General features: G+C 64.6%; 40 protein-coding genes and 2 pseudogenes. 30 read left to right on the forward strand and 12 right to left on the reverse strand.

Translation table 11 applies throughout. The annotated features are described in order from the left end of the window. From AU198_RS25855 to AU198_RS17270, 4 genes and pseudogenes are all read left to right on the forward strand, one after another. A pseudogene (locus AU198_RS25855) lies at window positions 1–460 on the forward strand (hypothetical protein); the annotation flags it as partial. Further along, window positions 346–1149, forward strand: coding sequence for a class I SAM-dependent methyltransferase (locus AU198_RS17260; protein ID WP_064349627.1), 804 nt, complete (start codon window positions 346–348; stop codon window positions 1147–1149). The pseudogene AU198_RS25855 and the gene AU198_RS17260, both read left to right, overlap by 115 nt. A gap of 12 nt (window positions 1150–1161) precedes the next feature. After that, window positions 1162–1836 (forward strand): helix-turn-helix transcriptional regulator, encoded by a 675-nt coding sequence (locus tag AU198_RS17265; protein ID WP_064349630.1) that lies wholly within the window; start codon window positions 1162–1164, stop codon window positions 1834–1836. Between the two features lie 25 nt (window positions 1837–1861). Further along, window positions 1862–2203 (forward strand): cupin domain-containing protein, encoded by a 342-nt coding sequence (locus AU198_RS17270; RefSeq protein ID WP_064349631.1) that lies wholly within the window; start codon window positions 1862–1864, stop codon window positions 2201–2203. A gap of 15 nt (window positions 2204–2218) precedes the next feature. Here the strand turns inward: AU198_RS17270 and AU198_RS17275 are convergent, their stop codons facing one another. Further along, a complete protein-coding gene (locus AU198_RS17275; protein ID WP_064349633.1) occupies window positions 2219–3400 on the reverse strand; it encodes an NAD(P)/FAD-dependent oxidoreductase in 1182 nt (393 codons plus the stop codon). Window positions 3401–3550: 150 nt separating this feature from the next. Here AU198_RS17275 and AU198_RS17280 point away from each other — a divergent pair, with 150 nt between their 5' ends. The 9 genes from AU198_RS17280 to AU198_RS17325 all read left to right on the forward strand — a co-directional run bounded on the left by AU198_RS17280 (window position 3551) and on the right by AU198_RS17325 (window position 12653). Beyond that, a complete protein-coding gene (locus AU198_RS17280) occupies window positions 3551–4291 on the forward strand; it encodes a TetR/AcrR family transcriptional regulator (RefSeq protein WP_064349635.1) in 741 nt (246 codons plus the stop codon). Between the two features lie 180 nt (window positions 4292–4471). Continuing rightward, a complete protein-coding gene (locus AU198_RS17285; RefSeq protein WP_064349683.1) occupies window positions 4472–5992 on the forward strand; it encodes a flavin-containing monooxygenase in 1521 nt (506 codons plus the stop codon). Window positions 5993–6198: 206 nt separating this feature from the next. Further along, window positions 6199–7173, forward strand: a complete 975-nt coding sequence (nrdF, locus tag AU198_RS17290; protein WP_156431649.1) for a class 1b ribonucleoside-diphosphate reductase subunit beta — start codon at window positions 6199–6201, stop codon at window positions 7171–7173. 126 nt (window positions 7174–7299) lie between these two features. Beyond that, window positions 7300–8406, forward strand: coding sequence for a tyrosine-type recombinase/integrase (locus tag AU198_RS17295; RefSeq protein WP_064349638.1), 1107 nt, complete (start codon window positions 7300–7302; stop codon window positions 8404–8406). Between the two features lie 223 nt (window positions 8407–8629). Continuing rightward, window positions 8630–8857 (forward strand): helix-turn-helix transcriptional regulator, encoded by a 228-nt coding sequence (locus tag AU198_RS17300; protein ID WP_064349639.1) that lies wholly within the window; start codon window positions 8630–8632, stop codon window positions 8855–8857. Window positions 8858–9395: 538 nt separating this feature from the next. Next, on the forward strand, window positions 9396–10013 hold the full coding sequence (locus AU198_RS17305; RefSeq protein ID WP_502689301.1) for a hypothetical protein: 618 nt from the start codon (window positions 9396–9398) through the stop codon (window positions 10011–10013). Then, on the forward strand, window positions 10010–11044 hold the full coding sequence (locus AU198_RS17310) for an AAA family ATPase (protein ID WP_156431650.1): 1035 nt from the start codon (window positions 10010–10012) through the stop codon (window positions 11042–11044). The genes AU198_RS17305 and AU198_RS17310 overlap by 4 nt, the downstream gene beginning before the upstream one ends. Window positions 11045–11826: 782 nt before the next feature. After that, the gene (locus tag AU198_RS17320; protein ID WP_064349644.1) at window positions 11827–12114 is read left to right on the forward strand and encodes a hypothetical protein; all 288 of its coding nucleotides are present in this window, start codon (window positions 11827–11829) and stop codon (window positions 12112–12114) included. 275 nt (window positions 12115–12389) lie between these two features. Then, window positions 12390–12653, forward strand: coding sequence for a hypothetical protein (locus AU198_RS17325; RefSeq protein ID WP_156431651.1), 264 nt, complete (start codon window positions 12390–12392; stop codon window positions 12651–12653). 884 nt (window positions 12654–13537) lie between these two features. On the opposite strand, the gene AU198_RS17335 is transcribed toward AU198_RS17325, so the two are convergent. Further along, window positions 13538–13936 carry a hypothetical protein gene (locus tag AU198_RS17335; protein ID WP_156431652.1) on the reverse strand — a complete coding sequence of 133 codons (399 nt, stop codon included), beginning with the start codon at window positions 13934–13936 and terminating at the stop codon, window positions 13538–13540. 573 nt (window positions 13937–14509) lie between these two features. On the opposite strand from AU198_RS17335, the gene AU198_RS17340 reads away from it, so the two are divergent. Continuing rightward, window positions 14510–15766, forward strand: coding sequence for a hypothetical protein (locus tag AU198_RS17340; protein WP_064349650.1), 1257 nt, complete (start codon window positions 14510–14512; stop codon window positions 15764–15766). A gap of 452 nt (window positions 15767–16218) precedes the next feature. Next, complete coding sequence (locus tag AU198_RS17345; protein ID WP_064349652.1) at window positions 16219–16674, forward strand: hypothetical protein; 456 nt, start codon at window positions 16219–16221, stop codon at window positions 16672–16674. A 276-nt stretch (window positions 16675–16950) separates the two neighbouring features. Here AU198_RS17345 and AU198_RS17350 read toward each other — a convergent pair whose 3' ends face one another. Beyond that, window positions 16951–18789, reverse strand: coding sequence for an ATP-dependent nuclease (locus AU198_RS17350; protein ID WP_156431653.1), 1839 nt, complete (start codon window positions 18787–18789; stop codon window positions 16951–16953). Between the two features lie 393 nt (window positions 18790–19182). Here AU198_RS17350 and AU198_RS17355 point away from each other — a divergent pair, with 393 nt between their 5' ends. Next, window positions 19183–19659, forward strand: coding sequence for a hypothetical protein (locus AU198_RS17355; protein WP_064349654.1), 477 nt, complete (start codon window positions 19183–19185; stop codon window positions 19657–19659). Between the two features lie 1798 nt (window positions 19660–21457). On the opposite strand, the gene AU198_RS17360 is transcribed toward AU198_RS17355, so the two are convergent. From AU198_RS17360 to AU198_RS26915, 3 genes are all read right to left on the reverse strand, one after another. Continuing rightward, a complete protein-coding gene (locus tag AU198_RS17360) occupies window positions 21458–22429 on the reverse strand; it encodes a hypothetical protein (protein ID WP_156431654.1) in 972 nt (323 codons plus the stop codon). Between the two features lie 504 nt (window positions 22430–22933). Beyond that, the gene (locus AU198_RS26245; protein ID WP_156431655.1) at window positions 22934–23158 is read right to left on the reverse strand and encodes a hypothetical protein; all 225 of its coding nucleotides are present in this window, start codon (window positions 23156–23158) and stop codon (window positions 22934–22936) included. 159 nt (window positions 23159–23317) lie between these two features. After that, window positions 23318–23464: a DUF732 domain-containing protein gene (locus AU198_RS26915; protein WP_353612093.1), complete on the reverse strand. Its 147-nt coding sequence runs from the start codon at window positions 23462–23464 to the stop codon at window positions 23318–23320. Window positions 23465–23647: 183 nt separating this feature from the next. On the opposite strand from AU198_RS26915, the pseudogene AU198_RS26250 reads away from it, so the two are divergent. Further along, a pseudogene (locus AU198_RS26250) lies at window positions 23648–23740 on the forward strand (hypothetical protein); the annotation flags it as partial. Window positions 23741–23783: 43 nt separating this feature from the next. Here AU198_RS26250 and AU198_RS17370 read toward each other — a convergent pair. Further along, window positions 23784–24500, reverse strand: coding sequence for a GAF domain-containing protein (locus tag AU198_RS17370; RefSeq protein ID WP_064349657.1), 717 nt, complete (start codon window positions 24498–24500; stop codon window positions 23784–23786). A 257-nt stretch (window positions 24501–24757) separates the two neighbouring features. Between AU198_RS17370 and AU198_RS17375 the strand changes: the two genes are divergently transcribed. Continuing rightward, window positions 24758–25198 (forward strand): hypothetical protein, encoded by a 441-nt coding sequence (locus AU198_RS17375; RefSeq protein ID WP_231744703.1) that lies wholly within the window; start codon window positions 24758–24760, stop codon window positions 25196–25198. A gap of 26 nt (window positions 25199–25224) precedes the next feature. Here the strand turns inward: AU198_RS17375 and AU198_RS17380 are convergent, their stop codons facing one another. From AU198_RS17380 to AU198_RS17390, 3 genes are all read right to left on the reverse strand, one after another. Beyond that, a complete protein-coding gene (locus AU198_RS17380) occupies window positions 25225–26271 on the reverse strand; it encodes an NAD(P)-dependent alcohol dehydrogenase (protein ID WP_064349661.1) in 1047 nt (348 codons plus the stop codon). 139 nt (window positions 26272–26410) lie between these two features. Beyond that, window positions 26411–26686 carry a YciI family protein gene (locus AU198_RS17385; protein WP_064349685.1) on the reverse strand — a complete coding sequence of 92 codons (276 nt, stop codon included), beginning with the start codon at window positions 26684–26686 and terminating at the stop codon, window positions 26411–26413. A 10-nt stretch (window positions 26687–26696) separates the two neighbouring features. Further along, window positions 26697–27809: an iron-siderophore ABC transporter substrate-binding protein gene (locus AU198_RS17390; RefSeq protein ID WP_064349663.1), complete on the reverse strand. Its 1113-nt coding sequence runs from the start codon at window positions 27807–27809 to the stop codon at window positions 26697–26699. 158 nt (window positions 27810–27967) lie between these two features. Here AU198_RS17390 and ctaD point away from each other — a divergent pair, with 158 nt between their 5' ends. Next, a complete protein-coding gene (ctaD, locus tag AU198_RS17395; RefSeq protein ID WP_064349686.1) occupies window positions 27968–29713 on the forward strand; it encodes an aa3-type cytochrome oxidase subunit I in 1746 nt (581 codons plus the stop codon). A 10-nt stretch (window positions 29714–29723) separates the two neighbouring features. Further along, the gene (gene serB / locus AU198_RS17400; RefSeq protein ID WP_064349665.1) at window positions 29724–30965 is read left to right on the forward strand and encodes a phosphoserine phosphatase SerB; all 1242 of its coding nucleotides are present in this window, start codon (window positions 29724–29726) and stop codon (window positions 30963–30965) included. A 98-nt stretch (window positions 30966–31063) separates the two neighbouring features. Here the strand turns inward: serB and yczR are convergent, their stop codons facing one another. Continuing rightward, a complete protein-coding gene (yczR, locus tag AU198_RS17405) occupies window positions 31064–32506 on the reverse strand; it encodes a MocR-like transcription factor YczR (RefSeq protein WP_064349667.1) in 1443 nt (480 codons plus the stop codon). A 31-nt stretch (window positions 32507–32537) separates the two neighbouring features. Here yczR and AU198_RS26470 point away from each other — a divergent pair, with 31 nt between their 5' ends. The 8 genes from AU198_RS26470 (at window position 32538) to AU198_RS17440 (ending at window position 38715) form a co-directional block, all read left to right on the forward strand. Next, window positions 32538–32726, forward strand: a complete 189-nt coding sequence (locus AU198_RS26470) for a hypothetical protein (RefSeq protein WP_197416148.1) — start codon at window positions 32538–32540, stop codon at window positions 32724–32726. Beyond that, complete coding sequence (gene yczE, locus AU198_RS17410) at window positions 32719–33465, forward strand: membrane protein YczE (protein ID WP_064349668.1); 747 nt, start codon at window positions 32719–32721, stop codon at window positions 33463–33465. The genes AU198_RS26470 and yczE overlap by 8 nt, the downstream gene beginning before the upstream one ends. Next, the gene (locus AU198_RS17415) at window positions 33423–34265 is read left to right on the forward strand and encodes an ABC transporter ATP-binding protein (RefSeq protein ID WP_064349670.1); all 843 of its coding nucleotides are present in this window, start codon (window positions 33423–33425) and stop codon (window positions 34263–34265) included. Before yczE ends, AU198_RS17415 begins: the two co-directional genes overlap by 43 nt. Further along, window positions 34262–35131: an NUDIX hydrolase gene (locus AU198_RS17420; protein ID WP_064349672.1), complete on the forward strand. Its 870-nt coding sequence runs from the start codon at window positions 34262–34264 to the stop codon at window positions 35129–35131. The genes AU198_RS17415 and AU198_RS17420 overlap by 4 nt, the downstream gene beginning before the upstream one ends. Next, entirely contained in the window at window positions 35128–35775 is a 648-nt protein-coding gene (locus AU198_RS17425; protein ID WP_064349673.1) for an enoyl-CoA hydratase, read from the forward strand. Before AU198_RS17420 ends, AU198_RS17425 begins: the two co-directional genes overlap by 4 nt. An 11-nt stretch (window positions 35776–35786) precedes the next feature. Then, on the forward strand, window positions 35787–36791 hold the full coding sequence (locus AU198_RS17430; protein ID WP_064349675.1) for a class I SAM-dependent methyltransferase: 1005 nt from the start codon (window positions 35787–35789) through the stop codon (window positions 36789–36791). A 2-nt stretch (window positions 36792–36793) separates the two neighbouring features. Next, the gene (locus tag AU198_RS17435) at window positions 36794–37957 is read left to right on the forward strand and encodes a class I SAM-dependent methyltransferase (RefSeq protein ID WP_064349676.1); all 1164 of its coding nucleotides are present in this window, start codon (window positions 36794–36796) and stop codon (window positions 37955–37957) included. 65 nt (window positions 37958–38022) lie between these two features. Further along, a complete protein-coding gene (locus AU198_RS17440) occupies window positions 38023–38715 on the forward strand; it encodes an esterase (protein WP_064349678.1) in 693 nt (230 codons plus the stop codon). Window positions 38716–38737: 22 nt separating this feature from the next. Here the strand turns inward: AU198_RS17440 and AU198_RS17445 are convergent, their stop codons facing one another. Next, entirely contained in the window at window positions 38738–40054 is a 1317-nt protein-coding gene (locus tag AU198_RS17445; protein ID WP_064349679.1) for an outer membrane protein assembly factor BamB family protein, read from the reverse strand. 80 nt (window positions 40055–40134) lie between these two features. Here AU198_RS17445 and AU198_RS17450 point away from each other — a divergent pair, with 80 nt between their 5' ends. Both AU198_RS17450 and AU198_RS17455 read left to right on the forward strand, forming a co-directional pair. Continuing rightward, complete coding sequence (locus tag AU198_RS17450; protein WP_064349682.1) at window positions 40135–40872, forward strand: acyltransferase; 738 nt, start codon at window positions 40135–40137, stop codon at window positions 40870–40872. A 249-nt stretch (window positions 40873–41121) separates the two neighbouring features. After that, a partial coding sequence (locus AU198_RS17455; RefSeq protein ID WP_197416146.1) for an IniB N-terminal domain-containing protein occupies window positions 41122–41453 on the forward strand: 332 nt, incomplete at its 3' end.

Genomic DNA, 41453 nt, shown 5'->3' on the forward strand with positions numbered 1-41453 from the left:
CCGGGGGCGGCTCCCCCCCTCGGGGGGAACGGTAGTTTTGGGCCCGGGGCCGGTGCTGGCACTGTTCGCGGCGGGGGCGGGTGTGGGAGTCGGGGCCCTCACCCGCTCGCCGCTCGCCGCGGTAGGCGGAATCCTGCTGTGGGCGTTCGTCGTCGAAACAGCGGCGGGGTATCTGCCGAATGGGGCGACGCTGCAGCGCTTCATGCCGCTGCTGAACGCGGTGTACGCGACCGGCCAAGACACCGTCCTGACGCCGCCGTGGGGCCAGGACGGCGCGCTGCTCTACGCATGCTCAGTATTCACGGCGATCTTCGTGATCGCCGTCGTGGGAAGGACAATTCGAAAATGTCTGGTAGAGAATCACTTCCGCTCGCGCAGCGGTCCGACGCAGACCTGCCGGGGCACTGGCTGCTGGCCCGGCTCGGCAAACGGGTACTGCGCCCGGGCGGGCTCGAGCTGACCAGCCGGCTGCTCGCGGCCGCCAAGGTCGGCGGCGCTGACGTCGTCGAGCTCGGCCCGGGTCTGGGGCGCACCGCCACCGACATCGTCGCCCAACGGCCGCGGTCCTACGTCGGTGTCGACGACACGGAGGCCACCAGTGAGACGGTGCGTGCGGTCGTCGCACCCGTCGACGGCAAGGTGGTGGTGGCCAACGCCGCCGATACCGGATTGCCTTCCGGCAGCGCCGATGTGGTCATCGGCGAGGCGATGCTGACGATGCAGGGCGACCGCGACAAGCGCGCGATCGTCGCCGAGGCGTTCCGGGTGCTGCGACCGGGCGGCCGCTACGCGATCCACGAACTGGGGCTGCAGCCCGACGACCTTCCGCAGGACACCAAGGACGTGATCCGTCGGGACATGGCGCGCGCGATCAAGGTCAACGCGCGGCCGCTGACGACGTCGGAATGGGTGGCGCTGCTGACCGAGGCCGGGTTCGAGGTCGTGACCGTCGACCACGCGAAGATGGCGCTGCTCAATCCCGCCCGGGTCCTGGCCGACGAGGGGTTCACCGGTGCGTTGCGGATCGTCGGCAACCTGATCGTCAGGCCGGCGGCGCGCAAGCGGGTCATCGGTATGCGCAAGACGTTCCACCGCTATCGGCGCGCGCTGACCGCGGTCGCGGTGGTCGGTGTTGTGCCGACGTCGTGACAGACTCGGACCATGCCAGTGTCGCGCCACGATCTCGATGCGCAGCCGGAACGGGCTGCAGGGCAGCAGCGCCAGAAGGTGTTGAGCCTGCTGAAGAACGCCGCGGATCCCGTCGACGCCCAACAAGTGGCCGACGCGCTGCAGATTCACGTCACCACGGCCCGCTTCCACCTGACCACGCTGGAGGAGCAGGGCTTCATCCGGCGGGGTAATGCGGCCAAGGCCGGTCGAGCGGGGCGACCGCGGCTCACCTATGAATTGGCGCCCCGATTCGACTACGCCGACATCGTCTCGCTGTTCGCCGCGCACCTGGGCGGAACCGTGCAGGAGCGCGAACAACGTGCTCTGCAAATCGGGGCGGACCTGGCCCATCGGGTCCGCTTGGCCCGCCGACGGCCCGAGGCCACGATCGCCGATATGGTGGTCGCCACCCTCAACGAACTCGGTTTCCAGGTTCGTTCACTGCTGACGTCGTTCGGCGAAGTGACGGTGCAGATCTGCACGTGCCCGCTGGCCGAGGTGGCCGCGTCGGCGCCGGAAGTCGTGCGCGGCATCCAGCAGGGCCTCATCCAAGAGGTGATCAACCTGAACGCTGATGCCGTCGGCGCCCGGTACCAGGCGTCGGTGACGCCGGACCCGCACGGTGGTTCGTGCGAAGTCAGTTTGGTGTTGCGCCCCGAACGGTGAAAGCCGGGGCGAGAAGGGAAGACTCATGACCGCGACAACCGCGCTGTCGTTACAACAGCTCGCCGACGAACAGCTCGCCGCCGCAAAGGCCGCTTCGTCCGGACGTTCCGCGCAGACCGTGTACGGCGGGAGCGGCCGTACGCTCCGTCAGACCCTACTGGCGCTGACCGCCGGCCATGGCCTCGACGATCACGAAAGTCCCGGCGAGGCAACGCTGTTGGTGCTGCGCGGGCGCGTGCAACTCCGCGCGGTGAGCGCCTCGGTGGAGGGCGGCGCAGGAGACTACCTCGCCATACCGAACGAACGCCATAGCCTTGCCGCCCTTGAGGATTCGGCGGTGTTGTTGACGGTCGTCGCCAAGAAGTGAGCTAAGCCTGCGGTCTCACTTGACGGTGTGCTGGGGGCCTTGGGCCTTCTTGTAGAGCGCCTTGAGCATCCGGTCGCGGAACATCGCGTTGTCGATCAGCTTGATTCCGGCATTGGCGACCTTCGGATACCCGAGCAGCTTGTGGAAGTAGCGGCCGCGGCGGTATTCGCGACCCCAAGCGGCCTCCATGCGCTGTGCGTAGTTGGTGAAGTCGTCGGGTCCGCCGTTCTGCAGCGCCGCGATCGCGCATTCGCCTGCGGCCAAACCGGATTCGAGCGCCTTGGAGATCCCCGCGCCTGAGGCCGGCTTGCCTGCGCCGAGCGAATCGCCGGTGAACAGGACGCCCGGGCGCCACGGTGGCCACGCGGTGAATCCCATCGGCAGTCGCCAGGCTCGCACGCTCTTGTTCTTCTTGAGTTCCTCGATCGGCGGGAGGTCCCACTCCGCAGGCAACGTGCGAAGGAACTCGCCGAGGAACTGCGTGGCGTTGATCGACTGCCAGTTCTTGTAGCTGTTGACGTAGCCCAGTCCGATGTTGAAGATGCCGTTGCCCATCGGGAACACCCAGCCGTACCCGGGCAACTGGTCGCCTTCGAAGACGAGCTTGAGATAGATGTCGAGGCTGTCGGAGTCCGGCCGGTTGGCGTGCATCTCCGAGCGGATCGCGATCGCCGAGTAGCCGTTGTATTCGGAGTCGATCTTCAGGGCCCGTTTGATGGGGGAGTAGGCGCCGTCGGCGGCGATCACCGCGTCGCCGTACACCTTTTCGCCGCTCTTGAGCGTCACTCCGACAACGCGTCCGTTCTCGAGAATCGGCCCGGAAACCTCCGCGCCCTGGCGCACTTCGGCGCCCGCGGACTCGGCGTGCTTGAGAAGTGTGGTGTCAAGGCGCTCCCGGCTGACGGTATGACCGTGGTCGGGCATGCCGGGTCGCTTCGGAAACGACAGTTCCCACGCACTCGGGCTGAAGACCGTCACGCGATTCACGCGGTGATACGTGGCCACCTCATCGGCCAGTCCCATCTTCTGCAGATAACTCACCGCGCGGGCGGTGAGCCCGTCACCGCACGGCTTGGCCCGCGGGAATTCGGCCTTGTCCAGGACCACGACCTTCGCGCCGGTCTGAGCGGCCTGCCACGCGGCTGCCGAGCCGGAGGGCCCGCCACCTGCGATGACCAGGTCGTATTGCTGCGTCATGAAACTCGTTCCGTCGATCGACTGTCGCAGCGATATTACCCGTGCTGCGTCGGCCTCTCTTGTCGGACGGAGTTGCCCAGAGGTGGCGTCCGGAAACGTAAGTGACCTGGTCTGAGCTGGTCAGCAGTGCTTGAGCGGTAGAGTGACCGGGTGCGACGAGCGGGAAGGCCACGGTCGAGTGGCGAGTCGGGTGTCAAGGTGGACGCCCGCAGCGAGCGCTGGCGTGAGCACCGCAAGAAGGTGCGCGCCGAGATCGTCGACGCCGCCTTTCGCGCGATCGACCGGCTGGGCCCCAATGTCAGTGTGCGCGAGATCGCCGAAGAGGCCGGCACCGCCAAACCCAAGATCTACCGCCACTTCACCGACAAGTCCGACATGTTCAGCGAGATCGGCCAGCGTATGCGAGACATGTTGTGGGCGGCGATCATCCCATCGATCGACGTGGAGCACGACTCGGCGCGCCAGATCGTCGGGCGTGGCGTTGCCCACTACGTCGACCTGGTCGAGCAGCATCCCAACGTGGTGCGGTTCCTGCTGCAGGGCCGGTTCGCCGACAAGTCGGCGGCCGCGATGACGACCGTCAACCGGGGCAGCGAGATCACGCTGGCTGTCGCCGACATGATCAGCGAGGAACTCAAGGATCTGGCACCGGATCCAGCCGCCTTCGAGCTGGCCGCGTACGCGATCTTCGGCACCGCCGCGTCGGCAACCGACTGGTGGCTGGGCGACGATGACGACGGCACCCGCCGCATGCCGGCCGACCAGTTCGTCGCACACATGACCACGATCATGGTGGGCGCGATCAACGGCACCGCCGAGCTGTTGGGCATCCAAATCGACCCTGACCAGCCGGTTCACACCGCGGTTCGCAGGCAGCAGCCGGTCGCCTGACGCCCGGGCTGATCACCCGCCGAGTGTGGGGTTTGACACGCTTCGAGGCGTCGGACCGTGCCATGAGGCCACACTCGACAGCACGGTAGGGAGCGGACGTCGTCATTGACACCCGCGCCCGTGGCCCGGAAACTTGAGGCAAGTACCCGGTACCGGCGTTCCCAGGAAAGAGGCCCAATGATGACGGTGGCCGAGCAGGCGGCCCACACAGCCGCCCAACCCGTGCACACCCGCGCACTGATCATCGGTACCGGCTTCTCCGGTCTCGGGATGGGCATCGAGCTGCAGAAGCGCGGTGTCGAGTTCCTGATCCTGGAGAAGGCCGACGAGATCGGGGGCACCTGGCGGGACAACACCTATCCGGGATGCGCGTGTGACATCCCGTCGCACATGTACTCGTTCTCGTTCGAACCCAAGCCCGACTGGAAGCACATGTGGTCGTTCCAGCCGGAGATCTTCGACTACCTCAAAGGGGTGGCCGACAAGTACGGGCTGCGTCGGTATATCCGGTTCGGTGCGTACGTCGACCGTGCACATTGGGACGACAACGAACTGCGCTGGCATGTGTTCACCAAGGACGGCCGCGAGTTCGTCGCGCAGTTCGTGGTGTCCGGTGCGGGCGGTCTGCACATCCCGTTCGTTCCGGAGTTTCCCGGGCTTGACGAATTCACCGGTGCCACTTTTCATTCCGCCGAGTGGGACCACAGCGTCGACCTCACCGGCAAACGGGTCGCGGTGATCGGCACCGGCGCCAGCGCGATCCAGATCGTGCCCGAGATCGTCAAGGACGTCGGCGCGCTGCATCTGTACCAGCGCACGCCGGCGTGGGTGATGCCGCGGCCGAACAACCCGATTCCGCGCTGGATGCGCGACCTGTTCACCAACGTGCCGGGCACCCGGCAACTGATGCGCGCGGGCATCTACTGGATTCACGAGGGCGTCGGTTTCGCGATGACCCGGGAGCCGCGACTGTTGAAAATCGGTGAGCTGCTGGGGAAGTGGAACATCCGCAGGTCCATCAAGGACCGGGAGCTACGCCGTAAGCTGACACCGAACTACCGCGCCGGTTGCAAGCGAATCCTGAACTCCGACACCTACTACCGCGGCATCGCCGACCCGAAGACCGAGGTGATCACCGACGGTATCGCGCGGTTCACCCCGCGGGGCGTCGTCACCGCCGACGGCGCTGAACGCGAGGTGGACGTCGTCGTGTTCGCCACCGGCTTCCACGTCACCGATTCCTACACCTACGTTCACATCAAGGGCCCGCGTGGCGAGGACCTGGTGGACCGCTGGAATCGCGAGGGCATCGCGGCGCTGCGCGGCATCACGGTCGCCGACATGCCGAACCTGTTCTTGCTGCTCGGACCCAACACCGCGCTGGGGCACAACTCGGTGGTGTTCATGATCGAGTCGCAGATCCGCTACGCCGCGCAGGCGATCGCGGCCGTCGACCGAGCCGGCGCGCAGGCGTTGGCGCCGACCCGCGAGGCTCAGGACCGTTACAACGAACAGCTGCAGAACGAACTGGCCGGGACCGTGTGGAGCACCGGCGGTTGTCAGAGCTGGTATCTCGACGAGCACGGCGTCAACCGAACGCTGTGGAGCGGCATGACATGGCAGTACTGGTTGGCGACCCGCAAGTTCGACAAGTCCGAGTATCGGTTCTTCGGCCGGCAGCGCGCCGAGCTCGCTGCCTAGTGTGCGCTGAGATCGCGATTCGGCCCGAAACGGCGCGAATAGTCGATCAGAATGCACACTGGCCGCAGCGGTGACCCGGAGGCGGGAGCGACACGCCAAACACACGATGTTGTGTTGCCCGTGGATGTCGTCCCCCAGGGGTAGTGTCGATGTCGGGCGAAAGAACCCGCGTCAAGCGGACAAAGACCAGGTGAAATGGGGTTCTCGTGAGTGATGGAGTGAAGCTGATTGACCGTGTCTCGGCGATCAACTGGAACCGTCTCCAGGACGAGAAGGATGCCGAGGTCTGGGACCGGCTGACGGGCAACTTCTGGTTGCCGGAGAAGGTGCCGGTATCCAATGACATTCCGTCGTGGAACACGCTCAACGACCATGAGAAGCAGTTGACGATGCGCGTGTTCACCGGCCTGACGCTGCTCGACACCATCCAGGGCACGGTCGGGGCGGTCAGCCTGATCCCCGACGCGCTGACCCCGCATGAGGAAGCCGTTTACACCAACATCGCGTTCATGGAGTCGGTGCACGCGCGCAGCTACAGCAACATCTTCTCCACGCTGTGCTCGACCGCCGAGATCGACGATGCCTTCCGCTGGTCGGAGGAGAACCCCAATCTGCAGCGCAAGGCCGAGATCGTCATGCAGTACTACAAGGGTGACGAGCCGCTCAAGCGCAAGGTGGCCTCGACGCTGCTGGAGAGCTTCCTGTTCTACTCCGGGTTCTACCTGCCGATGTACTGGAGCAGCCGGGCCAAGCTGACCAACACCGCCGACATGATCCGGTTGATCATCCGTGACGAGGCCGTGCACGGCTATTACATCGGCTACAAATTCCAACGCGGTCTGGCGCTCGAGGACGCCGCCAAGCAGACCGAACTGAAGGACTACACCTACGAGCTGCTTTTCGAGCTCTACGACAACGAGGTCGAATACACCCAAGACCTCTACGACGGTGTCGGGCTGACCGAGGACGTCAAGAAGTTCCTGCGCTACAACGCCAACAAGGCCCTGATGAACCTCGGCTACGAGGCGCTGTTCCCTCGCGATGAGACCGACGTCAACCCGGCGATCCTGTCGGCGCTGTCACCCAACGCCGACGAAAACCACGACTTCTTCTCGGGTTCGGGGTCGAGTTACGTGATCGGCAAGGCCGTCGTCACCGAAGACGAGGACTGGGACTTCTAGAAGGGCAGTTCAGAGGCACGATCCTGCCTAGCGGCGGCCTCGCGAGCGGGGCCGATTGCGGGCCCGCAGGAGACCTGCCTCGGTGCTTCTGCCCACATTTTGCCCACACTTATCTACGCTGTGGGCATGGCAGTAGTGGCGGCGTACCAAACGAAGCAGGGCAAGCGCTATAGGGTTCGGTACCGCACACCGGACAACCGCCAAACCGACAAGCGGGGGTTCAAGACAAAAGCCGAGGCCACACGGTTCGCGAACACGGTTGAGGTGGCCAAACTAAAGGGCGAGTACGTAAACCCCGCCGACGCACGCAGGACGGTGGATGACCTAGGGCAGGCGTGGCTGGAGCGCCAGAAGGGACACCTGAAGCCGTCGGGGTACGCGGTGATGGAGACTGCCTGGCGCGTGCGGGTCAAACCACGCTGGGGCCACATCGCCCTCGGCGACATCAAGCCGACCGCCGTGCAGGGCTGGCTGGCCGAACTGGGGCAGGGCACCGGGGAGACCAAGGCCATCAGTGCCGCCACTGTTAAGCGGGCCCACTACGTGCTGGCACAGATTTTGGCCGACGCCGTCACCGACAACCTGATCCCCAAGAATCCCGCCGCCGGTCTGAAACTGCCCAAGCCCACCCGGAAAAAGCACGTCTATCTGAGCCACCAGCAGGTGGCCGACTTCGCCGAGGAGGCGGGGGAGTACGGGACCTTGGTGCTGCTGCTGGCCTACACCGGCCTGCGCTGGGGTGAGGCCATCGCCATGCGGGTGGCTGATCTCGACCTGTTGCGCAAGCGTGCCCTGATCCACGAGAACGCCGTGCAGTCAGGAGCCGGCATCCACGTCGGCACCCCGAAAGCCCACAAGCATCGTTCGATCCCGCTACCTGCGTTCTTGGTGCCGCCACTCGCACGGGCATGCGAGAACAAAAGCAGGACGGACCTGCTATTCGGTGACTGTGAGCACCTGCGCCGACCGCACCCCGTCTCCGGGTGGTTCAACAAGGCGGTCACGTCGGCTAAGGTTCCTCGGGTCACTCCTCACGATTTACGCCACACCGCGGCCTCGCTGGCGGTTTCCGCCGGAGCCAACGTCAAGGCGGTACAGCGGATGCTGGGCCATGCCAGCGCCGCGATGACTCTGGACATCTACGCCGATCTCTTCGACGACGACCTAGAGGCGGTGGCTACCGCGCTGAACGAGGTGCGCGGGAATGCGCTGCAGAAGGTCACAATTCGCTAAGAAATAGTCCGGTTCGGCCTGTGTCGGACTGTGGTAACTCAACAATCCGCGGTTGCCTTCCTTGTGGGATGGTCCCAACGTATGGCACGGTAAGTTCCCGCAAACCTGTAGCAAATCTGTAATCCTGGTACCACCGTACCAGTCTCAAGTAGTTGCGTTCAATTCACCTGTGCCGCAACGTTGATGCTCATACACGGCAAGACGACAGAGAGATGCCAACGCTATGAGCAAACCTAAACAGGACGCGAATGGTGACACCGAACGCCCCGGACTGGGAACCTCCAAGGAGGTGGCCAAGGTCGTCCGCACCACCGAAGCCCACCTGGCTCGGCTGCGACACGAAGGGCGGGGGCCGGACTACATCAAGCTGGGCCGCAGCGTGAGGTACCGCTGGGAGGATGTGGAGCGCTGGATCGCGGAGAACACCGTCAACACTTCGGAGTTGGCGTGAGGAATAACAACGCCGACCTCACCGACGACATCGTCGAACAGTGGGAAGAGGGCGTGGCCGCTGCACAATCTGTTGCAGGGACTGCCCACGAGCCTAACGTCGTGAGTGACCGAGGAAGGCAAACGACTCGGGTGGTCCGCCCCGGGCCGTTGCGTGAGTCTTTGTCCACCGGGCGGCAGATCAAGGGCTCGGCTCAATGCTAGACGGGCACGGTGAAGACAAGCAGCGTGCTAACGACATCATGGATTATCTCTGGGCCGCCTTCGGCGGAGCACAGGGTTGGTTGTTTGTAGGGATCGGGATAGCTCCCTACCGCAACGCGCGCGGTAAAATCCGCTTCGCGCAGTGGGTCGAGGGATGCCTGGCCTGGCCAGGTGAAGACCGTGAGCTTCTGGAACTTCTGCTGAAGAACTCCGGCGCACACGACTGCTACCTCTGCCCGTACCTGATGAGCGAGCCGAGGCGAAAGAAACACACCTCTGCCGCCCCCGCACTTGTACACGCCGACGTGGACAGGGGTCGTCTAAACACCAGCTCAGTGCGAAATGTTCCGGGGGCGTTCGCCGTCAGCTCCGGGTCGCCGGGCAACGGGCACGTATATGTGCGGCTCACCCGCCCGGTGCCCCACCACCAGCACGAGCAACTGTGCCGAGGGCTGATGGCGCACTCCGGTGCCACCGACTCCAAGGTCAGCGACAACGACATGCTTCGCCCGCCGGGCACACACAACCACAAGCCCACCATCGACGGCGGTGAGCCGGTGCCGGTGACGTGGGCAGTGGCACCGGACGGCGTGCGGATCGACCCGGAGGAACTTGCCGATCTGCTCGGTGTCGAGCTGACCGACACATCCCCGGGGAGGGTGCGTAAATCCAGGCATGAAAACACACCCACGGCGCGTGGGGCTGCGGTGATCGGGCAAGCTGCACCGTTCAACCCGAAGTACTTCCCGGCGGTGCGGCGTGCGCTGGGCAAGAACAGCGGAGACCGCTCCTCGGACACGATGCGAGTGGTCAGAGCCTGTTTGAGCAGCGGCCTGACTGAGGCCCATGCGCGATGGGTGGTTCAGCAGCGCGATGACCTGGCTACCCGGCTGAATCAGCGGCATGACGACGACGTGGCCCGGTGCTGGCGGGTCTGCTTGGAGAAGCCGTGAGCGCTGACGAGAACGCCCCGCCCATAACGGATGCTTCGGATACCGCCGACACCGATAGAGGGAGCTGGAGCTTCGTCGATGGCGCAGCATTCATCCTCGACGTGCCCGACTCGCTGCCCGCGCTATGGGGGCAAGGTAACCAGGTCCTGTGGGCCGAAGGTGAGTCGCTAATGATCTCGGGCCCGCTTGGAACCGGCAAAACCACGCTGGCCGGATTGCTGGTCCAAGCGCTGCTACTGCCGGTGCCGGGGCCGGTGCTGGGGCTGCCCGTGCACGGTAACGGGGCCAGGGTGTTGTACCTGGCGATGGACCGGCCCGCCCAGATCGCCCGCTCGTTGCATCGACAGTTCGGTCAGGGCATGCGCGCGACGCTGGCCGAGCGGCTAATGGTTTGGAAGGGACCGCCCCCCGACGATCTCGCGGCCAATCCCGCTCTGCTCACTACGCTGGCCGAGCAGGTCGACGCCGACATCGTGTTCCTCGACAGCCTCAAGGACGCCGCCATTGGCCTGTCCGAAGACGCGGTTGGGGCGGGATACAACCGGGCCCGGCAAATACTGCTGCAGTCCGGTCGCCAACTCGCCGAGCTGCACCATCCCGTCAAGCGCACCACGGGCGGCGTAAAGGACGTGTATGGCTCGACCTGGCTGACCAGTGGGGCGGGCTCAGTCGTCCTGCTCGACGGCAATCCGGGCGACACCGTCGTCAGCTTCCGCCATGTCCGGCAGCCTGCCGAGGAGGTCGGGCCATTCCTGGTCCACCACGACCAGGCCAGTGGACTGATGGTCATTCATGACCAATTCGATCTGCTGGAGACGCTCAAGGCGGCGGCGGACGACGGCCTGTCTGCTGAGGAAGTGATGGGCCTTCGCCATGTCGGCGAGAGGTTCGACAAGCGGGCGCGGGCCTGTGCGATGCAAAAGGCTCGTCGCGACCTCGACCGGCTAGTCGAGGGGGGCCGGGCACGGCGCGAAGACGGTACCCAGGGGGGCGTCGGTGGAGGCACTCCTGCGAGATGGTTCGCGACATGAGAAAAATGACCACGCGAGCGACCACGCGATGTAGGAAACCGCAGTTAACGCGACCACGCGGGAAAGCGACCACAGAGTCGTCCACGGGCGACCACGCGGGGACGACCGCTTTCGTGATTCCGCAGATGAAGCGACCACGCGAGCGACCACGTATCGACCACGTGCCGAGCGACCACGTATTCTCCTGTCCCTTTAGGGACAGGGAACGGTCACAACCAACAGCCTGTGCAAGCAACCACCCGCCCGCCGCCGAACACATCACGCCGACTAGAGACGTGACCAACCCCAGGTGAAGACCCGAAGAGCATGGACTGCCAACGTGCACGTCCTGGAACCAGCAAGCAAGTTATAGCAAAACCTGATTCGTTTGCGCCGGCCTCGCCATATTCTTGATCTCGAAGACGCGGGCTGGGGGCGGAGTGAGCAACCCTTCAACATGTGAAGGGTTCGGCCATCTTGGAGGTCCGATGAGATCGGTCATCACGGCGGGCGTTGCGGCTGTCGCAAGCGTCATTTTCGCGGCCTCGGCTGAAGCACAACCACGACCACTGATCTGCCAGCTGCTTGACCTCGGGCTGCAACCCATGACAGTCCGGGCGGTGCTTGCATATGAGGACTGGGAACCCGGCACACAGTTGCGGGGTACGGGTGAGTACACGCACGTCTATTACACGACGGTGGGCCAGAGCTGCCCTGAATACTGTGATGGGGTGGAATGCTGAGCGACCCGGCGGCACGCCGAGGACAGCAGACCCTTTGCGGATCGAGGTGATGATCGTTTAATGGAAATGGAGCATTTCGAGGCCGACCTCTGGAAGGGGATTGAAGAGTCCAAGCGGCTCAACTACCCCCCAAATCGCTTCATTCAAATGGTCAAACAGTACGGAGCCGTAGAGGCCACCAGGATGGTTGTAGACACCGATAAGCCCGGCGATGGGTTCGTCAAACTGGCGTATCTGATGGATCCGCCTCGCCCGGACCTGACCAGTGAGCAGCTCGTGCTGAACTACCCAAACCTATTCAGCGACGAGGTGGTGAGGAAGGCGCGAGAGAGGCTGGGACGGACGTAACAGCGAGTCGACGGCCTGGTTAGTCCCGCTCGCCGACGGGGTTTGCGGCTATATCGAAGCGCTCGAACAAGGACAAGAGCTGATCGTCCCCCACGGCGAAACCGCTGGTACTTCCGCGCTAAGCCATCTTCCAGGCTTGCGGGGGCATGTCTCGAACGCGATTACACAGGTCCCGCGGACATCGCTCTAGCGAAGACAGTCGCTCGGGAAGCAATGACGGACACAGAACGTTGAGACAATGGAGGCTACAAACAACTAAACAGAGGATGTCGCCCATGATCGACTACGCCGAACAGCAGACTCTAGAGCGCATCTGCCGATTTCACGGTGCCGATAAACCAGAGTTGATCGAGCACCTGGCGAGGCTGATCGGGTGGGCGCACCAAAGCGAGGCGGCCAAGTACGGAGGCCCCGAGCCGCCCTTCCTATTGGTCTTGGAGTCGGTGCTGGGACTGCACACGAAACGTGAACCGAAGGAAACGTCCGAGCGGCTTAAAACGCACCGGCTGGCCGCGGCGTTGGTCCTAACGCAGAGGTGAGGGATATGAGGACGACCCACACTGGCCAGTGCACAAGATAAGAGCCGGTGACTACGGCATCAGCACGTGGATTGTGGATAGCCAAGTGACCTATCGAGCTGTGCGCGGCAGAACTGGGTGGGTAGTTACCAAGAGTGTCGCCGGAGCCGAGCGCACCACAACCTTCCATCAGACCCCAACTCTGCGCGAGGCCAAGGCCCTGGTGCAGTCCGACTGGGAATTCGGAATGTTGTGAATTCAAATCTGTGACGTAGCCGTTCGCACAGCGGTTCGTGGCATGTTGCGAAACTAAATGCGGACGTCATGCGGATTCGACGCAATTTGGCCTCGCCGGTTCAATGCCAGAGGATCGAATCGTGGACGCCTGTACCGCCGAACGACTGGTTCAGGAATTGCGCACATTGCGCGGACTGGAAGCGTGGCTACGCAACCCAGTCCTGTTGACCGCGCAACCGAACAGCGATCTATCTGTCGATCTGGCTCGCCTGCCCGACATCTGGGCAACCACGGTGGTTCACCGCAGTCTGACTCACACGGTCGAGTGCCTGTCGGTCGCGGGTGCACTCATCCCGGGCGACGCCTGGATACATGCACCCTTCGTCCTCCTTCGAGGAGCATATGAGTCGGCGGCAGTCGCGGTCTGGCTGCTGGAACCCGACTCCGCCGAAGATCGTCTTACCCGACTCATCGCCCAACACGGCGACTCGTGGAGATACTCGGCGAAGGCGTACAGCGGCACGCCACTAGAAGATGGTGGGCTACACGGCGAGCTTCCACCACCAACCAGACCATGCCCCACCTTCGCCTACAGGGCAGACTGGCCGCACTCGCATAACAGGCCGGCACCGGGCGCGAGAGCGCTTTTGTGTCGAAGCTAGACGCCTCTATCCGCTGGTGCCGCCGCGCTTGATGTCACGAACATCGTTGCGGAAATCCATCTTCAGGTCGCGCATCTGCTCTTTGACCGATTTGGCGGCTTCCTTGCCCACCTGTTTCGCTTCGCGCCGCTCAGCCTTCAAATCGCCCAACCCAGCCTTGAGGGTTGTGCGCGCAGTGTTGATCTGATCGCGCACCGTGTTGTCGCCGTCACCGGGTATGTTGCCGCCACCTTGGGAGCCGCCGGGGCCACCACCACCACCGCCGACACCGCCGGTACCCTCGTCGTCGCCGGTTGTTAATGGCGCGTTGATAAAGGGTTGAGCACCAGCTACTGGAGCGAACGGAACCGCCCCCACCCCAGCAATCGAAACCGCCGCCACCAAACCGAGCGCAGCTCTCTTCATCGGATTCTCCCCTCGATCAGCTTCAACGTCCGGAAAGGGAGCAGCTACCGTCTGAACTGCTGAGACTGACTTGAATCTACGTGACCGACAGGATCTAGCAGCGACTCCTCAGGAACCACATCGGCGCTTATTGAAACCGGCAGCAAATGATTTTCATTGGCCTGGGAAAATGCTCTAAGTCAGCGGCAAACTTCGTCACTGGCACCTGCACAGTTGCCGAGACTGGCCCGTCTCTGCTCGACGTGGGACGTTCGATGGGGGCGTTTAGTTCAGCAGCAGGGTCTGGCCCCAGGATGCCGCCGCTACCCATAGTTGCCCACATCTAGCCGTCTGCTTGCCCGAACGCTGTACGGGGTGGATGCAGTGAATGGTAGGGAAACACCCGATTCCTTTCGCGGGGTTAGCCCATACCGTTGCTGACGAGTCCTCGTCGCAACAACGAGCAAACAGGGCTCATGAACTCCTGGCAGGTTGAGTAAGCAGCACTGCCCGGCGAACCGTCTCTCAACCGGCGCAACAAGGAGAACAGTCATGGCGCACGCAAATTACGTCGGCAGAGTCGGGGCGTTAGCCGTGGCGCTGGGCATCGGGGTCGGTCTGGTCGCGACGCCCTGGGTGGCGTCCGCCAAGCCATCCGACGACACGAGTTCGTCGGCCCACTCTTCAGCGGCAAACACGCCAAAGGCACCGAAAGCACCCAAGCCTGAGAAGAGCGTGTCTGTCTCCAAGAACGGTGTGGTGAAGAAACAAAGCGGGACCGCGTTCGCCTCCACCCCGATAGGCAGCACCGGCACCAAAGCCAAAGCCAAAGGCGATAACGCCACCGCCACCGTGGCCAGCGGCAACAAGAGCAAAGCCACCGCGACCGGCACCAATGCCAACGCCACCGCAGCAGGCGGCGACAATAACTACGCCACCGTCAAGGGCAACAACAGCTACGCAAGGGCCGGCAGCGGCAGTACCGACGAAGACAACAGCAACAACACCGCCCGAGTCACCGGCGATAACAGTCGAGCTGTCGCAGGTGAGGGCACCGGCAATCACAACAACACCGCCACCGCCACCGGTGACAACGCCTACGCCTTCGCCGGAACAGGGAGTGACAACAACGCCAATACCGCCACTGCCGCAGCAAGCGGACCCAACAGTCTAGCCAATGCCTACGCTGGTATCGGCGACAGCAACACCGGCAACACGGCCACCGCGACGGCCACCGGGACCAACACCAAGGCCTATGCCACCGCCGCTCTCGGCGGCAGTGGCGGCAATTCCAACACCGCCAGCGCCACCGCCACCAATACCGGCGGGCCCAGCTTTGTTCAGGCGTACGCCGAGGCAGGTACGAACGGGACAAATAACACCGCGGCTGCTACCAACGTCGTCGGCAGCGACTGTGGCAGTTGCGCCAGCTACGTCGTGGCATATGCCGGTAATGACGGCACCGGTTCTCACGACAACACCGCCACCGCCACCAATAGCGCCGTCGAGGGTGATGTCTCGGCAGTCGCGGGCTACGGCGGCAACAACGGCGGCAACACCGCCACGGCCACCAACACCGGCGCTCAGGCCAGGATCTTTGCGTACGCGGGCTTTGGGGCTAACAACATCGACAATTCCGCCACCGCCACGAACAGCGTCGCGAGCGCGCCCGAGGTGCGGGCGGAAGCTGGCGTGGGAGCGGGAAACAGCAACAACACGGCCACCGCCACCGTCACTGACCTCGACAGCTTCCTACAAACCCTCGCTCAAGCAGGAAACGGCAGCGATAACACCGGTTGGACCGCCACAGCCTCTAATGGCGGCACCGACATCCAACCACCACCCGAGTGACACCCGTTTTGAATTAGGGCGGAGCCCGGCTCGACTGATCTAGTGTTCGGCTCGCGTCACCAATGATGTGGGCCGGCCCGCCGCGTGCGAGGCGTCGCAACGCGCGGCCCGAGCCGTTCTCGGCGACGACGCGCTGTGGGGGCGCAGCGGCGGTGGTACCCGCCCCGACACGCGCAATTGCCATAGCTTTTTCAGACCGGTTATTTCCTGTTGTGACCTGGGGGATGCAGAGGACCGGTCGCCGCATCGCTGACACAGTCCCCCGCAGGGTTGGCAGCCTTTTCCCAGGTCAATGAAAGTCATTTGCTGCCGTACGCAAGAAACGCCCAGAGACACCTGTGTATTAGCTGTGAGAACCCTTGTCGGTGCCGTAAATTCGTCTTGGTTCCGGCAGTTCAGACGGTGATGCTGCCACCGGTTGGGAATTCTTCACAGTAGTCAAGGGGGATGAAATGAAGAAAACGGCCCTCGGTTTGCTGGCGGTGGTTTCAATAGCCGGGGTGGGAGTGCTGCCGCTCGCGCCGACAGCTTCGGCCCTCCCGTCGATCACCATTCCCTTGGCTGATCCAGGTGACGACGGCGGCGGCAGTGATGATGGCTGCGGCACTGGCGGCGTTGGCGGCGGGGAGGGTGGCGTCGGCGGCAACGGCGGCGGCTGTGGAGGCGGCTCTCAGGGAGGCGGCAACGTGCCCGGCCCCGGCGACAACCCGTCCGGCCCTCAGGCCGCCTTGAACACCGCCCGGGAGAACCTCAACGACCTGCGGCAGGCCAAACCCAAAGACCGCGAGGCCATCAAGGACGCCCGTCAAACCGTCAAAGACGCCCGCAAAGCCGTCAAGGAGGACCGCAAGGCTGCCAAGGACGCCGCCAAGAACGGCGGCAGCACCAACCCCGGCAGCGGCACGTAACAGGCCACGCCGCGCCGCTTCGGACCAGTCGGCGGGTCACTGGCCGACGACCGAAACCTGCCCGCCTCTAACGGTGGCACCGACCCCAGCCAGCACCAGAGTGAGAGCTAACGGGAGACGATTGGCGCTGGCTTGTCACTGTCTCAGAAGCGTTTGGCGTAGTCCGCGAGACAGGCACTCGTGAGACGAACTTCTGAGACAACCTGGCCTTGGGGAACGCCTTGCGGGATGCTTCTCGACAGAGGTCTCATATGTGCTCTGATTTGAGACATGCGCTCAATCTGCGTCGTGCGGTTCTTTGGACCAATTGATGACCTCATCGACGACGGCCCGTATGGATGGCAGTTCCACACCGGCCAGGTCGAGTTCGTGGACGACGCTTCGTACGCCGTCTGCGGTCGTGATGGGTAGGCCGTAGTGCTCCTCGGCATATGCTTTCCAGTCCACTGAGTCAGACGGTCCCTTACCTGTGGCGGTGCGACACTCATCTACCAGCTCATGCCAACCGGGGAAAGGCCCCCTCACGTAGTCGCGTATAGCCGCAGCAGGAAGTGCGAACAGTAGATCCTCTTCGGGCACGCCGAATAACTTCGGCGGCGGGAGGCCCTTGTCCTCGAACCGCTTGATGAGTCGCACCAGTTTGACTTCTTCGCTGGACCGCTTGCGGTTCGAACGCTCCCAGATCGTCTGTGTGACAGTGGCGTCAGTGAGCACACCAAGCTTGACGCCCAGTCGGGATGGGAACTCCCCGTCGATCAGTCCCTCCAGGTTCTTGGTGCCGTGAATTGGGATGATGAGCACTCCCGCCGCATCAAGCGCTGGCGAGGCGTACTCGTCAAGTACCGCCTCATCTAGCGGTCCCTCAACGAACAGGATGGCTCGGCGGAGCGATAGCACTGTAGCTGGGTGCATGCCGACTTCTGTGGCGAGTTCTTGTAGCAGCGGTGTGGCAGTACTTAGCACTGTCCGGGCCTGTGTCGAGGACGATTCGATGTCGCGGCTGATTTTCACGAATGTCACCCCATCACCCGAGGCCCGCAGAAACTCCTCGTGATGCGAGGCGGCCACAACCGTGAACCCGCAACTAACCATGCGTTGGCACCAGCGCACGACACTGGCCACAGCCGAGGGATGCAGATGGGCTTCGGGCTCATCGACGAAAATGACGTTGCCCGAGAACGGCTCAACTGTAGGGAAACCCAACCCTGTAATCTCCTGACTTTCTTCCATGAGCCACAAAGCGAGTTGAACTGCAATCGACATCCAGCGCGAGGAACCCCTACCGAAGGATTCGAGCGCATGCCGGTCTTCCTCACCCCGTGGCCTGAACCAGAGTGATACACCGGGCGAGCTTTCCCATCGGGTGGGAACGTCGAATTCTGCTTCAATGGAACCGTCGATGAAGTTGGGCAACAAGTCTGTGGCAAGAGAGCCAAGTTGGTTCACACGCTGACGTATCTCGGGTGACACCTCCCAAAGACCGAGGGATTCGTCATAGTCCATCGGCTCTAGCCACTGCGTTTTGATGTTCTCTCCATCAGAGACGGCGGTCAGGTCGGCTAGCGCTGAGGTGGCCCATCCGTTCACATCGTCGAATTGCCAACCGAGAAACAATGGGCGTGGCCGCGGTCCTTCTATGTGGAAAGTATCGAACTTTACCTCGAAAATTTTCTTTTCAAGGCGGTTCCTCATATCAGCTGCAAGTTCTAGGTAATACCGAGCGAGATCGCCGAATAGGAGCCCGGCTTTTTCAGAGTGACTGAAAAACCACACCTGAATGGGCAGATTCGGTTCAGCTGCCCCGCCATTCGCGTCCACGTCGGCCTGCGCCGGGGACTTGGCGAGCACACTGTCGTCGAACGGTACGCCCTGCTCCAAGTCAAAAAGCACCGCTCCAAGGGGAGGCAGGAAGTAGTCCGCTCCTCGAATACCCCGCACAGGTGGCCCGATGGCGTGACCCGGCATATTCTGCGGCGCAAGTGTGCCGTAGATGGCTTCAAGGATGTTGGTCTTGCCTACATCATTCTTACCGAAGAGCACAGTAAATGGCCCTACGTCGAACTCCACAGATTCCACTGAACGGTAGTTGTAAAGCGAAACCCGGGACACGCGCACGAACTAAATCTATATCGTCGGCGTCCGCAAACATCTGTGGGCAAGGTACGAATGGGCTCTGTCTTGACACTCCCCGCCGTCTGCTCAGGCAGCTTGGGGATCAAACGAAGGCGGACGTGCACCCGTCGTCCGAACGATGCTTCTGATGTCGGCGATCCTCCCTTTGTATCCTGCACACAGATCTGCACGTGCCGGTGACCCAACGCGCCCTCTCGGATTAAGGCCGGTATTGGCCCGGCATTAGCCGGTTCGAGCGAAGCCGACCTAGCCGCAACCCTATTACCAGCAGCGTGCTCGCCGACTATGAGTTCGCCAGACCCGGCTCCAGACGCCGTTGCGTTGAGGGACGATGCGACATATGACATCGAACCGGGGTGAGGTGGAGGTCGGATCATGAAGATCATCGCGACTGCAATCGCCGCGGGCGTGATCGGCGGCGTAGCTGTACTGTCCAGCGGAATAACTGCCGCGCACGCTGACGACACGATCCCCAACGCCAACTGCACGCCAAACACCGACTGCTACCACAGTTATCTTTACGGACGCGACTGGTCGCTGGCCAAGTACATGTACCTGGTAGGCCGAGGCACGCACCCGAGCGACCTGCTCGGCTACGTAGCGAATCCCGAGCCTGCCGTCGCCTTCTGCCGAGGCGTGGAGGCCGACGCCAGTTCCACCGGCTACCCGCCCGGCGACGTACACCACTTTCGGGGCGGGTGCATGGATACCGTGCTCACCCAGATGGCAGCCTACGACCCCAACATGGACATGACGAGGGCGTTCTTGTCGATGATGGGCCAAGGGATGCCGAACGCGGCGCACAGCGACCACTACCCCGCGGCACCCAATTGGCGGGCCTACTACGGGTAGCGGGCACCGGAGCCATTCCCGGTGCGCCGTCAGCGCCCACGACCGCCAGGCCTCCATGGACTAGCAGTACCCCCTCACATAGGTGGCCCTCGATGCCGTTCTGGGCCTTACGTGTAACGCATCCTGCCGTCTGTTACCGCCCCTTACGAGGGAGTGAAGGAGACACCGATGCGCCTTGAGGAAACGCCGATTTTCTCCCGCGTCAAAATCACCGCTGCTGGTTCCATCAACATCGCTGAGACAACAAATCTGCTGAGGTCAGAGGTAATTTCCTGGACGAGCCTGGAGCCGAGTGACGATCTCGTCGCGGATGTCGATGTGCGCGGCGTTCTCGTTACTGGGAGTGAACTTCATTGGATGGCGGGAGACGCCGAGGTTCAAATGATCGAATTGCCGCATTACGCGGGCATGCCAAAAGACCTCATAAGCAAGCGCGCCCCGTCGAGAGCCCAAGTGGCTCGAAGGCGTATTCCGACAGCCCGGATGGATGGCCGCCACTCATCTGGGCATCTGAAACCCTGCACCGCGCATTCAAGTACACCGACTACGACACGGCGGTCGAGATCTTCCTGTGCGCTCTATCGGTGGCACCAGACGATCTACGCCCGATGCTGCTGGCGGGCCTAAGGGCAAATCACGCCATAGTGTTGCGCCATGGATATCCCCAGCCGTGGCAAAAACAAAAAATGCCGGACAAAGGCATGTTAGATGTTCTTCGACTCTGACCCGCCTTCCGTCACCTGATTCCCGTTCCGTTCCCTTTGTCGTGTCATCCAGGCTCGCGCAACCTCCGATAATCAGAAAGATTCGTAATGCCGATCTAAGACTTGATGTGGCGATTCGTTAGGGCCCGGACGCGAGCGGCCAGCAACCTTTTTTGGCGGCAGCTCGTTGTCGCAATACGATAGATTGAGGGCATCCGGCCAGAGGAACAGAACTGAGGCAGATCCAACGATGCACAGAGGCGTCAGTCGAGGCGAAACGGGTCTGCTCGTGGACTCGTTGCAGTCCGAGCGCAGGGCTGCGCTACAGCTGGTTGCGGAGAATGGAGGCGGTTCAGATCGGGTCGAACGGGCCGCCTACGTCCTCATTCAATCTGTAGAAACTTCCAACCGCGACCTCGCCCTCGGCATCTGGCGTGCAGCGGGGATCGAGCCGCGTAAACGCCGCAGGCGAGGACGGCCTCGAAAAAGGGCTGCCTAAAATCACTTCGGTGGCACCGAATTGTGCAAATTCAATAGGTTGCAGCTACTCCAGCGGCTCTTGATCTGCTGAATCCCTAAAGGCCCCGGCGGGGCAGCTCAAAATATTAGTCATTTGCGCTACAGGTTTCTTGACGTTTGACCTCAACGGGATGGAGTGAACCGAACCGTTGGGCGCTTTCCACAACGATTGACCGGTGGGACCCCACCGCGCAATCCCCGCAGCACTCTCGGCAGCGACCGACCTTCTACACAGCGGCTTTGGGGGCAGTCTTCGTGTGCGATTGCGGGCGAGTTCTCGCCCGATAACCTGCCGCATGGTGCAGCTCACTGACCTATATTTTCGCAGCTGAGCATTGCCAAAAGCATGTCGGCTATCCGAAGATGCCGGGCGAACCACCGCGCGTCCAGCCGAGCAAGAAGGTCGCCGCCAACTGGGATGACGAGGGAAATGCGGTGTAGCCCAGCCGTAGCATGGCCCGCACCACCCCCGCCCGGCGCTAAGTACAGAACGGCAGCGGTCGGGTCCAGCGCCCCTTGCATCACCGCTGGGTCACAAGCGCGATTTGACCAGGCAGGGGTCGGCTAGCTCTGCATCACACGAAGTACGGCGGTTTACGGCCCCGCTGAATGTTGTCGAGTTTCTCGACCGAACGAGATTGGAGCCGTTCGATTTCCTTGAAGTGTGAGCTCAGTTGCGTCGAGTTCGAGCGAATCCCGGCCTCGACGGACCTTGTGGAAGCGTCGAGCGACCTCGTCGAATAGTTGAGCGAGTCAAGGCTGGTCGCTACCCCGCTCATCTGCGCTGAGACTTGTCCAATTGAGGACTTCACTTCCGCGAGCGCTGATGTGAGAGATTCGGTCATTCTACCGAGCGCCTGGCCGAGGTTCGCGAACCCAGCGACCATGATCGAGTTGCCCCGCATCAGCAGGAATGTTTTCGCAAATTCTGGATCTTTATGAGCGGGCCGGGTAATCTGACTTATCCGTTGCGAAACACCCTGGCTCACATGAAGTTTAGCGGTTGCGTCTAGGGAAACAGCAAACGGGTCTACCGGGCCTTCGTATCGGGAGGCCAGAATGGCGTATTCAGCCGCAATGTTATTGATGAGATTAACGCTATCAATGAATTCACCGAGTTCGGTCGTCGCGTTCTCGATGGCAGTCCAAAACGGCACATATGCGGTCTCGCGGAACTCTTCCTCCGCGCTGTCGAGGTAACGATGAGCGCTGCTCAAAAATTCGGGTAGCAGACGGAATTGATCCACGGCCAGATTATTTTTTTCCTGAAGCCGTGCAGCCAGGCTCTGCTGCTCTGTGGCGTGCCGCCGGAGTTTTTCTTGTCTTTCGCGCTCTTGCTGTTGTTGCTGGGCGGCCTGCTTCTGGCGTTCAGCGTCTGCCTTCTGTCTTTGATTTTTACTCCATCGAATCGCGAGAACCGCCACAGCGATGACAAGCCAGACAACAATGCCGATGACGAAGCTTGACCCTACGCCTCGTTCCGCTATCGGCGTCGTGTTGTGGAGAACTTGCGTCTGGATCAACTCGCCCGTCAGACCAACAACCATGGCTCCAACGAATAGTCCTACGACCACCAATATGCCCATATCGGGCCCCCCGTCCGGTTTCTACCTGCTCCGATGGACTTCCAAAGTGACGGAGTCATCGAGAGGGTCAGAATCATATGACAGAGGAGTGCCTAGTCAAGGAGGAATAGCAACTTCGGTCCCGTCCGTGGACACCTTCGGTTCCTCGCGGCTGCGGCCCCGAGCGCGACCCTCGCGGAAGTCGTCGATCCACTGGCACACATAGGACGATCCTGGGAGGTTCCTTCGCGGACACCACCGCTGCAGCGGGCCGGCGTTCTTTCGCGGAGTGATGGAGAGCGCCGAAAACAACGCGCTGGCCAAATCGCGGTCGGGCCCCTCCGGGCGCGACTCAGTGACGAGGTAGGCGAACCGGGCGAGAAAGTCGTCTTCGTCAAGACCATTGTGGGCCGAAACCATCTGCGCGATGCTCTGTCAGACCTCATCGAACCCGTCTGCGCTCATCGGCAACCCTCATGCCCGAGCCTATGCGGCAGCAGCCTTCTTCTGGCTGCACCTTGGGTGCGAGCGCAAACCCAGCATCGACTCCAGAACCAACAGAAACGGCGGATTCGGACCACCATGGGCGGCCTTTTCACTGGCATGCGCCCAGTCGATCAGAGCGGCGAGGTCTTTGATTAGCGCTGGGTTATCGGCACCGTGAGCCCGGCAGATGCGCTCTAGAGTCTGGTTTTCGGCGTAGTCGATCATGGCTGACCTCCTCTGTTCAGTTGTTTGTACCCCTCATTGTCTCAATATTGTGAGCTGTCTGTCTATTGCTTTGCAGCCGCTCTGCCGCCGCTCCCCGGCGGTCGGAGGCCCGAGTGCCTGTGCCAGGCCATTGACGGCTAACAGAGCAAGTTCTGCCCGTTAACCGCCTACCCGCACGGCTGACGTTTCATCGACACCATTGCGTACGACCTGATGCGCGAGGTCGCTTGGCGACCGCCCGCGCCCAATGCCCCAGCAGATCGCGTGACCAAACTCAAGGACATCCTCTGCGGGCGATCCCGCCAAGATCGCAAGCAGGCGAATGGTGTGGCCGTCTTTGCGCTGATCACGGTGGCACTAGTCGCCGTGTTATCACGGCGACCGTGCCCACAATTTGCCCACATTCTGTGGATATTTGGGGGTATCTGTGGGCATCACCAGATATGAGTTCTCGCTGGTAACAACCACTTTCGATCCTCTGACCAGGTAGCTGCGCAGAACCACGACTTCTTCTCCGGTTCGGGGTCGAGTTACGTGATCGGCAAGGCCGTCGTCACCGAAGACGAGGACTGGGACTTCTAGCGCGGCTGTCGGCGGGTGGGCGAGGGGCTCGTCATGGATGTGCTCAGTCCGGATTGACGCCGAACAGGCGTGCGCGGAGCACCATCACGAAATCCTCCATCACCTGGACATGGCCAGGCGTCCACCGGCGAGGTCTGGTGTCCCAGGCGATGAGCGTGCCTATGGTGTGTCCCTGGGCGTCGGTCAGCGGGAAGCCAACGTATGCCACGACGATGCCCTCTTTCACTGCCCAGTGGTCGCGCAGTAACGGTTCCTTGCGGGCATCGGCGACGACCAACGGCTTGCCGGTGACCAGAACCTCGCGGCCGAGGGAACCCGTCAGCGGCCCTTGACGTTTGACCGCCATTTCGCCGGTGAGGCCGATCGCGCTGCACATGTATTGGGTGTCGCGGTCGATCAGTGTCACCGCGGCTGACGGCACCCCGACCGCGTACACCACCATGCCGACGATCCGGTCGAGGCTGCGGGCCCGGTCGGCGTCGAGCAGTCCGCTGTCGTAGAGCGCGCGCAGTCGATCAGGGTCGGAGATGACGGCGCCCTCGGCGAGGGCCGTGACCGGGTCGTGCGTATCCAGGTTCAAGGATCTGACGTGCGCCATGAGTTCGCGCACATCACCCTCACCCCTGCGGGCCCGCTCGATGATCATCCGGGCGGCGACGGCGCGACCGATATACGTCTCGACGGATTCGCCGACCCGGTGGGCCTCCTCGACCAGAGCGGCATCCAGCCAATCGTCGCAGCCCGGCGCCGTCGGACTCATAGCTTCACGCTAGCGCGCAGTTGGTGCGATTATCGAGCGTCGGACAACGCATCAGTTCGCCGAAATTGGGCATGTCAGCGTCTTTAGCAGCAGGTTGATACCGGCCGCCGGGTGGCTACCCCGAACGGCCGCCGTCACTTGCGCCGACCGGACGACTTCGTACGAAACCGGCCTGTCATGATGAGCCCCGTGAGACGATTCCCGGCTGAAGGTGATGGCGTAGCGCGACGTTGGAGACGGGCATGATTAGGCGGGCAATGACGGCTCTGGGTGCCTCCGTTCTCGGTGCAGTGGTTTTGGCGCCGCCGGCTGCTGCCGACACGGGGCAGCAGGTGCTTCTGCAGTCCGGGACGGTCCGCTGCCTGGTGAGTGCCGACGACGTGAAGCGCGGCGGTGGACCGATTGCGGTATGTCAGCGTGTCGACGGCCAACCATGGGGTCAGGCTCCGTGGGAGACGTCGAAATTCAACAATCGGCTCAACCTCGCAGTCGTGCGTGGCACCGGTGAAATGTACTGGGAGCGGGGCGTCGTCCCTGCCGAGAACGATGCTGCCGGCGCAGACGTCGTCGTGGACGCCGGACAGACATATCGCGTCGACGGCTGGACCATTCAAGACGAGGACCTGCGGACCCGCATCACTTATGACGCCACCGGTCACGGACTGTTCATCAACGCCGAGGACGTTCGTCAGTTCTGATCGGCCGCATGACGTCTGACGAGCGGTCACTCACGCAGTGACTGCGTATCGATCACGAAGCGGTACCGCACATCGCTGGCCACCACCCGCTCGTAAGCCTCGTTGATGTAATCGGGTGTGACGACTTCGATCTCGGGTCGCACGGCGTGCTCGGCGCAGAAGTCGAGCATCTCCTGCGTCTCGGCGATACCGCCGATCAGCGACCCTGCGAGGCGGCGCCGGCCGGAGATCAGCGCGCCGGCGGGGACCGACATGGGTTTCTCCGGCATACCCAGTTCCACCATCGTGCCGTCGAGTGCGAGCAGTCCCAGATAGCGCCCAAGGTTGAGGTTGGCCGACACCGTGTTGAGGATCAGGTCGAACGATCCGCGCAGCGTGGTGAACGTCTCCGGGTCGGAGGTCGCGTAGTACTCGTCGGCGCCGAGACGCAAACCGTCCTCCATCTTCTTCAGCGACTGGCTCAGCACCGTCACATGTGCGCCCATCGCGTGCGCGAGCTTGACGCCCATGTGGCCCAGCCCGCCGAGCCCGATGACCGCCACCCGGGTTCCCGGCCCCGCATTCCAGTGGCGCAGAGGCGAATACAACGTGATACCCGCGCACAGCAGCGGGGCGGCGGCGTCCAGCGGGAGGCTGTCGGGAATGTGCAGCACATAGTTCTCGTCCACCACGATGGCGCCGCTGTAGCCGCCCTGTGTCGGCTCACCGTCACGACCGATTGCGTTGTAGGTGCCGACCATCCCCTTGACGCAATACTGTTCCTCGCCCGCGCGGCACTGCGCGCACTCGCGGCAGGAATCGACGAAGCAGCCGACGCCGACGTGGTCGCCGACCTTGAAGCCCGTCACCTCCGCACCCACCTCGGTGACGACGCCGGCGATCTCGTGGCCGGGAACCACCGGATAGTTCGCGCGGCCCCACTCGTCGCGGACGGTGTGGATGTCGGAGTGGCAGATGCCCGCGAAGTGAATGTCGAACGCCACGTCGTGCGGCCCGACGTCGCGACGAGTGATGGTGGTCTTGACCAGTGGTTCGGACGCCGACGGTGCAGCATATGCGGCAACGGTGCTCATTACGACCTTCTTCTTTTCGTTTCGATCAACTATCGACAAGAGCCGTCGCTGACACCGCGATCGGCCTCATACGACCAACGGGCTGGCCTGCCCCGATGATTCCTGCCGGAGCTGTGAGGTTTCTCCTAGAGGCCTGCGGCTAGAGGCCGGCCGCCCGGAACGCCCCGTTGAATGACAACCGGTCGTAGCGCGCAACGCCGGCCGATGTGTAGGGATCCCGGTCGACGATGTCCTGCGCCTGCTCGGCATCCATGTCGCCGGTGATCAGAACGGCGCCCGACTCGTCCTCCAGGCGGCCCGCCAACACGATCCGCCCGGCGCTGACCTCGTCCTTGAGCCATTCGAGGTGAGCGGGACGGGTCTGGTTGATGACCTCGGGCGGTTGCAGGTACGTCGATTTCAGGACGTGGAACACGTCGACCACGCTAATTGATCGGGGCGTTGAGCCATTGCAGGTCGGCGAGCATGCCACGTGCGGCCACGATGTTCTCACCGGTCTGCCACACCTCGTTGTTGACGGCGAAGACCCGGTTGTCGCGTGTGGCGCCCAGCTTCTTCCACGCGTCGCTCTCGAGCACCGCCGGCGCGCGGTCGCGCGCAGCCGGCGAGTCGAAGGACACGTAGACGATGTCGCCGTCGGCGATCGACAGGTCGGGATTGTCGGCGATGTCGGCGTCGGAGACTCCCACCTCGATGTACGGCTTGTCGGTAAAGCGTTGTGTGACAGGGCGATCGACGCCGACATCGGCCAGCACGCTGCCCGGGAAGGTGTCGACGCCGTAGACGCGCATCGTGGTGTCGGTGAACTGCACGACCGACGCCTGGAAGTGCGTGGCGTCGTTGTCGGCGCCGGTCTTGTCGGCGGCGCGGTGAAATCCCTCGACCAATCCGTTCGCGGCGTCCTGTCGACCGGTCGCGGCGCCCACGGTCCGCAGGTTGTCCTGCCACGCCGCGCCGGGCGGGCCCGAGAACACCGTCGGCGCGATGTCGGACAGCGGGCCGAACGCTTCGGGGGTCAACGCCTGCGAACCGAGGATCAGGTCGGGCGCCGCGGCGCGGATGCCGTCGAGGTCCGGTTCGCTACGGCTGCCGACGCCCGGCACGTCGTGGATGACCTGGCCCAGGTATGACGGCTGGCTGTCCGAGCCGTCGGGCAGTGCCGCAGCCACGATCCGCGACTGCAGCCCCAACGCGCACAGGGCGTCGAGCTGATCGCCGGACAGCACGACGATGCGCTGCGGGTCCGCCCGGACGAGGGTCTCACCCGCGGCGTGGCGCACCAGGCGCTCCGGTGGACCAGGATCGACCGCTGCCGGCTCGGCCGGACACGATTCGTCGGGCCGTCGCTGATTGCCCAGCACCCCCGCGCCGGCGATCTTCGTCGTACTGGTGACGATCGTTTGCGGGGCGGTGTTGTCGGAGGCCTCACCGGGGGAGCCGCAGCCGCTGATCCCGGTCATGCCGACAGCGGTCGCGAGCGCAGCCAAGCCCAGCGTCCTGGCGGCCACGAGGCCCCTGCGCGGTGCGCCGATCAACACGTCGCCGACGGTAACATCCGGCCAGCTCCCGGGCCGAAACCCGCGTGCCGGCCAAATACGACGCCTTGTAGGACCCCAGCGCATCGGCGATCGGACGGCCGCTAGGATTCATCGAGACAACCGCGGGGATGTCCCGACCTGGATGTATGGAGGACCTGTTGGTAGCCGAAGCGCCCCCTATCGGAGAACTCGAGGTACGGCGTCCGTTCCCGGAGCGACTCGGCCCCAAGGGCAACCTGATCTACAAGCTCATCACCACGACCGATCACAAGATGATCGGCATCATGTACTGCGTCGCCTGCTTCATCTTCTTCTTCATCGGCGGGCTGATGGCGCTGTTCATGCGCACCGAGCTGGCGATGCCCGGTCTCCAGTTCCTGTCCAACGAGCAGTTCAACCAGCTGTTCACCATGCACGGCACGGTGATGCTGCTGTTCTACGCGACGCCGATCGTGTTCGGGTTCGCGAACTTGGTGCTGCCGCTGCAGATCGGCGCCCCCGACGTCGCGTTCCCCCGACTGAATGCCCTGTCGTTCTGGCTGTTCGTGTTCGGCGCCCTGATCGCGATCTCCGGCTTCATCACCCCCGGCGGTGCGGCCGACTTCGGCTGGACGGCGTACGCGCCGCTGAGCAACGCGATCCACTCACCGGGCGCGGGCGGTGACCTGTGGATCCTGGGTCTGGCCGTCTCGGGTCTGGGCACCATCCTCGGTGGGGTGAACATGATCACCACCGTGGTGTGCATGCGCGCACCCGGTATGACGATGTTCCGGATGCCGATCTTCACCTGGAACATCCTGGTGACCTCGATCCTGGTGCTGCTGGCCTTCCCGCTGCTGACCGCCGCGTTGTTCGGTCTGGCCGCCGACCGGCATCTGGGCGCGCACATCTATGACCCGGCCAACGGCGGGGTGCTGTTGTATCAGCACCTGTTCTGGTATTTCGGTCATCCCGAGGTGTACATCATCGCGCTGCCGTTCTTCGGCATCGTGTCCGAGATCTTCCCGGTGTTCAGCCGCAAGCCGATCTTCGGCTACACCACGCTGATCTACGCGACCATCGCCATCGCCGCGCTCTCGATCGCAGTGTGGGCGCACCACATGTACGCCACCGGCGCGGTGCTGCTGCCGTTCTTCTCGTTCATGACGTTCCTGATCGCCGTGCCGACCGGGATCAAGTTCTTCAACTGGATCGGCACGATGTGGAAGGGCCAGTTGACGTTCGAGACACCGATGCTGTTCTCGATCGGCTTCCTGCTGACGTTCCTGCTGGGTGGCCTCTCCGGCGTGCTGCTGGCCAGCCCGCCGCTGGACTTCCACGTCACCGACAGCTACTTCGTCATCGCGCACTTCCACTACGTGTTGTTCGGCACCATCGTGTTCGCCACCTATGCGGGGATCTACTTCTGGTTCCCGAAGATGACGGGCCGGTTGCTCGACGAACGGTTGGGCAAGCTGCACTTCTGGCTCACGTTCATCGGCTTCCACGTCACGTTCCTGGTGCAGCACTGGGTGGGCGACGAGGGTATGCCGCGCCGCTACGCCGACTACCTGCCGACCGACGGATTCACCACACTCAACGTCGTGTCGACCATCGGCGCCTTCATCCTGGGCATCTCGACGCTGCCGTTCGTGTGGAACATCTTCAAGAGCTGGCGCTACGGCGAGCCGGTGACCGTCGACGATCCGTGGGGGTACGGCAACTCGCTGGAGTGGGCGACGTCATGCCCGCCGCCGCGGCACAACTTCACCGAGCTGCCGCGGATCCGTTCGGAGCGACCGGCTTTCGAGCTGCACTACCCGCACATGGTGGAGCGGATGCGCGCGGAGGCGCATGTCGGGCGCGCACACGGCCCCGCGGACGGCGATGTGACACGGCTGGACGACGCGAACGTCCGTACCTGACGATCGCGGCATGACCGGCAAATCACGCGGACGCGCGTCGCTGCTGATCACGGTCACCGGCCGCGACCAACCCGGCGTCACCTCGGCGTTGTTCGAGGTGTTGTCGCGTCACCAGGTCGAGCTGCTCAACGTCGAACAGGTCGTGATCCGCGGCCGGCTGACACTCGGTGTGCTGGTCGCCGGATCGGCGGAAGCCGCGGGCAGCGCCGAGCTTCGGGACGCCGTGACGGCGGCGATCCGCGATGTGGGCCTGGACGTCACGATCGAACGCAGCGACGGCGAGCCCGTCATGCGGGAACCGTCGACGCACACGATCGTCGTCCTCGGCCGGCCGATCACCGCCGAAGAGTTCGGTGTGGTGGCCCGCGAACTCGCGCGGCTCGAGGTCAACATCGACACGATCGGTGGCATATCGGACTACCCGGTCACGGGATTGGAGCTGAAGGTCTCGGTGCCCTCCCGCGCGGTCTACGAGGAATTGCAGCAGGCGCTGGCACGCGTGGCGGTCGCCCAGGAGATCGACGTCGCGCTCGAGGACTACAGCCTGACGCGACGGGCCAAGCGGCTCATCGTGTTCGACGTCGACTCGACCCTGATCCAGGGCGAGGTGATCGAAATGCTTGCGGCCAGGGTGGGCGCCGAGGCCGCGGTCGCGGAGGTCACCGAGGCCGCCATGCGCGGTGAACTCGACTTCGCCGAATCCCTGCACCGGCGCGTGGCCACACTCGCGGGTCTGCCCGCGTCCGTGCTCGACGACGTCGCCGATCAGATCGAGTTGACGCCCGGTGCGCGTACCACGTTGCGCACGCTTCGGCGGCTGGGATACCACTGCGGCATCGTGTCGGGCGGCTTCCGTCAGGTCATCGAACCGCTCGCACACGAGCTGATGATGGACTTCGTCGCCGCGAACGAGCTCGAAATCGTCGACGGCAAACTGACCGGCCGGGTGATCGGCCCCGTCATCGACCGAGCCGGAAAGGCCAAAGCGCTCAGGGATTTCGCGCAGCAGGCCGGTGTGCCGATGGAGCAGACGGTGGCCGTGGGTGACGGCGCCAACGACATCGACATGCTTGCCGCCGCGGGTCTGGGTGTGGCGTTCAACGCCAAGCCGGCGCTCCGAGAGGTCGCCGACGCGTCACTGAGCCAGCCGTACCTGGACACCGTGCTGTTCATTCTGGGCGTCACACGCGGTGAGATCGAGGCCGCCGATGCCGTCGACGGTGTGGTGCGACGGGTCGAAATCCCCGACTGAGGTCGGTCCTTCGTGTGGTGCGAGCGACCGCATTTGTACGTGCGCCCGCGGCGTGTCGAGGGGCAGACGCGGTCGCTCGCGGGGAAGGGGAGGCCGCGCTAGACCACGACGGTCGTCGACTCGGGCGCCGCCAGTCCGGTGACGCTGCGCCACGCTCGCGCCAGCAGTTCCACCGCCTCGCTCAACTGTTCCTCGGGTAGCGCGTACGGCACGCGGACGAACCGCTCGAGGGTGCCGTCCACCCCGAACCGCGGGCCCGCGGGCAGATCGAGGCCCAGCCGGGAGGCCGCCGCCGACAGCGCGGTACTCATGGGGGCGGGCAGCCGCACCCACAGCGACATGCCGCCCGCGCCGGGGCCCGGTTCCCAGTCGGGCAGGTGCTGACTCAGCAGCGACCGCAGATATGCGCGACGGCCGCGCAAGATCTCGCGCCGCTCGGGCAGCAGTTCGTCATGTCGGGCGAGAAGTCTTGCGGCGGCGCACTGTTCGAGTACCGCAGTGCCCATGTCGACCGACGGCCGCAGCGCGGCGATCGTGGCGATGGTGGCGCGTTCCGCACGGATCCAACCGACCCGCAACCCGCCCCAGAACGACTTCGACATCGAGCCGACCGTCAGGACCAGATCGCGTCGCGACGTCATCGCGCCCGCCACCGGGCCCGGCGGAGGCTCGTCCAGCCACATGTCGAGGATCGTCTCGTCGATGACGGTGCGGGTGCGGGTCTCGGCGATGATGCGCGCCAGCCGCTTCCGGTCCGCAGCGGGCATGGTCATACCGGTCGGATTCTGGTTGTCGGGGATCAGGTACGCCAGCGTCGGTGACATCTGGTGCAGCGCGTTCTGAAGTGCGTCGAAGTCCCAGCCGCTTTCGATCATCGCGACCGGAACGGGGCGGGCGCCTGCGGTCGTGATGGAGGACAGCGCACCGTGATAGGTCGGTTGTTCGACGAGTACACGGTCACCGGGTTGCACATATGTGGTCAGAATCAACCCGATGGCGTGCAACGCCCCGGTGGTCACCATGATCTCGTCAGGCTGCGTGGGAAGCCCACGCTCGCAGTATCTTTCGGCGATCGCCTGTCGCAGTGCCGGTACACCGACGAGTTCGTGTCCCGGCGCGTGCAGATACGGCGTGACGTCGCGGGTCGCCTCTGCGAAAGCCTCCATCACCGCGGCGGCGGGCGCCGACAACGCCGCCGCGGCCAAGCTGACGGAAGATGCGGCTGGCTCGACCCGCGCTGCAGGTACGACGGGCAGCGCAGTGGTGCTGCGCGCCCCGCGGCGCGCAACGAGGTAGCCGTCCTCCTGTAGCTGGGCGTAGGCGGCAGTGACCGTTGTGCGTGACACCCGCAACGTGTCGGCGAGTGCGCGTTCGCTGGGCACTCGCGCCCCGACGGGGACGCGTCCGTCGATGATCAGCAGACGAAGGGCATCGGCCAGACCCTGGTAAGCCGGTCCACTTCGACTGGATGTCCGCCAGTTCCCCAACTCGCGAGCAAGAAGGTCCACGTTGAGCGTGCGGGCAGGCACTTCGAGCGTCATTGCAGGCCAGTATGGCTTAACTGGCTATTGAATGGCAAGCCAGTTCGCCGCAACCATGGAGTTCATGAGCTTGAACTGGATACCTCGCCTGAGCCGCCGCCTCGCCTCGACCCTGGCGTGGCAGCCGCCGGTCGCGCGCGCCGACTACGACGACCGCGACGCCGAACGCATGGCCCGGGAACTCGAACTCATCAAGGTGCGCTTCCCCCACCATGCGTAGGGGCGTGGTCCGCAGCCTCGTTCTCATCGTCGGGTTGACCGGTTACGGCCTCTCGATGGCGGTCATGGTTCGCGCCGGGCTGGGGCTGGATCCCTGGGACGTCTTTCATCAGGGGCTGGCCCGGCACACCGGGATGACGATCGGCCTGGCTTCGGCGGTCGTGGGTGTGGTCGTTCTGCTGGCCTGGATTCCGCTGCGGAACCGGCCCGGCGTGGGCACCGTGGCCAATGTCGTCGTCATCGCGGTCACCGTCGACGCCGGCCTGTGGTTGCTGCCGACGCCCACGTCGATGCCGCTGCGCATCGCGCTGATGGTGGGCGCGGTGGTGCTCAACGCCGTCAGCACCGTGCTCTACGTGGGAGCCGGCCTCGGGCCGGGTCCGCGCGACGGGCTGATGACCGGTCTGGTCGAACGCACCGGCCTGTCGGTGCGTCTGGTCCGCACCTCGATCGAGGCGACGGTGCTGGCGGTCGGTTGGCTGCTGGGCGGCACGGTTGGGGTCGGGACCGTCATCTACGCGTTGGGGATCGGCCCGCTGGTGCAGTTCTTCTTGAAGATCACGCCGAGGAGGGTGGTGGAGGTCAGCGGGTGGGCTTCCGTCGCCGAGGCTCGCCGCAGGCGCGCGGTCGATTTGGGTGTGAAATCGATCGCTGGCCGAACGGAATCACGCACAAGTGGCCTGTCTACGATGGGCGAGTGCCCACCGCCGAAGGAGATGCAGCCGACCCCGATGTGCTGATCGACTTCGCGAAGGTGTCGTTGCGGCGCGGGGGACAGACCCTGATCGGACCCATCACATGGGCGGTCGAACTCGACGAGCGCTGGGTGGTCATCGGGCCCAACGGCGCGGGCAAGACCTCGCTGCTGCGCATCGCCGCCGCCCTCGAGCACCCGTCCACGGGGACGGCGTACGTGCTCGGTGAACGGCTGGGCCGAACCGATATGTCCGAACTGCGCTCGCGGGTCGGTCTGAGCAGTTCGGCGTTGTCGCAGCGGGTGCCCGACGGTGAGGTGGTGCGCGATCTGGTGGTCTCGGCCGGCTATGCGGTGCTGGGCCGCTGGCGCGAGGCCTACGACGACGTCGACTACGAGCAGGCGGTCGACATGCTCGAGAGCGTCGGCGCCGAACACCTGGCGATGCGCACATACGGCACGCTGTCCGAAGGTGAACGCAAGCGCGTGCTGATCGCGCGGTCGATGATGACCGACCCGGAACTGCTGTTACTCGACGAGCCCGCCGCGGGACTGGACCTCGGCGGACGCGAGGAACTTCTGGCCCGGCTCGAGGATTTGGCCGCCGACCCGGACGCCCCGGCGATGGTGTTGGTGACCCACCACGTCGAGGAGATCCCGCGCGGCTTCTCACACGGACTGATCCTGTCCGAGGGCAAGGTGATCGACTCCGGGCTGTTGCCCGATGTGCTGACCGCCGAGAACCTCTCCAAAGCCTTCGGCCAGGCGATCACGCTCGAGGTCGTGGACGGGCGGTATTTCGCGCGCCGTGCCAGGAGTCGGGCCGCGCACAGGAGACGAGCATGACCGAAGAAACAACCGAACAGCCAGCCGAACAGCCACTGACCCCGCGGCCCGCCTCGACCGTGATGCTGATCCGCGACAGTCGGGAGGGACACGCGCGAGGAGTTGAGGTCTTCCTGATGCGGCGGCACTCGGCGATGGATTTCGTCGCCGGCGTCATGGTGTTCCCCGGCGGCGGTGTCGACGATCGCGACCGCAACGCCGACATCGACTGGTTCGGTCCCGAACCCGACTGGTGGGCAAAGCGTTTGAACGTGGAGCCGAACCTGGCGCAGGCACTGGTGTGCGCAGCGGCACGGGAGACCTTCGAAGAGTCCGGGGTGTTGTTCGCCGGCGCCGCCGACGACCCGGACGTCCTGGTGGACGACGCCTCGGTCTACCACGAGGCGCGCGCCGCGCTGGTCAACCGGTCGCTGTCGTTCGCCGACTTCCTTCACCGCGAAAAGTTGGTGCTGCGCGCCGACCTGCTTCGGCCATGGGCCAATTGGGTGACGCCGAAGGAAGAACGCACCCGTCGCTACGACACCTACTTCTTCGTCGGTGCCCTGCCGGAAGGTCAACGCGCCGACGGCGAGAACACCGAGACCGACACGGCCGACTGGATCACCCCGCAGCAAGCGCTTGACGATTTCGCCGCCGGCCGGACGTTCCTGCTGCCTCCGACATGGACTCAGCTGGACTCGCTCGCCGGCCACACCGTCGCCGAAGTACTTGCGGTGGAACGTCAGATTGTCTCCGTCACACCGCATCTGGCGGCAAACAAGGACACCGGCAACTGGGAGATCGAGTTCTTCGACAGCGACCGGTACAACGCCGCCCGCAACCGCCGCAGCCCCGAAGGCTACGGGTCCGACGCGCGCCAAGCATGAGCGAGTTCGTCTCGGTCCACACGAGCGGTGAGCATTCGGGTATCGCCACGCTGCTGCTGTCGCGGCCGCCGACCAATGCGCTCACTCGGCAGGTCTACCGCGAACTGGCCTCTGCCGCGCGAAGCATCGGCGATCGCGACGACGTCCACTCGGTGATCGTGTACGGCGGCCACGAGATTTTCTCGGCCGGCGACGACGTCCCGGAGCTGCGCACCCTCAACGCCGAAGAAGCCGACACCGCCACGCAGGTTTGCCGCGAGGCCGTTGACGCCCTGGCGGCCATCCCCAAACCCACCGTCGCGGCGATCACCGGTTACGCGCTGGGTGGCGGGCTGACGCTGGCGCTGGCGGCCGACTGGCGGGTCAGCGGCGACAACGTCAAGTTCGGTGTGACGGAGATCCTCGCCGGGCTCGTGCCCGCGGGCGGCACCTCCCGACTGGCCCGCGCCGTCGGCCTGAGCAAGGCCAAGGAGCTGGTCTTCAGCGGCCGGTTCATCGACGCCAAGGAAGCGCATGCGCTGGGACTCGTCGACCAGATGGTGGCGCCCGACGGGGTCTACGACGCCGCGCTGGCCTGGGCGCAACGGTTCGTCGAGCACCCACCCCAGGTACTGGCTGCGGCCAAGGCGACGTTCGACCTCTAGGCTGCGCTGTTATGGACGTGAAGGAACCCGGCGCTCTAAAAGACGTCGCCGCCGAGCCGGCTCCGAATCCGCACGCCACCGCGGAACAGGTGGAGGCGGCCCGCCACGACTCCAAACTGGCCCAGGTCCTCTACCACGACTGGGAAGCCGAGAGCTACGACGAGAAGTGGTCGATCTCCTACGACAAGCGCTGCCTCGACTACGCCCGCGACCTGTTCGACGCGACCGTTCCGTTCTCCGAGCAGCGCAAGCTGCCCTACGACCGGGCGTTGGAGCTCGGATGCGGCAGCGGGTTCTTCCTGCTGAACTTGATCCAGGCCGGCGTGGCCCGGCGCGGCTCGGTGACCGACCTGTCACCGGGCATGGTCAAGGTCGCCACCCGAAACGGCGAGAACCTCGGCCTCGAGATCGACGGTCGAGTGGCCGACGCGGAGGGCATCCCGTACGACGACGACACCTTCGACCTGGTGGTCGGTCACGCCGTGCTGCATCACATCCCCGACGTCGAACTGTCGCTACGCGAAGTGGTGCGGGTGCTCAAGCCGGGCGGCCGGTTCATCTTCGCCGGCGAGCCGACGAACGCGGGGGAGAACTACGCCCGCCCGCTGTCGACGCTGACCTGGCGGGCGGTGACCAATCTGACGAAGCTCCCGGGACTCTCGGGTTGGCGTCGTCCCCAAGCCGAACTCGACGAGTCATCCCGCGCGGCCGCATTGGAGGCGGTCGTCGACCTGCACACCTTCTCTCCGGGCGATCTGGAGCGCATGGCGCACAACGCAGGCGCCGTCGAGGTCTCGACCGCCACCACCGAATTCACCGCCGCAATGCTGGGCTGGCCGTTGCGCACCTTCGAGGCCGCCGTCCCACCCGGCCGATTGGGTTGGGGCTACGCGAAATTCGCATTCCACAGCTGGATCACGTTGAGTTGGATCGACGCCAACCTCTGGAGCCGCGTGGTGCCGAAGTCCTGGTATTACAACGTCATGATCACAGGGGTCAAGCCCGCCGCGACGTGACAGTGGCATTCGGCGTCGAGGACGTCGACTACCTGCGCAGCGCGGCCGGCATCGACGCTCTGCGGGAAACCGCCACGTTGCCGTTGACCGCCAAGACGCTGGTCGCCGATATCGCCTCGGCGCGTGCGCGTTTCGGTGATCATGCCGCCGTGCTGGTCGAGACCACGCTGCTGCGTCGCAAGGCGGCGACCAAGCTCTCGAATCCGGACACCTGGCTGTTCACCGACGATGCCCTCCAGCAGGCCACCGCCGAACCGGTCGCCCGGCACCGCGCCCGCCGGCTCAGCGGAGCCCGAGTGCACGACGCGACTTGCTCGATCGGCACGGAGTTGGCCACGCTCCGCGAAACCGCGGACCTCGTGATCGGCAGCGACATCGATCCGGTCCGGATCGCGATGGCGCGCAACAACGTCGAGGGTGTGGACCTTTGCCGCGCCGACGCCCTGCGGCCCATCACGCATGGCACGGTCGTTGTGCTCGACCCGGCCCGTCGTAGCGCCGGGCGCCGCCGGTTCGACCCGCGTGACTACGTGCCCCCGCTCGACGAGTTGCTCGGCGTGTACCGTCACCGTGAGATTGTCGTAAAATCCGCTCCCGGAATCGATTTCGATGCCGTGAGACGGCTGGGCTTCGAGGGTGAAATCGAGGTGACCTCTCTGGCGGGCAGTGTGCGTGAAGCGTGCCTGTGGTCGGCCGGGCTCACCGAGGGCGGGGTCCGGCGCCGGGCGTCATTGCTGGACAGCGGCGAACAGATCACCGACGCCGAACCCGACGACTGTCCGGTGGCGCCCGCCGGGCGGTGGATCGTCGACCCGGACGGCGCCGTCGTGCGCGCGGGCCTGGTCCGCCACTACGCCGCACGGCACGGGCTGTGGCAGCTCGATGCCGCCATCGCCTACCTGTCGGGCGACCGGCTTCCGCCCGGCGTACGCGGTTTCGAGGTACTCGAGGAAGTGGCATTCAGCGACCGGCGTCTGCGGCAGGCGCTCGCGGCGCGTGACGTCGGCGCAGTGGAAATCCTCGTGCGCGGTGTCGACGTCGGCCCCGACGCGTTGCGACAGCGGCTTCGCCTGCGCGGCTCACAGCAAGCCTCGGTAGTGATCGTCCGCATCGGGGCCGGAGCCGCAAGCCGGGCAACGGCATTCATTTGTCGTCCGTCGCGCTGACCGTCCACGTATCCTTGCGGGACGCGCCGGTATCCAGGCCGGCGCCGGCTGCGAGGACGTCGACGATGCGCAATTTCGGGTGGACCGCTCTGTTCGCGGTGGCCGCCGTCACGGGCGCCATCGCCAGCCCCGCGGCCGCCGCCCAGCCGGGGTGCGCGGACCTGCAGGGCACGGTGGGACCCGATCAGATCTGCCGGGTGCAGGTCGAAAGACCGAACTACAGCTTCGAATTGAGTTTCCCCAACGACTATCCCGACCAGGCGCCGCTGGTGGCCTACCTCACCCAAGCGCGTGACGGGTTCGTCAACGTCGCCGAGAATCCGGGCGCGGGCAGGCTGCCCTACGAACTCGACGCCGAAGGCACCGGCTACCGATCCGGACCGCCGACCACCGGCACCCGCAGCGTGGTGTTCACCGTCTGGCAGAACGTCGGCGGGGTGCGTCCGCAAACCTTCTACCAGTCGTTCAACTGGAACCTGGCCACGAATGCGCCGATCACTTTCGACACCTTGTTCAAACCGGGCTCCGAACCGATGGACGTGATCTACCCCGAAATCGATCGATACCTGAAGAAGCAGGGCATGATCGCCCCGGTTCCGCCGGGCGAAGGTACCGATCCCGCGAACTACCAGAACTTCGCTCTGACCGACGATTCGCTGATCTTCTTCTTCAGTCAGGGCGGGCTGTTCCCCGAATCGGCGGGCCCGGTTCAGGCGACGGTGCCGCGCGCGGCGGTGGCGCCGATGCTCGCGCTGTAGGAGTCAGGTCCGCGCCGTGCGCTTACGCCGGCGCGAAGCCGTACACCATGCCGTCGCTGGTGGCGGTGACCACGCGGCGGTCTTTTCCGACGGAGACGCCGACCGGCCACCCCGTCGCCCTGGGCAGCGGATAGCGGTTGACGGTGCGCCCGTCGGCGGGATCGAAGACCAGCAGCGCCTGCCCGGCATCCTCCCCGTCGCCATCGCGGACGACGGTGTAGCCGACGTCGGCACCGGATCGACTCGACGTCGACAGCGGCGTGAGGTCGTCGCGGGTCCACTGCACCTCGCCGCGATCGCCCTCGTCTTTGATGCCGATCAGCTTCGCCCCGGGCCCGCCGCCGGCGACGATCAGCCCGTCGGGCGACACGGAGGGTGGGGTCTGGGCGAGGTAGTCGAGCGGTACCGACCACTTGGCCTTGCCGTCGGCGGCGTGGAGCGCCCACAGCCGGTCGTCGCGTCCGTTGACGTAGACGGTTGATCCGTCGGCTGAAAACACCGGGCTGGCAAGGGGTCCGCCGCCGACGGCGTCGCTGGTCCACTCGCGGGTCAGAAGCGGCGACTGCCCGGGCCGGTAGCGCAGGCCCACGAGGATGGGCGCGTCGGCTCCGGGCTCCCACAGCGAGAGGACGATGGTGCCGCTGGCGGAGGCGAACGCCGGTGCGGCGGCCACCGGGCAGCGGGGGCGAGCCGGCCGGCAGTCGGCGAGCCCGCGCTCGGCGTCCTTCGGATCGACACCGGCCACCAGGTCGAGCGGGCTGCCTTCGACGGTGCCGCGGTGGGCGTCGAAAACCAGCACCTGGCCCAGATGCGTCACGACCAGCAGGTGGCCCGGGCTCAGGATCCGCGCTGTGGTCGGCATCCCGATGACCGGTTGACGCCAGCGGATCCACTGCGTCGGCGGGAACGACAACATGGCACCGGGCTGTCCGACGTAGAGGTTGTCGAAGCCATCAAAGAGAGGACTGGAAAGGGGGCCTCCCGGTCCCGGACCCTGTACGAGGCGGGTGCACCAACGTTGCCGCGCCTTGTTGTCGGCCTCCCACACCATCAGCGAGCACCCGTCGGGGGTCTGCGCGTTGACGGCCAGATGGCTGCCGGAGCCGAGTGCCACCGCGGCGGCGAGGTCGCCCTTGACCGACCGCGCCCATTCCAGGCGCAGCGTGTCGGCGCCCGCGACCGGTTGGTAGCTGCTGTTGGCGGCGTCGCCGTATTGGGCTGCCCAGCCGTCAGCGGCCTTTGCGTCGACCCAGGAGACGGGGTCCTGGCAGCCCGCCAGTGTGGCCGTGATCAGCGCTGTTACTACTGACGTCGCCAGCACGGTCAATCGCCGGAACACTCGATCCTTCCCGTTCCTCGTCATCGGTCCACGTGAGGGTAACCGTTCCGGAGGGGAACCCTCGCGTAGGCTTTCCGGCCATGACGACCATGTGGGGCGCGCCGCTGCACAAGCGCTGGCGAGGGTCGCGACTGCGTGACCCGAGGCAGGCGAAGTTCCTGACCCTGGCGTCGCTGAAATGGGTGCTGGCCAACCGCGCCTACACCCCGTGGTACCTGGTGCGGTACTGGAGACTGCTGAAGTTCAAGCTGCGCAATCCGCACATCATCACGCGGGGGATGGTCTTCCTCGGCAAGGGCGTCGAGATCGAGGCGACGCCGGAGCTGTCGACGATGGAGATCGGGCGCTGGGTGCACATCGGCGACAAGAACACCATCCGCTGCCACGAAGGTTCGCTGCGGTTCGGCGACAAGGTGGTGCTCGGCCGCGACAACGTCATCAACACCTACCTCGACATCGAGTTGGGTGATTCGGTGCTGATGGCTGACTGGTGCTACATCTGCGATTTCGACCATCGCATGGACGACATCAATGTGCCGATCAAGGATCAGGGAATCGTCAAGGGGCCGGTGCGAATAGGGCCTGACACCTGGGTCGGCGTCAAGGTCACGGTGTTGCGCAACACCACGATCGGGCGTGGTTGCGTGCTCGGATCGCATGCGGTCGTGCGCGGCGACGTGCCCGACTTCTCGATCGCGGTCGGCGCGCCCGCGAAAGTGGTCAAGAACCGTCAACTCGCATGGGAGACATCGGCGGCGCAGCGCGCGGAACTTGCCGCGGCCCTCGCCGACATCGAGCGCAAGAAGGCCTCCCGCTAGCGTTTCGTTTCTGCGCGAGCGACCGTGTCTGTGCACGACGCGCCGCTGGATTACGACACTCTGCGGACGCTCGTCGCCGTTCGGCGACCGCAAACCGCCCCCTAACCCCCTAACAGGGGCATGCGCCCACCCTGTATCCGTGTGCGATGGGTAGGGGGCTTCGACCCGTTTTCGCGGCGTCCGCGGATCCATAACGTTCGCATCAGTTCGCCGGAGGTCGGCGACCAGACATCCGAAAGGACAACGGAGATGAACGTAATCGACTGGATTCTGAACCTGTTCCGCGACGAGGTCTCGGCTCAGGCCTTCGTCGACGACCCGGAACGCGCCATGTGCGGTGCCGGCGTGCAGAACGCGTCGGCGGCCCAGCTCCAGCACGCGGCCGCCGCGGTGGCGCCTGCGGCGGTGGTGCATGGTGGTGGTGATCCGGTGGTGGGTTTGCAGCAGGCGGTGGCCCAGACTCACGGGATTGCGTTCACCCCGCAGCGCCAGACCGAGGCGTTCTCCAACAACGACACGCTCAGCCACAACGACACCCGGTTCTTGAGCCCGGAGACCAACACGGTCAACCATGCCGGTGG

Origin of the sequence: Mycobacterium sp. GA-1199 (genome assembly GCF_001500045.1) — a bacterium.
Classification (GTDB): domain Bacteria; phylum Actinomycetota; class Actinomycetes; order Mycobacteriales; family Mycobacteriaceae; genus Mycobacterium.

Excerpts from the sequence above, each read along its gene's own strand:
- yczE (WP_064349668.1), top strand. The coding sequence starts at position 32,719 with ATGCGTAGGGGCGTGGTCCGCAGCCTCGTTCTCATCGTCGGGTTGACC.
- AU198_RS26470 (WP_197416148.1), top strand. The coding sequence starts at position 32,538 with ATGGCAAGCCAGTTCGCCGCAACCATGGAGTTCATGAGCTTGAACTGG.
- AU198_RS17425 (WP_064349673.1), top strand. The coding sequence starts at position 35,128 with ATGAGCGAGTTCGTCTCGGTCCACACGAGCGGTGAGCATTCGGGTATC.
- AU198_RS17450 (WP_064349682.1), top strand. The coding sequence starts at position 40,135 with ATGACGACCATGTGGGGCGCGCCGCTGCACAAGCGCTGGCGAGGGTCG.
- AU198_RS17360 (WP_156431654.1), bottom strand. The coding sequence starts at position 22,429 with ATGGTTGTTGGTCTGACGGGCGAGTTGATCCAGACGCAAGTTCTCCAC.
- AU198_RS26245 (WP_156431655.1), bottom strand. The coding sequence starts at position 23,158 with ATGATCGACTACGCCGAAAACCAGACTCTAGAGCGCATCTGCCGGGCT.
- AU198_RS17265 (WP_064349630.1), top strand. The coding sequence starts at position 1,162 with ATGCCAGTGTCGCGCCACGATCTCGATGCGCAGCCGGAACGGGCTGCA.
- AU198_RS17430 (WP_064349675.1), top strand. The coding sequence starts at position 35,787 with ATGGACGTGAAGGAACCCGGCGCTCTAAAAGACGTCGCCGCCGAGCCG.
- AU198_RS17295 (WP_064349638.1), top strand. The coding sequence starts at position 7,300 with ATGGCAGTAGTGGCGGCGTACCAAACGAAGCAGGGCAAGCGCTATAGG.
- AU198_RS17275 (WP_064349633.1), bottom strand. The coding sequence starts at position 3,400 with ATGACGCAGCAATACGACCTGGTCATCGCAGGTGGCGGGCCCTCCGGC.
- AU198_RS17355 (WP_064349654.1), top strand. The coding sequence starts at position 19,183 with ATGAAGATCATCGCGACTGCAATCGCCGCGGGCGTGATCGGCGGCGTA.
- AU198_RS17335 (WP_156431652.1), bottom strand. The coding sequence starts at position 13,936 with ATGAAGAGAGCTGCGCTCGGTTTGGTGGCGGCGGTTTCGATTGCTGGG.
- AU198_RS17440 (WP_064349678.1), top strand. The coding sequence starts at position 38,023 with ATGCGCAATTTCGGGTGGACCGCTCTGTTCGCGGTGGCCGCCGTCACG.
- AU198_RS17300 (WP_064349639.1), top strand. The coding sequence starts at position 8,630 with ATGAGCAAACCTAAACAGGACGCGAATGGTGACACCGAACGCCCCGGA.
- AU198_RS17285 (WP_064349683.1), top strand. The coding sequence starts at position 4,472 with ATGACGGTGGCCGAGCAGGCGGCCCACACAGCCGCCCAACCCGTGCAC.
- AU198_RS17380 (WP_064349661.1), bottom strand. The coding sequence starts at position 26,271 with ATGAGCACCGTTGCCGCATATGCTGCACCGTCGGCGTCCGAACCACTG.
- AU198_RS17270 (WP_064349631.1), top strand. The coding sequence starts at position 1,862 with ATGACCGCGACAACCGCGCTGTCGTTACAACAGCTCGCCGACGAACAG.
- AU198_RS17370 (WP_064349657.1), bottom strand. The coding sequence starts at position 24,500 with ATGAGTCCGACGGCGCCGGGCTGCGACGATTGGCTGGATGCCGCTCTG.
- AU198_RS17420 (WP_064349672.1), top strand. The coding sequence starts at position 34,262 with ATGACCGAAGAAACAACCGAACAGCCAGCCGAACAGCCACTGACCCCG.
- yczR (WP_064349667.1), bottom strand. The coding sequence starts at position 32,506 with ATGACGCTCGAAGTGCCTGCCCGCACGCTCAACGTGGACCTTCTTGCT.
- AU198_RS17260 (WP_064349627.1), top strand. The coding sequence starts at position 346 with ATGTCTGGTAGAGAATCACTTCCGCTCGCGCAGCGGTCCGACGCAGAC.
- serB (WP_064349665.1), top strand. The coding sequence starts at position 29,724 with ATGACCGGCAAATCACGCGGACGCGCGTCGCTGCTGATCACGGTCACC.
- AU198_RS17375 (WP_231744703.1), top strand. The coding sequence starts at position 24,758 with ATGACGGCTCTGGGTGCCTCCGTTCTCGGTGCAGTGGTTTTGGCGCCG.
- AU198_RS17320 (WP_064349644.1), top strand. The coding sequence starts at position 11,827 with ATGGAAATGGAGCATTTCGAGGCCGACCTCTGGAAGGGGATTGAAGAG.
- AU198_RS17345 (WP_064349652.1), top strand. The coding sequence starts at position 16,219 with ATGAAGAAAACGGCCCTCGGTTTGCTGGCGGTGGTTTCAATAGCCGGG.
- AU198_RS17325 (WP_156431651.1), top strand. The coding sequence starts at position 12,390 with ATGATCGACTACGCCGAACAGCAGACTCTAGAGCGCATCTGCCGATTT.